Here is a 56,448-nt window from a genome sequence, read left to right on the forward strand (position 1 = left end):
CTCGGTAAAAGACTTGGACAAGAAGCTCATGCGCTATATCCGCCACTACAACAAAGACCCCAAGCCCATCAAGTGGAAGCACGACGATCCGCAGCGCCGATACCGCCAATTTCAATGATTCAGTGGACTAGTCACCGCTCCTGCTCAGCCCGCACGCGCTCAAAGATGCGCCAGAACGCCGCGTCCTGCGTGGTCGCAAAGTTGATGCGCATCAGCGTGCTGGGCTTGCGCTCGGCATGGAACAAGGCGCCGGGCGCGAGCAGGTAGCCTTCGTCCAGCATGCGCTGTGACAGTGCATCAGTGTCCACCCCCGTCTCCACCCAGCCGAACAGGCCCACGGGCTCAGCGGCGAAGCTGCAGCCCGCACCCAGCGCCAGCTTCACGCTGCGCGCACGCGCCGCATCCAGCCGGGTGCGGATGCGCTCGGAATGGCGGCGCAGCTGGCCCTGCTCAATGCACAGGGCCAGGGCCTTCTCCAGCAGCGCGGGGGTGGTGAGCGTGGCCAGCAGCTTGGTGTCCAGCAGCTGCTCCACCAGCGTGGGCGGCGCGGCCAGGTAGCCGATGCGCCAGTTGGGCGCGAGGATCTTGGCAAAGCCGCTCACGTAGATGGTGCGCTGCAGGCCGTCCAGCGCCGTGAGGCGCGTGGCGTGCTCGGGCGCGATGTGGCTGTAGGTGTCGTCCTCCACCACATGGAAGTTGTGCTGGTTGGCCAGCTGCAGGATGCGGTGTGCGCTGCCCGGCGTGAGGCAATACCCCGTGGGGTTGTGGAACACGCTCACGCTCACATAGAGCTTGGGCTTGTGCACCTCGCAGTACCGGGCCATCACCTCCAGATCCGGCCCGTCGGCACGGCGCGGCACGGGCAGGATGTGCATGCCCAGAGCGGCCAGGCGCGCAAACTCCACGGCCCAGCCGGGCTCCTCCACCATCACCGGGTCGCCCGGGCGCAGCAGGGTTCGGCTCACGATGTCGAGCGCGTGCGTGGCGCCCACGGTGGTGATGATGTGCTCGGGCGCGGTGTGCACATTCAGCGTGGCCAGCTTCTTGGCCAGAAGGCGGCGCAGGCCCGCATCGCCCAGGGGTTCGCCGTACTGCAGCGAAAAATCCTGCAGGGCACGCGAGCTGGTCACCTTGCGGACGGCTGCAGGCATGAAGGTGGATTCCAGCCAGTCCGGCGGAAACACGCCCATGCCGGGCTGGGGCTTGTCGCTGACCTTGTGGAACATGCCGCGTATGAGCGCCGTGGCATTGACGGGCGACACCCCTCGGCGCCCTGCAGCGCGCGCGGCAAACCAGTGGGCCGTGCTCCAGTTGGCGGCGGCGCTCTCCAGCGCCGGGTCCACTGGGAGGGCACCCTCGTCTTCGGCTGCGCTGGCGGCACGGCCACTTTCGCGCACAAAAAAGCCCCGATTCTTGCGGGCCTCCACCAGCCCCTGCGCCAGCAGCTGGTCGTAGGCCGCCACCACGGTGGACGGGCTCACCCCGTTTTGCTGCGCACACTGGCGCACCGACGGCAGGCGCGCGCCCGGCGCCAGCAGGCGGTTGCGGATGCGCTCCGAGATCCGGGCAGACAACTGCTCGGTGAGCGACTGGGTGGAGGATTTCATCAGCATGGCAAGGCCCCGGTCGGTGTACTGTCTTCGCAGCCAATACAGATTCAACACTGCGCTGACTGACTGTACTGGTGATGTATTGGTTTGCGAGATTACATTGATCCCACACCACCGACAAGATCCCCCTGCAATTTCCCATGAGCGCCGCCGAACTCACTGCCCTGCTGTTGTTTTGCACCGCCATGAGCTTTTCGCCAGGGCCCAACACTACCTTGTCCACCGCGCTGGCGGCCAACCTGGGCCTCAAGCGCGCGCTGCGCTTTTGCCTGGCCGTGCCCGCGGGCTGGACGCTGCTCATGTTGGGCAGCGGCCTGGGCCTGGGGGCTCTCATCACCGGCGTGCCCGCGCTGCGCTGGGCCGTGACCTTGCTGGGCGTGGCCTACATGCTTTGGCTGGCGTTCAAGCTCAGCCGCGCCGGGCAGCTGACCGAAGTGGACAGCAACCGCCTGAACGTGACCTTCTGGCAAGGCGTGGGCCTGCAGTTCGTGAACATCAAGGCCTGGATGCTGGCGCTCACGCTCAGCGCGGGCTGGGTGGTCAATGCCGCCGGGCAACCCGCCGCCAACCCGGGCGAACGGCTGGCCATCATCTGCGGCGTGATGATGGTGTTTGCCTTCACCAGCAACTTTGTCTATGCGCTGGTCGGCTCGCTGCTGCGCCAGTGGCTCTCGCAAGGCACTCGCCTGCTGTGGTTCAACCGCGCGCTGGCCCTGGTGCTGGTGCTCACCGCCTACTGGATGCTCACGCTATGAACCGCTCACAGGAAAAAGAAGCCCTGCTCTGGGGCATGGTCGGCGTCACGCTGTTTGCCGCCACCCTGCCCATGACACGGCTGGCCGTGGGTTCCACCGACGCGCCGCAGCTGTCCCCCTGGTTCGTCACCTTCGGGCGCGCCGCCGTGGCCGGGCTGCTGTCCATCGGCTACCTGTGGTGGCAGCGCGTGCAGGGGCGCCTCAACCTGCCGACCCGGGCCGAATGGCCGCTCTTGGGCATCACGGCCTTTGGGGTGATCGTCGGATTCCCGCTGTTCCTGGCGCTGGCGCTGCGCCATGTGCCCAGCACCCACGGCGCCGTGGTCACCGCCCTGCTGCCGCTGTCCACCGCCCTGCTTGGCGCGCTGTGGTACCGGCAGCGGCCCTCGGCAGGCTTCTGGGCCTGCGCCGTGCTGGGCAGCGGGCTGGTGCTGGGGTTCATGGTGTGGCGCGCGGGTGGCCTGTACCTGGGCGCGGCCAACATCTACCTGCTGATTGCCATGACCACAGGCGCCCTGGGCTACATCGGCGGCGCCCGCCTCACGCCCCGCCTGGGGGCAGAGCAAGTCATCTGCTGGGTGCTGGTGTGTAGCCTGCCGCTCACGCTGCCCGTGGCCTGGTGGTTTGCCCCGGCCGTGCCGTCCAGCATTGGCGCGATGAGCTGGACAGGCTTCCTCTACGTGGCCCTGTTCTCGATGTGGATTGGCTTCTTCGCGTGGTACCGCGCCCTGGCGCTGGGCGCCGTGCGGGTCAGCCAGATCCAGCTGGTCCAGCCCTTCCTGAGCCTGCTGTTTGCCGTGCCGCTGCTGGGCGAACACCTGGATGCCGTCACCCTGGTGTTTGCCGTTGCCGTGATTGCCACGGTGTTTGTAGGCAAACGCATGCCCGTCCATACAGCAGAAAGACCCGCCACATGAAGATAAGCGACATCCCCTTTGCCACCACCGACTGGGCGACCGTGCCGCGCGAAGAAAAAAGCGCGCAGGCAGGCCAGGCGTTCTGGCGCACCCAGCAGTTTGGCGATGTGCGCGTGCGCATGGTCGAGTACACACCCGGCTATGTGTCGGACCACTGGTGCGTCAAAGGCCATGTGCTGCTGTGCCTGAGCGGCGAGCTGCACACCGAACTGCAGGACGGCCGCCAGTTCACCCTGACTGCGGGCATGAGCTACCAGGTGGCGGACAATGCAGAGCCCCACCGGTCCACATCGCCCCAGGGCGTGACCCTGTTTGTGGTGGACTAAAGGAACACCATGCACACCTCAGTGAAACATGGACTGCAGCAGTTGCCCGGCCCGAACGGCGAACGCTTTGCAGCGCTGATGGCGCATGGCAGCATGCGCACCGAGCTGTACGCGCCGCGCGGCGAGGACCCGCAGCAGCCCCATGCGCAGGACGAGCTGTATTTCGTCCAGAGCGGCCAAGGCGAGTTTGTGCAAGGCGACACCCGTCATCGCTTTCAGGCGGGGGACGCTTTTTTTGTACCGGCGGGGCAAGTACACCGCTTTGAGCATTTTTCGGACGATTTTGTAACGTGGGTGGTCTTTTGGGGACCACCCGGAGGAGAACGAGAGTGAAACTGAACGACCTTCCACAGACCGGCACCTGGACCCTGGCGCGCCGCGCCGAGCGCATGAACCCTTCGGTCATCCGCGAAATCCTCAAGGTCACAGAGAAGCCCGGCATCATCAGCCTGGCGGGTGGCCTGCCTTCGCCCAAGACCTTCCCCGTGTCAGCCTTTGCCGCCGCCTCGGCCGCCGTGCTGGCCAACGACGGCCCCGCTGCCCTGCAATACGCTGCGAGCGAAGGCTATGGCCCGCTGCGCCAGGCGATTGCCGACTTCCTGCCCTGGGACGTGGATGCCGACCAGATCCTGATCACCACCGGCTCGCAGCAGGCGCTGGACCTGATCGCCAAGGTGCTAATCGACACCGACAGCCGCGTACTGGTCGAAACCCCCACCTACCTGGGCGCGCTGCAGGCCTTCACCCCCATGGAGCCCAGCGTGGTGGCCGTGGCCAGCGACGACGAAGGTGTGCTCATCGACGACCTGCGCGCCAAAGTGGGTACGGGCGCCGACAAGGCGCGCTTCCTGTACGTGCTGCCCAACTTCCAGAACCCCACGGGCCGCACCATGACCGAAGCCCGCCGTGCCGCGCTGGTCAAAGCTGCCGCCGAGCTGAACCTGCCGCTGGTGGAAGACAACCCCTACGGCGACCTGTGGTTTGACAACCCGCCGCCCGCACCGCTCACGGCCCGCAACCCCGAGGGCTGCATCTACATGGGCTCGTTCTCCAAGGTGCTGGCCCCCGGCCTGCGCCTGGGCTTTGTGGTGGCCCCCAAGGCCGTGTACCCCAAGCTGCTGCAGGCAAAGCAGGCGGCCGACCTGCACACGCCCGGCTACAACCAGCGCCTGGTGGCCGAGGTGATGAAGGGCAACTTCCTGGACCGCCATGTGCCCACCATCCGCGCACTGTACAAGCAGCAATGCGAAGCGATGCTGGCCGCATTGACCAAGGAAATGGCGGGCCTGGGCGTCGAGTGGAACCGCCCCGACGGCGGCATGTTCCTGTGGGTGCGCCTGCCCGAAGGCATGAGCGCGATCGAGCTGCTGCCCCAGGCCGTGGAGCGCAACGTGGCCTTCGTGCCCGGCGCCGCCTTCTATGCCGACAACGCCGACCCACGCACGCTGCGCCTGTCGTTCGTCACATCGACGGCCGAGCAGATCGCCACTGGCGTTGCAGCGCTGGCCGCTGCCATCCGTAGCCACAAGGGCTGACCGGCATGCTTAGGCTCTGGGGTCGCCTGTCGTCCATCAATGTGCGCAAGGTCGTGTGGGCCGCGCAGGAACTGGGCATCACGCTGCAGCGCACCGACGCGGGCGGCCAGTATGGCATCGTGCGCGAGGCGCGTTTCCTGGGCCTCAACCCCAATGGCCAGGTGCCACTGATCGAGGACGAGGACACGGGCGTGACGCTGTGGGAGTCCAACCCCATCGTGCGCTACCTGTGCGCCCGGCATTCGCCGGGCAACCTGTACCCCGAAGACCTGCCCACGCGTTTTGCCGCCGAGCAGTGGATGGACTGGCAGCAGACCACGCTCAACCCCGCCGGGCGCGATGCCTTCCTGCAGTGGATCCGCACGCCTGCCGCGCAGCGCAATGACGCGCTCATCGCCGCCTCGGTCGCCCTGACCGAGCCGCTGATGGCGATGCTGGATGCCCACCTGGCGCGCCAGCCCTTCATGGCGGGCGAGCGCTTCACCATGGCCGACATCCCGGTGGGCTGCGAAATCCACCGCTGGTGGGGCCTGCCCCAGGCGCGCCCCGCACGGCCGCACCTGGAGCGGTGGTACAACATGGTCAGCACCCGCCCCGGCGCCCGGGGCGTGTTGGACCAGCCTCTCGCCTGAGCCTCACCATGCACCAGCGCCCCTTCAAGCAGATCGACGTGTTCAGCGACCGCCCCGGCTACGGCAACCCCGTGGCCGTGGTGCTGGACGCCGAAGGCCTGAGCGACAGCGACATGCGCCGCTTTGCGGCCTGGACCAACCTGTCGGAAACCACCTTTCTGATGCCGCCCACCGACGCCGGGCGCGCGGCCGGGGCCGACTACCGCCTGCGCATCTTCAGCCCCAACGGCGAACTGCCCTTTGCGGGCCACCCCACGCTGGGCACCTGCCACGCGTGGCTGCAGGCGGGCAACGCCCCACGCCAAGGAGGCATGGTGATCCAGGAATGTGCGCTGGGCCTGGTGCGCATTGCACACGCCGATGGCACCCTGGCCTTTGCCGCACCGCCGCTCAAGCGCAGCGCCCCCAGCCCGGCGCTGGTGCCGCTGATCGCGAGCGCGCTGGGCCTTCGCCCGCAGCAGATTCTGGGTGCACAGCTGCTCGACAACGGCCCCGTGTGGCTGGGCCTGCTGCTGGACAGTGCCGACACCGTGCTCGGCCTGCACCCCGACCATGCCCGCCTGAAGGACCTGGGCCAGGATGTGGGCGTGATCCACGTCAGCCCCACGGCCAGCAACATCAGCCAACCCGGTGCCGTGGTGCGCGCGTTTGCCGCGCCCATGGGCAACCCCGAAGACCCGGTGACGGGCACCCTCAACGCCAGCCTGGCCGAATGGCTGATTGCCGACGGCCTGGCCCCCCGCAGCTATCTGGTGGCCCAGGGCGAATGCCTGGGCCGCGCGGGCCGCGTGCACATCCGCCAGGACGACGACCACCAGCTGTGGGTGGGCGGCCGCGCCGTCACCTGCATCGAAGGCACTGTGCTGCTATGAACCCGCGCTGCGCTGCACCACGCCCCAGCGGCTGATTTCCCCCTCGGCCTCGCTAGAGCGCCGGGCCACAACAACCCATTTGCACACCGGGCCACACCCCGGTGAACCCCCGGCGTGCCCAACCGCCGCCACCTTCGCCACTTTTTTGACCCCAAGGACTGTGACCACCATGCACCAACGCCCCTTCCAGCAAGTCGATGTTTTCACCGCCACCCCCTACCGGGGCAACCCGCTGGCCGTGGTGCTGGACGGCTCCGGCCTCAGCACAGAGGCCATGCAGGAGTTCACCAACTGGACCAACCTGTCCGAAGCCACCTTCCTGCTCCCCCCCACCCCCGAGGGCCGCGCCGCCGGGGCCGACTACCGCGTGCGCATCTTCTGCCCCGGGCGCGAGCTGCCCTTTGCGGGCCATCCCACGCTGGGCAGCTGCCACGCATGGCTGAAGGCCGGTGGCCAGCCGCAGGTGGCAGGCAAGGTGGTGCAGGAATGTGGCGTGGGCCTGGTCACGCTGCGCCAGGATGGCGAGCGCCTGGCCTTTGCCGCACCACCCCTGATCAAAAGCGGCCCCCTCGCTGAAGAGGACGTCGTGCTGATCGCCAGGGGCCTGGGCGTGGCGCGCAGCGACATCCTGCACCACGCCTGGTGCGACAACGGCCCCAACTGGCGCGGCGTGATGCTGGCGAGCAGCGAGCAGGTGCTGGCACTCAAGCCCGACGCCAGCATCCTCGGCCAGTTGGACGTGGGTGTGGTCGGGCCGCGCGGCAAGGTCGGGGTCATCGGCGGCACCGACGCTGAAGGCATCGCGTTTGAAGTCCGCGCATTTTTCCCGGGCAACAACGGCCTGGCCGAAGACCCCGTGACCGGTAGCCTGAACGCCGCGCTGGCCCAGTGGCTCATTGGCGCCGGGCTGGCCCCCGCGCATTACGTGGCCGCCCAAGGCACCTGCCTGGGCCGCGCGGGGCGCGTGTTGGTGGAGCAGGACGGCGACACCATCTGGGTCGGCGGCAGCTCGGTCACCTGCATGGCGGGCGAGGTACTGCTGTGACCACCGCCCCCCACGCGCCCTGCGTGGACCACCTGGTGGTGCTGGCGGCCGACCTGGCCAGCGGCGTGGCCTGGTGCGAACGCACGCTGGGCGTGACCCCCACCGCAGGCGGCGAACACCCGCTGATGGGCACACACAACCGCATCTTCAACATCTCCGGCCCTGCGCACCCGCGCGCCTATCTGGAGATAATCGCTATTAATTCAATAGCAATCTCCACAATACCAGCAGGCGCAAGGCGCTGGTTTGACATGGATGATGCCGCCCTGCAGCAGCAAGTGGCGCAGCACGGACCCCAGCTTATCCACTGGGTGGCCGGCGTGCCCGACGTGGCCGGGCGCTGCGCCGCCCTGGCGGCGCTGGACGTAGAACGCGGCGCAGTGATCACCGCCAGCCGCCCCACACCGAATGGCCTGCTGCAGTGGCAGATTACGGTGCGCAGCGACGGCCTGCGCCTGATGGATGGCTGCCTGCCCACCCTCATCCAGTGGGGCGCCGTGCACCCCTGCGACAGCCTGCCCGCCAGCGGCGTGCAGTTGCAGCGGCTCGCGCTGCAGCACCCCCAGGCCGCCACGTTGCTAACGGTCTGCGAGGCCATCGGCGTTGCGGACAAGGTGGCCATTGCGGCGGGCGACGCCCCCAACCTCACCGCACAGCTCATCACCCCCCGCGGCCCTGTCGCCCTGTCGTCACGCACCCCGGAGTAAACACCATGCTGTTTTCACCGCAAGAACTGGCCCTCTTTGCCATCGCAGCCCTGGTGCTGGTGCTCACCCCCGGGCCCAACATGGTGTACTGCGTCTCGCGCAGCCTCACCCAGGGACCACGCGCCGGACTGATTTCGCTTTCAGGCGTGGTGCTGGGTTTTGTCGTGCACCTGCTGGCGGCGGCGCTGGGCCTCACCGCGCTGCTCGCCGCCGTGCCGCTGGCGTTTGACGCCATCCGCTACGCCGGTGCCGCCTACCTGCTGTGGATGGCCTGGCAGGCCGTCAAGCCGGGCGGCGCTGCGCCGTTCGAGGCGCGCAACCTGCCGCACGACAGCCCGCGCACGCTGTTCCTCATGGGCTTCATGACCAACCTCCTGAATCCCAAGGTGGCCATGTTCTACCTGTCGTTCTTTCCGCAGTTCCTGAACCCCGAACGCGGCCAGCTGCTGCAACAAAGCCTGACGCTGGGCGCGGTGCAGATCAGCACCAGCGCCGCCGTGAACGCCCTGCTGGTGCTGGGTGCCGCCCGTGTGGCCCTGTTCCTCAACCGCAACGCTGCATGGATGCGCGCCCAGCGCTACTTCATGGGCACCGTCCTGGGCCTGCTCGCACTCAGACTCCTCACCGAAAAGAAAGCCACCGCATGAACACCCGCCTCGACCCCACCACCCTGCTGCCCACCCTGGCCGACATCGAAGCCGCCGCCCAGGTGGTGTACCGCGACTTCGCCGCCACGCCCCAGTACCGCTGGGCGCTGCTCAGCCAGCGGCTGGGCGCCGACTGCTGGCTCAAGCACGAGAACCACACGCCCGTGGGCGCGTTCAAGATTCGCGGCGGCCTGACCTACTTCGACCAGCTCGCCCAGCGCGGTGCCCTGCCCAAGGAAGTCATCAGCGCCACACGCGGCAACCACGGCCAGAGCATGGGCTGGGCCGCGCGCCGCCACGGCGTGGCCTGCACCATCGTCGTGCCGCGTGGCAACTCGCTGGAGAAGAACGCGGCCATGCGCGCTTTAGGCGTCACGCTCATCGAACACGGCGATGACTTTCAGGAAGCCCGCGAGCATGCGATCGGCCTGTCCGCCCAGCGCGGCGCCCACATGGTGCCCAGCTTCCACCCCGACCTGCTGCGCGGCGTGGCGACCTACTGGTGGGAATTTTTGCGCGCCGTGCCGCAGCTCGATGTGGTGTACGTGCCCATCGGCCAGGGCTCGGGCGCGTGCTCGGCCATCGCCGCCAAACTGGCGCTGCAACACCCCGTGCGCGTGGTCGGTGTGGTCAGCAGCCACGCCACCACCTATGCCGATTCGCTGGCCGCTGGACATGTGGTGGAGGCGCCCGTCACCACCCAGCTCGCCGACGGCATGGCCTGCCGCGTGGCCGACGCCGAGGCGCTGGCCGTGATGGCACCGCACATCGACCACATCGTGCAGGTGAGCGACGCCGAGGTGGCCACCGCCATGCGCGCCCTGTTCACCGACACGCACAACGTGGCCGAAGGCGCGGGCGCAGCAGCCCTGGCGGCGGCGCTGCAGGAGCGCGATGCCCTGAAGGGCCAGAACGTGGGCTTGGCGTTGACAGGTGGCAACGTCGATGCGCCCATGTTTGCAAACACTCTCGCCATGCACTGACAGTCTGCTGGACAATGCCCCTCGCACGGCCGCCGCCACGGCGGCCGTGACATCACAAAAAAACTGAGGGAGTGTCCATGGCAAGCCAAGCACCGTCCGGCTACCGCTGGGGCCTGCGCGCAGTCATCGCGTTGCAGTGCCTGCTGATTCTCACGTTCGTCTACCGGGGGCTGTCTGCCCCCGGCCCCTTCGGGCCCCGCCTGCCCGCCGTGCAGGGCGAGACGCTCTGGCTCGAAAGCCACGGTGCCTTCCACCAGTTCGACGCCGCAGGCCAGCGGCTGCAGCAGATCCCCCTGGGCGCGCTGAAGATTTCCGACAGCCCCACCAGCCTGCAGTTCACGCAGGAGCAGGTGGCCTGGGTGCACGACGAAAGCCGCGTGGTCCGCTGCGACCTGCAGCAGCGCCAGTGTCTGCCGGTAGAGCTTGAGGGGCTGGACACCCGCAGGGGCTACCGCTGGGTGCGGGTGAGCGCGGACGAGTCGGAAATCACCGTCTCCGACGCCTCCGAGCACCGCGTGCTGGTGTACCGGCGCGACCCCATCACCGCGCGCTACACGCTGGCGCGCACCGAGGCGCAGGGCATGCGCTTCCCCAACCAGACCCTGCAGGTGGGCGACGCCCTATGGGTGGCCAACACCAACCGCCACCAGATCGTGCAGCTGCGCACCGGCCCGGACGGCAAGACCGTGCGGCAGCAGCACCCCATCGCCCACCCCGACCTGCGGCCCGGGCGCGCGTTCCCATTTGCCATGGCACAAGACCCGCGCGGGCAGCTGTGGGTGCTGGTGGCCAGCCTCGACATGCAGAACGCCGACCTGCTCATGATGAGCCCGCAGCTCCAGCCCGAGCGGGTGATCCCCCTGGCCCCCAAGCAGGACCCGAACGCGATTGCGCTGTTCCAGCAGCACATGCTACTCACCGACATGAGCAACTTCCTGGTGCGCAGGCTGGACCTGCATGGCCGCGTGCTGGGGCCGTTTGGTGACGCCACCTTCCAGGCCGAGCTGACGGCGGCGCGCAACCAAGCCCAGTGGTCGCGGCGCATGCCCACGCTGCTGCTGGGCAGCGTGGCCGTGCTGATGCTGGTGGCCCTGTGGCTGGCCTGGAAGGCGGGCGAGCTGCGGCAGCTGCGCGGCACCGCATGGCGGGCCGACCCCGAGGACAGCCCGCAGGACGAGACGGCCCCTGCGCCTGCGACCACCGCCACTGCCGCCACTGCCGCCAAGGATGCTGCTGCCGCCGCTTTCGCAGACGCAGCCCTCCCCATCCCACCCGGCCGGGTGACCATGGTCAAGGCGCTGCCCGGCAGCACCCGCACGCGGCGGCGCCTGTTGGTGGCCACCAGCGCCCTCGCACTTTTGGTCATGGGCGCCCTGCTGTACTGGATATGGCCCATGTTCTACCAGCACGACTGCGCTCCGGGCACCGCCTGCCCGGTGTGGCTGCCGTATGGCCTGGTGGTGCTGGCCCTGGTGCCGATGATCCTGCCCCTGGTTCTGTGGCGCAGGCTGAAGGCGCTGGAAAACATCCGCATCGGCACCGACGGCCAGCAGGTGCAGGCCCGGGTGGGCAACAAGCGCTACCAGGCCCCAGCGCACCAGGTTACCTGCACGCGCCAGCAGCTGCTGATTGGCCTGGGCGTCGTGCCACTGCGCCTTAACGGCGAAGCCCTGTTTGACGAAGCGCTGCTGCGCCGCGACTTCATCCACCGCCTGCCCCAGATGCAAATGCACAACCGCCCCTGGAGCGCTGGACTGCTGGGCCACTGGTGGAAACATGGCGGCTGGCAGGGGCGTGCCATCGTGATCGGGTTCGGCGCCCTGTGTCTGCTGCTGGCCTGGCTGATGGTGGGGCTGCTGGTGCTGCACGGACTGTCGGCGTGGCTGACAACGCTGCCCTGAGTCGAAAATCCGCCTGCCGCTGCTGCGCCCAACTGCTGCAGCGCAGCATCGCCAACTCTCAAATTGATAGCGCCGGTCGCACTAGCGACAAGCGCGCTGCGCCGGGTTCATCACAATCCGGCGCATGGGAACCCTCTACCTCGTGCGCCATGGCCAGGCCTCGTTTGGCGCAGAAAACTACGACCAGCTCAGCCCCGTCGGCCACCAGCAGGCGGTGCGGCTGGGCCAGTTCTGGCGCGAACGCGGCCAGCGCTTTGACGCCGTGATCACCGGCACGCTGCAACGCCACGTGCAGACACTGGACGGCATTGTGGAAGGCCTGGGCGCCGTCCCCGAGGCGCTGCGCCTGCCCGGCCTCAACGAGTACGACAGCCACGCGCTCATCGCGGCCATCCACCCTGCGCCGCTGGGCAAGGCCGACACGCCCGAGCTGTACCGCCAGCATTTCCGCATCCTGTGCGACGCGCTGGCGCAGTGGATGGCCGGTGTCATCAGCCCCCAGGGCATGCCCAGCTGGAACGATTTTTCCGCCGGTGTGTGCAGCGCGCTCGACCATGTGCGCCACCACCACGCGGGCCAGAACGTGTTGCTGGTGAGCAGCGGCGGCCCCATCTCCACCGCCGTGGGCGAGGTGCTGGGCACCGCACCCGAGGTGACGATTGCGCTGAACATGCGCATCCGCAACAGCGCGGTGACCGAGTTCTCCATTGCACCCAAACGGCTGATGCTGCAGACCTTCAACACGCTGCCGCACCTGAACGAGGTGGAGCACGCGGGGTGGGTGACACACGCCTGAAATTTTGAGCTTTTCAGGCCGTTACCGCTCTATGGATAAGCCTTTATAGCTATGTTTTTTATAGCAAACTAGCCATTCACTGTGCAGCCACCGCCCGAACGGGCGGCCGCCGATGCCGTGGCGGCGGTGGCATGGCCCCACCATGCGCTATGGTTGGTGTTTTGAGCCGCCCGTTGCCGCCCCATGCGCTTCACCACCCCACCCGTTCTCGCCCTGCTGGCAGTCCTCTGGATGCCCATCCCTGCATTCGCGCAGGACGAGCCTCCGTCCAAGGCTGCGCAGAACCTCCTTTGGAAAGGCATGGACGCGGTGCTGGCGGGCTGCGTCGGCGCCCGCCCCGCCCCGCAGCAGTGCCCGGCCGGGCGCGTTGCCAAGGCATCCAGGCCCCAGACGATGGAGCGCTCCGATGGCAGCGGCAAGATCACCCTGCAGGCGGTGGAGTACCCGGGCCTGTCCATGTCGCTGCGCAACCGGCAGGTGGTGGGGCTGGAGGTCACCCAAGCCTCGTGGCCCGTGCCCCATGATTTGCGCGTGGGCACGGCCGCAGCCAGAGTGCGCCAGCTTTTGGGCGCACCCACGATGGAGGGCCCGGGGCCGGACGGGGTCCAGGGGCTGTCGTACTGCGAGAAGGAAAATTGCGTGCAGTTTCTGGTGCACGTCCCCACCGGAACGATCCGCCGAGTCCGGTGGAGCTTCTACTACGACTGACAGCGGCTGACAGCCACTGACAGGACTGTGGCCACCGGCACCGCCGCCAGGGTCGAACGGCTCAGCGCAGCGGATGCTCGCGCAAGGTACTGAGCGGCAACGCCTGCAGCTCCTGCAGCAGCGCCACCAATTGCTGCGCTGCGGCCTGCACCACCGCCTGCCCTTTCTCGGCCGTGGCGGCGGCGGCATCGCCCACCGCACCAGCCGAGTGGTAGTCCTGCATCTGCCAGCCCAGCTTGGCGGTTTTGCCGTTGCCCAGGATGGCGTAACGCTCGGCGCGGTCCTGCGAGGTGGAGCGGAAGTTCTGCGCATGCGCCATGTGCACCGTGGCGGGCGCGAGGTGCAGCATCATGGATGTCTCGATCTCGCCCGCGTGGATGCCAAAACGGTGCTCCTGCGCGCTGAACTGCCCGGCCACCGACTCGGGCAGCGGCAGGCTGAACCAGCTGGCGCTGTAGACGATGAGGTCGCAGCGCGTGCGCAGCTCCCGCGCCACGATGTCCATCACGCTCACCTGGCCGCCGTGGCCGTTGAACAGCAGCAGCTTCTTGACGCCCGCACGGGCCACAGATTCGCCGATCTCGGTCCACAACGCGATCACCGTGGCGGGCGACAGCGTGAGCGTGCCGGGGAAACGGATGTGCTCCGGGCTCAGACCCACGTTCTGCGGGGGCAGGAACAACACAGGCAAATCGGCGGGCAGCTGCGGCAGCGCGGCGTCGATCACGCCCTGCAACAGCGTCGCATCCACCGACAACGGCAGGTGCGGGCCATGCTGCTCGACGGCCGCCACGGGCAGCACGGCCACCACCTGGTCGGCCTGGCCCGCGCTTTGCAGCGCAGCAAAGTCGCGGGTGGAGAGGTCGGCCCAGAAGCGCGATGGCAAGGTGGGGCGGTCGGGTTGGGGGGCGGCGGCAACGGTCATGGCGAGATGGTAGTCGCAGCGGCGGTGCCCGCCCAGGCGCTCGCGCGGTGGTGACTTGCGCTACCGCAGCACCGTGGTGCCCAGCCAGTACAGCAAGTGCCCCACCCCCATCGCCGAGACCAGTGTGAACGCCAGCCCGCTGGCCCGGGTGCCCAGGCCACGGCGCCGCTGCCACGCACGCACCACCCACGCCACCACCCAGCCCACGGTGGCCAACACGGCCCACAGCATCCACATCAAGCCCCGGCCCAGGCAGCCGAAGTTCTCGCAATACAGCGTGAAGCTGTAGTACGACAGCGCCACCAGCAGCGCACACAGGCCCAGCAGCAAAACATTCAGCGCACGGGAGCACCAGACCAATGAGCGGGAAGCGGGCTGCACAGATGAGGAAGGGGCAGAGGGTTGTGGGCGCGCAGGCAGGTTCATGAACGACAACACCGATGTGGCACGGCAACAGGCCGCGCGGCCCAGCATATCGCCAGCGGTCCCGCCGCATGCCGCCGCCCATCCCGCTACCATCACCGCATGACCCACGACCTCTTCCGCCAAGACGCCTACCTGCGCGAATGCAGCGCCCACATCACCGCCGTCACCGATGCCGGCATCGTGCTGGACCAGACCGTGTTCTACCCCCTGGGCGGCGGCCAGGCGGGTGACAGCGGCGTGCTGGTGCTGGCAGACGGCACCGAGATCGCCATCGCTGACACCCGCAAGGGCAAGGACGCCGACGGCAACCCCACCAGCGACATCGTCCACATCCCCGCCCCCGGGCAGGAAGAGCGCGTGGCGCAGCTGGCCCAACAGGGACCAGGCACCGCCGTCACGGCCCGCATCGACTGGGAGCGCCGCCACCGCATGATGCGCCTGCACACCACCTCGCACCTGCTGTGCCATGTGGTGCCGCAGTTGGTCAATGGCTGCTCGATCACACCCGACTACGCGCGGCTCGATTTTGCGATGACCGACCCGCTGGACAAGGAGCAGCTCACCGCCGCCATCGCCACCCTGGTGGCCGCCGCGCATCCACTCACCGTGGCCTCGATCAGCGACGAAGAGCTGGACGCCAACCCCGCCCTGGTCAAGAGCATGAGCGTGCAGCCCCCGCGTGGTACGGGGCGCATCCGCACCATCCGCATTGGGGGCGAGAACAACGCACCGCTGATCGACCTCCAGCCCTGTGGTGGCACGCATGTGGCCAACACGGCCGAGATCGGCACCGTGGTCGTGACCAAAATCGAAAAGAAAAGCGCCACCACCCGCCGGGTGGTGCTGGGCTTCGCCCAGTGAGCAAAGCGAAAAGCGCTTTTCTTTGGGGTGCACTCATTTGCGTGCAACGCAAGTGAGTGCGCACCAAAAGCCTTGGCATCAACCACCACCCGCCGGGTGGTGCTGGGCTTCGCCCAGTGAGCGCAGCCAAAGGCTGCCCGCCCCACTGTCAACAATCTTGAACCATGGCCCCCCGCCTGTTGCAATGGCTTACCCCGGTTGACGCACAACGGGGACAATAGTGGCTCGCGCGCGACCCCTCTGGTTTTTCACCAGTCCTCCTGGGGCCGCGGCGCCCACTTTTGCCCGCCGCCATGCCGACCTCCCTGCGCTCCGTCTCCTTTGCCTCCCTGCGCCAGCACCGCTGGTTTCGCCCCGCTGTCCGCGCCCTGGCGGGCCTGATCGGCCTGTGGCTGCTCACCTGGCTGGCCGTCCCGCCGCTGCTCAAGGGCCCGCTGGAGCGCATTGCCTCCGAGCAGCTGGGCCGCGCCGTGACGGTGGGGGGCATTGACTTCCAGCCCTGGAGCCTGGAATTTGCCCTGCGCGACGTGGCCGTGGCGGGTGCCAACGGTGCGCCCCCGCAGCTGACCATTGGACGTATCTATGCCGACGGCGAGCTGCAATCGCTGCTGCGCCTGGCGCCCGTGGTGGACGCCTTCACCATCGAAAACCCCGTGCTGCGCATCACGCACCAGGGCGACGGCCGTTATGACGTGGATGACATCATTGCCAAGGTCACGGCGCCCACGGGCGAGCCCGACACCGGCCCCGCGCGCCTGGCGCTGTACAACCTGGCGCTCACGGGCGGCAGCATCGACTTCATCGACAGCACCGTGGGCGCCACCCACGCGGTGCGCGACCTGACCCTCAAGGTGCCCTTCATCAGCACCCTGCCCTCACAGCGCGAGGTAAAGGTAGAGCCCCACCTGGCGTTCGCGCTGGACGGCAGCCGGTTTGACTCGTCCGCCCAGGGCACCCCGTTTGCGCAAACCGGTCAGGCCGACGCGCAGATCCGGCTGGACGGCCTGAACCTCGCGCCCTACCTGGGCTATCTGCCCGCCAACCTGCCCGTGAAGGTGTTGGGTGCCACGCTGGACGCGGATGTGAAAGTGGCCTTTGAACAGCACCCGCGCATGGCCGTGAAGCTGACCGGCACCGTGCAGGCCAGCGGCGTGCGCATTGCCGACCGCCAGGGCGCCGACCTGCTGAGCTACGAGCGCCTGAAGATCGACATGGCCGATGTGCGCCCGCTGGAGCAGATCGTGCGCCTGCAGCATGTGGAGCTGACCGCACCCGTGGTCACCGCCACGCGCGATGCGGCCGGGCAGATCAACCTGGCGCAACTGGCACCGCCAGCGCAGCCTTCAACGCCTGCCAAGGGCAAAGCCACTGCGCCTGCAGCGCCCGCATCTGTTGCTGAACCTGCTTCGTCGCCTGTGGTTGGCGCCAGCACAGCCTCCGCCCCAGCGTCCTCCGCCTCCACGGGCAAAGCCAAAGCCAAGGCAGTCACCCCCGCCTGGACGTTCGAACTGGCCACCGCCGCCGTGCGCGGCGGCACCCTGCGCTGGGCCGACGCCACCACGCGCCCCGCAGCCGCCCTGCAGGCCACCGAGCTCACGCTGGACGCCGCCGACCTCGCCCTGCCTTTCGCTCAAGAGAACGCCAAGCCCGTCACCTTCAAAGGCGGGCTCCAACTGCAGGGCAGCACACTCAGCTTCACCGGCGAAGCCACCGACCAGAAGGCCCAGGTCAACACCACCCTGAACGCGCTGGCACTGCAACTGGCCGCCCCCTACCTGGCCCAGGCGTTGGAGCCGACAGTGACCGGTCAGCTCAGCGGCGATGTGGGGGTGCTGTGGCAAGCCCCCACAGCAGCCGCCGCGCAGGCCGGCGCCACGGGCGTCACGGTCAAGGCAGGCCCCCTGGCGCTGGAGCAACTGGCCGTCAAGCAGGGCAAGACCACCTTGGCCAGCCTGGGCAAGCTGGAGATTGCGGGCGCTGAAGTACCCCTGGACGCACGCAGCGCCACGCTGGAACGCCTGGCCATCAGCCAGCCGCAACTGGCGGTGGAGCGCGGCGCGGACGGGCGCTGGATGTTTGAACGCTGGCTGAAGGCGCCCCCCGCTGCGCAAGGCGGCACAACGGCAACGGGGGCAACAGCGGACGCAGCCCCTGCCAGCACCAGCACACCCTGGAAGCTGCGCGTGGCCGATTTCTCGCTGCAGGGCGGCACCGTCTCGCTGGCCGACAACGCCCAGCCGCGCCCTGTGGCGCTGGATGTGACCGCCCTCGGCATCACCGCCCGCAACCTGGCCAGCGACGGCAGCAAACCCGAGGCCTTGACGCTCACGGCCCGTGCCGCCGCGCCCGGCAAAGGCAACAACAAGGCCACGCCCGGCAAGATCGACTACCAGGGCACGCTGGCCCTGCAGCCCCTGGCGGCCCAGGGCCAGCTGGAGGCTACGCGCCTGCCGCTGCACGCGCTGGACGGCTACCTGGCCAGCCAGCTGTCGGTGGAGCTGCTGCGCGCCAACGTGGGCTACCGGGGCCAGGTGGCGCTGGCGCAGTCCGACAAGGGCGTCAGCCTGCGCCTGGCGGGCGATGCGGTGGTCGAAGACCTGCAGGCCAACAGCACAGCCGCCTTCACCCCCAAGACCGAGGCCCAGGTGGGCGAGGAACTGCTGGCCTGGAAGAGCCTGAACCTGCGCGGCCTCTCCGTGGCCACCGCCCCCGGCACCGCGCCGCGCGTGGAGGTGAAGGAAACCAGCCTGGTGGACTTTTTTGCGCGCGTCACCGTGAACGAGGTGGGCCGCATCAACCTGAGCGATATCGCCAAGACGCCCGAGGAAGCGCGCGCGGCCAATGCGGCCAGCGCTTCGGCCAATTCCAGCCCCAGCGCCGCTTCTGCCTCTACGCAGGCGGCAGCAACGGCCGCCGCAGCGCCAGCCGCCTCTGCCCCGGCCTCCGCCGCCATCGCCCAGGCCAACCCGCTCGCGCCGGTGGTGCAGTTCGGCCCCGTGAGCCTGGTCAATGGCCGGGTGGCGTTCTCGGACTTTTTCATCAAGCCCAACTACGCGGCCAACCTCTCCGAGCTGACCGGCAAGCTCAGCGCGTTTTCGTCGCAGGCGCCCGGAGGCGACCCTGTGCTGGCCGACCTGGAGCTGCGCGGTCGCGCCGAAGGCTCGGCCTCACTCGAAATCACCGGCAAGCTCAACCCCCTGGCCCAGCCGCTGGCGGCCGACATCACCGGCAAGGTGCGCGACCTGGAGCTGCCCCCGCTCACGCCCTACGCGGTGAAGTACGCGGGCCACGGCATCGAGCGCGGCAAGCTCAGCGTGGACGTGAACTACAAGGTGCTGCCCAGTGGCCAGCTCACGGCCAGCAACCGCCTGGTGCTGCACCAGCTGACCTTTGGCGAGCCCGTGGAGGGCGCCCCCAACAGCCTGCCCGTGAAGCTGGCCGTGGCCCTGCTGGCCGACCGCCAGGGCGTGATCGACCTGGACCTGCCCATCAGCGGCTCGCTCAACGACCCGCAGTTCCGCATCGGCCCCGTGATCTTCAAGATCATCGTCAACCTCATCGGCAAGGCGCTGACCTCGCCCTTCAGCCTGCTGGCCAGCGCCTTTGGCGGCGGCGACGAGATGAGCCATGTGCCCTTTGCCCCCGGCAGCGCCACCCTCACGCCCGAGGCGCAGCAAAACCTGGACAAGGTGGCCAAGGCCCTGGCCGACCGCCCCACGCTCAAGATCACCGTGACCGGCACCGCCAGCCTGCAAGACGAGCGCGAAGGCCTGCAGCGCGAAAGCCTGCAGCAGCGGGTGCTGGCCGAAAAACGCCGTGCCAACCCGGGCGACACCGCCCCCGTGTCGGCCGCCGAATACCCCGCCCTGCTCAAGGAGGTGTACCGCCGCGCCGACATGCCCAAGCCGCGCAACCTGGTCGGCCTGGCCAAAGAGCTCACCGTGCCCGAGATGGAAGCCCTGCTGCTGGCCAACCAGGCCGCCACCGAGGCCATGGCCGCCGAACTGGCCACGCAGCGCGGCCAGGCGATCCGCGCCTATCTGGTGGCGCAGAAGCTGCCAGTAGAGCGGTTGTTTGTAGCGGCCCCCAAGGCTGGCAAACAGCCCGAAAAGTGGACCCCCCGTGCGGATTTGAGCCTGGCGACACAATAGGCGCCTGGCTGGCAGAAGGTTCCGGGGAATCCCCCTCCCGCCAGTCCGATCGCCCCGCAGGCAGAGCACAGGGGCGCTGGAACCAAACCCGCCCTGCCCGCTCCCACACTGCACCATGCCTTCACGCCCGCTTTACCGCCTCGCAGTTACTCTGTTTTTGATAGCTGCAAGCGCTTTATGGACGGGCGCAAACGCCCAATTTAGCCCCAAAACCAGCGGCCAGGGCACCAGCGTGGTCACCACGCCTTATGTGCGTGCCGAGCTGCTGGCCCATGCGCCCCAGGGCGTGGCGCCCGGCCAGCCGCTGTGGCTGGGCCTGCAGATCACCCACCAGCCCGAGTGGCACACCTACTGGAAAAACCCCGGCGACTCGGGCCTGCCCACCGACCTGGCCTGGACCTTGCCCGCCGGGCTGGACGCGGGCGAGATCGCCTGGCCCCTGCCCAAGAAGATCCCCATCGGCACGCTGGCCAACTATGGCTACGAGGGCACGGTGCTGCTGCCCGTGCCCGTCACCGTGGCCAGCAGCTTTGCGCCCGGCCCGCTGGTCAAGGACGCCACCATCCAGCTGCGCGCCTCGTGGCTGGTGTGCCGCAAGGAATGCATCCCGGAAGAGGGCGAGTTCACGCTGCAGCTGCCCATCCAGAGCACCACGGCACTGAGCGGCGCCGCATTCGAGGCCGCCGCCCAAGCCCACCCCCGGCCGGTGCTGGCGGGCACCACCGGCATCGTGCCTGACAGCCAGGCGCAGCTCGCCGCCGAGGGCAACACCTTGAACGTCAGCGTGCAGGGCCTGCCCGTGGCGCTGCGTGGCAAGACGCTGGACCTGTTCCCCGAGACCGCCGAAGTCATCGACAACGCCGCCAGCTGGAAGCAGAGCTGGAACGGCAGCGTGTGGACCGCGCAGATTCCCTTGTCAGCCCAGCGCAGCGCCAGCCCCAGCCTGATGCCCGTGGTGCTGGCCGAGCAGTCGCCCGCACATGCCACCGGCCCCGACACCCGCAACGGCTACCGCTCCGAGCTGAAGGTGCTGGGCACCTGGCCGCCGGTTGCGTCGATGACGGCGGTATCGCCCGCGCTGGAGGCCGCACTCAAGGCCAATGCTGCGCAGGCAGGCGGCGCGGCAACACCGGCTGCGGGTTCGGGTGCCTCCGCCCTCACCCTCACCGCCGCGCTGCTGGGCGCCTTGCTCGGGGGCCTCATCCTCAACCTCATGCCCTGCGTGTTCCCGGTGCTGGCGATCAAGGTGGTGGGCTTTACCCAGCATGCGCAAGACCGGCGTGCACACCGGGTGAGCGGCATCGCCTACACGGCGGGCGTGGTGCTGTCGTTCATGCTGCTCGGCGCGCTCATGCTGGGCCTGCGCGCGGCGGGCGAGGCAGTGGGCTGGGGCTTTCAGCTGCAGTCCCCCGCCGTGGTGGCATCGCTGGCGGCGCTGTTCACGCTGATCGCGCTGAACCTCGCGGGCGTGTTCGAGTTCGGGCATTTCCTGCCGTCCTCCGTGGCCAGCCTGCAGGCGCGCCACCCGGTGGCCGACAGCTTCCTCACCGGCGTGCTGGCCGTGGCCGTGGCATCACCCTGCACGGCGCCGTTCATGGGCGCATCCCTGGGCCTCACGGCCACGCTGCCTGCGCCCCAGGCGCTGGCCGTGTTTGCGGCGCTGGGGCTGGGGCTGGCGCTGCCGTTTCTGGCGGCCAGCTTTGTGCCCGCCGTGGCGCGCGCCCTGCCCCGCCCGGGCGCTTGGATGGACACCTTCCGCAAGCTGATGGCCTTCCCCATGCTGGCCACCGTGGTCTGGCTGGTGTGGGTGCTGGGTCAGCAAAGTGGCATCGACGGTGCGGGGGCGCTGCTGATCCTGCTGGTGGGCCTGTCGCTGGTGGTGTGGGCCCTGTCGCTGGCAGGCCGCGCGCGGGTGTGGATGGCCACGGTGTCCATCGCGGCCATGGCCTTGCTGGTCTGGGCCTTCGCGCCGCACATCACCCACATTCCCACCGCACAGGCCGCCACGCCCTCCACGCAGGCCTCGGCCACCGGCTGGCAGCCCTGGGCACCCGGCGCGGCCGAGCAGATCGTGGCAGGGGGCCGCCCCGTGTTTGTGGACTTCACCGCCGCCTGGTGTGTGACCTGCCAGTACAACAAGAAAACCACGCTGGCCCATGCCGATGTGCTGGCCGACCTGCAAACCAAGAACGTCGCCCTGCTGCGCGCCGACTGGACGCGCCGCGACCCCGCCATCACCGCCGCCCTGGCGTCACTGGGCCGCAGTGGCGTGCCCGTGTACGTGTTCTACCGCCCCGGCAAACCGCCGGTGGTGCTGACCGAAGTGCTCAGCGTGGACGAGGTGCGCGCCACCATCGCCCAGCTGTAGCCCTCCCTGCTTTCGACCACCCGCCAACCCTTCAGGAGACCCCGCCATGAAGCTGCTTCGCCGTACGTTGATCGCCACCGCTGCCCTGGTCGCCCTGGGCGCCCAGGCCGCCGCCACCGTGGGCCAGCCCGCGCCCGACTTCACGCTCAAGGACACGTCGGGCAAAACCGTGCGCCTGTCGGACTTCAAGGGCAAGCACGTGGTGCTGGAATGGACCAACCCCGGCTGCCCCTTTGTGCGCAAACACTACGACAGCGGCAACATGCCCGCCACGCAGAAGGACGCCACCGGCAAAGGTGTGGTGTGGCTGTCCATCAACTCCACCGAAAAAGCCAGCAGCGACTACCTGGAGCCCGCCAAGCTCATGGCCTGGAAGCAGGAGCGCAAATCCGCACCCACCGCCGTGCTGATGGACGAGGAAGGCACCGTGGGCAAGAGCTACGGCGCCCGCACCACGCCCCACATGTACATCGTCAACCCACAGGGCATGCTGGTATACGCAGGCGGCATCGACAGCATCCCCTCGGCCCGCCCGGCAGACATCGAGAAAGCTACCAACTATGTGAAGGTGGGGCTGGCGGAGGCACTCGCAGGCAAGCCGATTTCGGCGGCGACGACGGCGCCGTACGGGTGCAGTATCAAGTACAAGTCCTGAGCCTGGGATTGCGCCGCCGCCCACACTCCATGCAGTGCGCGGCGGCACTGTTGTGCATTGGCGGGCACCACTAAGATGCGGGCATGCACTGCGAACAATGTGGACGTCTGCTCGCCAACCCGACCGCCATCTGCACGGCCTGCGACCAGGAGCTGTCCACCCCCATCGGCGGGGGGCGCTACCGTTGCCCCGCATGCCACGGGCTCTTCGATGACTGGACCACCACCCTTTTGCCCCGCAACGCCCGCTGGTACACCCCCCAGCGTGAGTTAACAACCTGCCCACTCTGCGAAGAGGCATTGCAGTGGAAGCGCGACACAGAGCCAGCACAGCTCCCTGCGGGACTTCAGGGCATCGCCTTCGGCATGATGTGGAGCCTGGCGTACACCATCCCACCCCACGTCCGGCTTTGGACCAAGGAGCAACTGGGCAAATGGTTTCTGTTACTGATCCCGCTGCTGCTGGTCGAGATGTACTTCATCGCCGTGCGCCCCTCCCTGCAAGGCCCGGGGAGTGGCCCGGGTCACTTCACGTTGGCACAGCCCGAACCGAACAGCAGAAAGGCCCATTTTTTGACGGGTCTGATCAGCGGTATAGCCGTCTTTTCCGGCTACTGGGCCGCCCCTCAGGTTACTTGGCTGCCCCTGTGGTTGGCCTTGTTCGGACTGGCCGCTGTCGGCTGCATTGCCGCCGTTGTGTGGCGACGCTCGGTGGAGCGGCACAAGCGCTTGCACGCGCCGACCACTGCAGCCCCATCCCCCACCCTTCCCTCGTAGCCCATCGCCCCCATGCTCCACACCCCCGACACCATCAGCACCCTGCGCCACCTGCTCACCGCCTGCCGCACCATCGCCGTGGTGGGCCTTTCGCCCCAATGGCACCGCCCCAGCTACTTTGCCGCCAAGTACATGCAGGCGCATGGCTACCGCATCGTGCCGGTCAACCCGCTGGTGGCGCGCGAGGGCGGGCAGATTTTGGGCGAGACGGCCTACGCCAGCGTGACCGAGGCGGCCGCCGTGCTGGCGGCGCAGGGGCAGACGATTGACATGGTGGACTGCTTTCGCAAGAGCGAGGACATCCCCCCGCTGGCCGACGAGGCCATCGCCATCGGCGCCCAATGCCTGTGGCTGCAGCTGGGCGTGTTCAACGAAGTGGCCGGGCAACGCGCCGAGGCCGCCGGGCTGCAGGTGATCCAGAACCGCTGCGTGAAGATCGAACACGCGCGGCTGTTTGGGGGCCTGGGCTGGATGGGCGTGAACACACGTGTCATCAGCGCCAAGCGCTTGCGGCAGCTGCCTTACTAGCAATTTGATAGCTTCAACCGCTTACCCATCGCGCGCAAACGGCTTTTTTATTCATAAACCATGTCTTCCACCCCCCCCTCCGGCGCCGACCGCGCCTTTGGCTTTGGCACCCGCGCCATCCACGCCGGGGCCCAGCCCGACCCCGTGACTGGCGCGCGCGCCACGCCCATCCACCAGACGACGAGCTTTGTGTTCGACAACGCCGAGCACGCCAGCAGCCTGTTCAACCTGCAGACCTTTGGCAATGTCTACAGCCGCATCAGCAACCCCACGGTGGCGGTGTTCGAGGAGCGCATTGCCAGCCTCGAAAACGGCCGCGCGGCCCTGGCCTGTGCCAGCGGCATGGCCGCGCAGATGGCAGCGCTGCTGGCCATCCTGAAAACCGGCGACCACATCGTGGCGGCCAGCACGCTCTACGGTGGCACAGTGGGGCAGCTGGGCGTGGGCTTCTCTCGCCTGGGTATCGAGACCACGTTTGTGGACCCGGCCGACCCCGAGAACTTTGCACGCGCCATGCGCCCGAACACCCGCGCCGTGTACGGCGAGACCATCGGCAACCCGCTGGTCAACGTGCTCGACATCGCGGCCGTGGCCGAGGTGGCGCATGCGCACGGCGTGCCGCTCGTCATCGACAACACGGTGGCCAGCCCCTACCTGTGCAACCCCTTGCAGCTGGGCGCCGACATCGTGGTGCACAGCGCCACCAAGTACATCGGCGGCCACGGCACGACCATGGGTGGTGTGGTGGTGGAAGGCGGCAAGTTCCCATGGGACAACGGCAAATTCCCCGAGATGGTCGAGCCCAGCCGCGCCTACCACGGCGTGAAGTTCTACGAGACCTTTGGCGACTTTGGCTACACCATGAAGGCGCGCATGGAGGTCAACCGCACCTTCGGCGGCGTGCTCTCCCCCATGAACGCATGGCAGCTGCTGCAGGGCGCCGAAACCCTGCACCTGCGCATGCGCGAGCACTGCCGCAATGCGCTGGCCGTGGCGAAGTTTCTGCAGAGCCATCCGCAAGTGGCGTGGGTCAACTACCCGGGCCTGGCGGATTCGCCGTACTACGACCTGGCGCGAAAGCAGTTCCGCGCGGTGGATGGCGCGCCGGGCGCCTCGGGCATTCTCACGTTTGGCGTGAAGGGCGGCGCGGCGGCGGGCGAGAAGTTCATCGACGCCTGCGAGTTCCTGAGTCACCTCGCCAACATCGGCGACGCGAAGACACTGGTGATACACCCTGCATCGACCACGCATCGCCAGCTCAGTGAAGAAGAGCTGACCCGCGCGGGCGTGAGCGCGGACATGGTGCGGCTGTCGGTGGGGATTGAAGACCTTCAAGATATCCTGTGGGACATTGACCAGGCGCTGGGGCGCGCAGCGGGCTGATCGCCCCACGGGCTACGCAGGGCTGACCGGCGCACCCAGGCGCTGCGACAAGCTCCGCGCCGCCTCGCGCAGGTGCTGCGCCGCCGGGCTGGCCGGCCCGGTCTGCAGCGTGGCGCTGGGGCCGATCACGGCGATGCACAGCAACAGCTGCCCGAACCCATCAAACACCGGCGTGGCCAGCGCGCTGATGCCGGGCAGGAGCTGGTCGGTCACCTCGCTGATCTGGTGCTGGCGCACAGCCTCCAGCTCGGCCGCAAAGGCGGGCTCGTCCAGTGCTCCCGCAAACCCTTCTGCCGCTAGCGCAGCCGCTGCCCGCTCTCGCGGGCCGAAGGCCGCAAACACCTTGCCCGTGGCCGTGTGCCGCACAGAAGCCGTGGTGCCGTGGCGCATGGCCACATACACGGCGGTGGGGCCTTCTTCCACACGAATGATGGTGGGGCCACTGTCGCCCCAGACCGAGGCCGACACGGTGTAGCCGATGCGCTGGGCCAGCGCGGGCAGCTCGGCAATGGCCAGGCGCACCGGGTCCACTTGCTGCAGGCTGATCAGGCCCAGCTGCATGGCCAAGGGGCCCAGGCCGTAATGGCCGCTCACGGCGTCCTGCTCGATCAGGCCCAGCTTGCCAAAGCTCACCAGGTAGGGGTGCGCCTTGGCGGCCGTCATGTCCGCCGCGCGGGCCAGGTCTTTGAGCGCCATGCGCCGGCCGGTGCGCGCCAGCACCTTCAGCAACTGGCCGCCCACCTCCACGCTCTGGATGCCGCGCGGGCTGCGGGGTGTGTCTTCGTCGTCGGCGGGGGGCAGGTCGGGGGTCGTGGTGGGCATGGGGCGATTGTCCACGCAGCGCAGCATCCATTCGCACCTCGGGTTTACACCTAAACAAATGCGTTAGACATGAACGAATTTCTTGCCTAACATCAACGCATTCCGTTTAGATAAACGCATTCACCATTAACAAATCACCACCATGAGCACCGTCAAAACCTTTGCCTCCGCCGCCGACCTCGAAGTGAAGAAGGTGAGCTTCGACAAGCTCTCCGACCACGCCTATGCCTACACGGCCGAGGGCGACCCCAACACCGGGATCATCATTGGCGACGACGCGGTGATGGTCATCGACACCCAGGCCACGCCCGTGATGGCGCAGGACGTGATCCGCCGCATCCGCGAAGTCACTGACAAGCCCATCAAGTACGTACTGCTGAGCCACTACCACGCGGTGCGCGTGCTAGGCGCCAGCGCTTACGGCGCCCAGCACATCATTGCCAGCGAAGACACGCGTGACCTGATCGTGGAGCGCGGCCAGTTCGACAAGGACAGCGAGATTGGCCGCTTTCCGCGCCTGTTCCAGAACGTGGAGAGCGTGCCGGACGGCCTGACCTGGCCGACCATGACCTTCAACAAAAAGATGACCCTGTGGCTTGGCAAGCTGGAGGTGCAGATCCTGCAACTGGGCCGGGGCCACACCAAGGGCGACACGGTGGCCTGGCTGCCGCAGGAAAAGATCCTGTTCAGCGGCGACCTGGTGGAGTTCGACGCCACGCCGTATGCGGGTGACGCGTATTTCCAGGACTGGCCGCAGACCCTGGACAACATCGCAGCCCTCAAGCCCGAAAAGCTGGTGCCCGGCCGTGGCGCCGCATTGCAGACGCCCGAGCAGGTGCAGGCGGGCCTGGCGGGCACGCGCGCCTTCATCAGCGACCTGTACGAGAGCGTGAAGGCCAGTGCGGCCAAGGGCGAAGACCTGCGCAAGGTCTACGAAGCCACGTTCGCCCAACTGCAACTCAAGTACGGGCACTGGGTCATCTTCAACCACTGCATGCCGTTCGACGTGACCCGTGCGTACGACGAGGCCACGCAATACCCCGACCCACGCATCTGGACCGCCGAGCGTGACATTCAAATGTGGAAGGCTTTGGAAGGCTGAGCCGCCGAGGTTGGAGGAGACAAAAACATGAACCCCAGAGACATTCCCACCGAAGCCTTCCACGCCAGCGGCGCCGAGGTGCAGGCCATCGATTTCGGCTACGTGCGCTCGCCCGACCAGGACCGCGCCACGCCCGCACAGCACCCCATCGTGGTCATCGGCGCGGGCCCCGTGGGCCTGTCGCTGGCTATTGACCTGGCCCAGCGCGGGCAGCGTGTGGTGGTGCTGGACAACGACCACAAGCTCTCCATCGGCTCGCGCGCCATCTGCTTTGCCAAGCGCACGCTGGAGATCTGGGACCGCCTGGGCGTGGGCCAGCGCATGGTGGACAAGGGCATTTCGTGGAACCTGGGCAAGGTGTTCCTCAAAGACGAGCAGCTGTATGAATTCAATCTGCTGCCCGAAGAAGGCCACGAGCGCCCCGCCTTCATCAACCTGCAGCAGTACTACGCCGAGGCCTACCTGGTGGAGCGCGCGCTGCAGTTGCCGGGCATCGACATCCGCTGGCACAACAAGGTCACTGCCGTGCAAAGCCGCGCCGACGGCGCACTACTGAGCATCGACACGCCCGAGGGCGCCTACCAGATGGATGCGCAATGGCTGGTGGCTTGCGACGGCGCACGCTCGCCCACGCGGCAGATGCTGGGGCTGGAGAGCAAGGGGCGCATCTTTCAGGACCGTTTTTTGATCGCCGACGTGAAGCTGGCGGGCGATGCGGACTTTCCGACCGAGCGCTGGTTCTGGTTCGACCCACCCTTTCATCCCAACCAGAGCGTGCTGCTGCACCGCCAGCCCGACAACGTCTGGCGCATCGACTTCCAGCTCGGTTGGGACGCCGACCCCGAAGAAGAGAAAAAGCCCGAGAACATCATCCCGCGCGTGAAGGCGTTGCTGGGTGCGGATGCGCAGTTTGAGCTGGACTGGGCGAGTGTCTACACCTTTGCCTGCCTGCGCATGGACCAGTTTGTGCACGGCCGCGTCATCTTTGCGGGGGACAGTGCGCACGGCGTCTCGCCCTTTGGCGCACGCGGCGCCAACAGTGGCGTGCAGGACGCCGAGAACCTGGCCTGGAAGCTCGATTGGGTACTCCAAGGCCGCGCCAGCCCGGTGCTGGTGCATACGTACGGCCCGGAGCGCGAATACGCGGCCGACGAAAACCTGTGCAACTCCACGCGCGCCACCGACTTCATCACGCCCAAGAGCGAAATCAGCCGCCTGTTCCGCGACGCGGCACTGCACCTGGCGCGCGAGCATGCGTTTGCACGGCGCATCGTCAACAGCGGGCGCCTGTCGGTGCCCGCCACGCTGCACCAGTCGCCGCTGAACACGCCGGATACCGACACCTTCGTGAGCACGCAGGTGCCCGGCGCCGTGTTGCTGGACGCACCCTTGACGAAGCAGGGCCAGCCCACCTGGCTGCTGCGCGAGCTGGGGCCGGACTTCACGCTGCTGGTGTTTGGCCCAGCCCCTGCGTGGGCGCGTGACCTGCCTGGTGTGAAGGTGCTGCAGATCGGCATCGATGTGATCGACCACCAGGCGCTGGCCGCCCAACGGCTGGATGCGCTACCGCGCACCGTGTACCTGGTGCGGCCCGACCAGCATGTGTGCGCACGCTGGCGCACGCCCACCGAAGCCGCCGTGCGCAGCGCACTGGCCCGTGCCACGGCCGCAGCCGTCTGACCAGGAAGACGACAAGGAACATGCCCATGCTGAACACCCAATCGAACCTGCAGGCCTGCGACGACTTTTATGAAGCGCTGATTGCGGCGCACCAGGGCCTGTCCACGCCCGAGAGCCACGCCATGAACGCACGCCTGGTGCTGCTGCTGGCCAACCACATCGGCGAGCAGGCCACGCTGCAGCACGCGCTGCAACTGGCGCGCGGCAGTGCCGTGCCCACGGCCGACCGGCGCACCACCCCGGCCATCACGCCCGTGGTGCCCACCCACGCGGTGGCGGCCTAGCCTCACCTTTTTTTACCCCACAGCTCCAGCACCGCGCAGATGGTGCAAGGCCCGGGCTATGCCCTGATTTTTTGACAACACCACGGAGACAACACATGCAGCGCAAACACTTCCTCGCCACCCTTGCCGGGTTGGCCCTGGCCACCACCCTCCCCCTGGCCCACGCCCAGGACACCAAACCGCTCGAATGGGTGGTGGGATACGCCGCTGGCGGGGGCTCGGACATCGTGGCGCGCACGATTGCCGAATCGATGTCGGCCACGCTGGGCCGCCCCATCGTCATCAACAACAAGCCCGGCGCGGGCACCAACATCGCCGCCGAGTACAGCGCGCGCAACAAGGACTACGGCAACCTCATTTTCTCGGCCGACTTTGCCACGCTGGCAGCCAACCCGTTTTTGTTCAGCAAGCTGAGCTACAACGCCGAGAAGGACTTCCAACCCGTGGGCCTGCTGGTGCGCTTCCCGATGTTCCTGGTGGTGTCCAACAGCGTGCCCGCCAAGAACTTGAAGGAGTTCATGGCCTGGGCCAAGGGGATGCCCGATGGCGTGAACTGGGCTTCCGCCGGGCCGGGCAGCCCGCACCACCTGGTGGGCGAGCTGTTCCGCGAGCAAAGCGGGCTCAAGCTCACGCATGTGCCGTATCGCGGCGCGGCCCCGGCCATCCAGGATGTGATCGGCGGGCAGGTGCCTGCGATGTGGATCGACAGTGCCACGGTGTACCCGTTCCTCAACACCGGCAAAGTGAAGGCCATTGGCGTCGCCAGCCCGCAGCGCGTGACGACCATGCCCGATGTGCCCACGATTTCCGAACAGGGCCTGCAGGGGTTTGAAGGTTTTGCGTGGCAGGGTCTGGTGGTGCCCACCGGCGCATCGGCCGATGTGGCGGCGAACTTCAGCAAGGCGCTGCAGACCGCGCTGGCCGACACCCGCACCAAGGCCCGGCTGCAGGCGCTGGGCGTGGAGCCCATGCCCGGCACCGCCGCACAGATGGGCGGCTTTGCACGCACCGAGCGTGAAAAGTGGGGACGGGTGATCACCAAGGTGGGCGTAAAACTCGACTAACCCCCTGAGCGGCTGCGCCGCATCCCCCTGCAGGGGGACGCCCCCCGTGGCCTGGCGAAGCCAGCTCCACGGTGGCGCTGGTGGGCGCTGCGCCCACATTGCGCGCCGAATATGGCGCTCAGCGGCTGCGCGCCAGCCGCCGCTTGCGCTGCAGGGCGGGCGCCAGCCACAGCAATTGCACGGTGGCATAACCCAGCGCCGCCATCACCAGGCCCAGCGTGGGCAGGCCCACCAGCAGCGGTGTGCCCAGGGCCTGCATCCAGGTCCCCAGCGCCTGCACGGAGAAGTCTCCGCCCGGCGCCAAGCTGCTCCAGTCGGGCAAGGAATGCGCGCCAGGGATGACGAGTGCGCCCAGATAGAACGCCAACACATACAGCGGCACGGTGGTGAGCGGGTTGGTGTAGAACGTGGCCACGCCACCCGCCACGATGTTGCCGCGCAGCCAGGCGCAGACCAGCAGCGTGCCCGGAATCTGCAGCGGGCCGGGGATCAGCCCGCAGAACATGCCCGCTGCCACCCCACGCGCCAGCGGCTGGCGCTGAAAGCGGAACAGCGCGCGCTGCTCCAGCCAGGGCTGGTAACGCGACAGCCAGCCGCGCTCCAGATGGGTGCGCGCCCGGGGTTCCAGCCCCCGCAGCCAGCGGCGCAAGGTGCAGAGCATTTGCATCGTCCGCCTCCTCAGCCCCAGGTCCACGCGGCGGCGGCACCGGCGCCGCACAGGGCCGACAGCCCCATCAGCAGCCGCACATCGCGCCGCTCATTGCCCGCCCGGTGGGCGATGACGGTGGCCGCAACCAGGCCCCCCAGCAGAAAAAGCAAAACAGAGTCAACGAGTTCCATGGTGTGTGGCCTTGTCTAGTTTCAGTCTTTGCGTGGGAGGGTAGGGGCACCGTGGGCGCTTTCACCCGAGCTGCGCAGCGACAGGAAGATGGAGCCTGCGATCAGCGACGCCGTCACCAGCAGCGCATAGCCGATCGGGATCTTCACAAAGTCGATGAGCAGCATCTTGCCGCCAATGAACACCAGCACCAGCGCCAGGCCATAGGCCAGCAGATGGAAACGGTTGGCCAGGTCAGCCAGCAGGAAGTACAGCGCACGCAGGCCCAGGATGGCAAAGATGTTGGCTGTGAGCACGATGAACGGGTCGCTGGTGATCGCGAAGATGGCCGGAATGCTGTCCACCGCAAAGATGATGTCGGTGGTACCGATGAGCACCAGCACCACAAACAGGGGCGTGAAGTGCTTGACGCCGTTGATCATGGTGGAGAGCTTCTCGCCATCGAACTGGTCGGTGATGCGAATGCGCTTCTTCAGAAACTTGAGCACCGGGTTGGTGGCGATGTCTGGCTCCTGGCCCGCAGCAAACCACATCTTCACGCCCGTGATGACAAGAAACGCGCCGAACACGTACAACAACCAGTGGAAGGTGGCCAGCAGCCAGGCGCCTGCCAGAATCAGCAGCGTGCGCAGCACGATGGCACCGATGATGCCGATGATGAGCGCACGCTTCTGGTACTGCGGCGGCACGGCAAAGTAGCTGAACAGCATCAGGAAGACAAAGATGTTGTCCACCGACAGGCTCTTCTCGACCAGATAGCCGGTGATGAACTGCATCGAGACGGTGTTGGCAATCTCGCGGCCCTGGCTGCCGTCCAGGTACCACCACAGAATGGCCACGAACACGAAAGCCAGCGAGAACCACAAAAAGCTCCAGCGTGCAGCCTCGCCCATGGTGACCTTGTGCGCGCCCTGGCGCTCCATGACCAGCAGGTCAACGCCAATGGCGATAACCACGAAGACGGCAAATCCCGCCCACATCCACCACGTTCCGATTGTTTCCATCAAGTTTCTCCAAAGATGCCCTCACACGCCCAGGCAAGCCGGACGCCCAAGCCCCGGACTGTAGGGGTTGATCTACTTCTTTAAAACCTGCGATCACAGTAGTATTGGTTCGGTTTTTACGAACCAAACACCTATTTTTACGCGCCCGCCGCAACGAGATCATGAGCCAGAGCTTCAACTACCGCCATCTTTTCTACTTCTGGGTGGTGGCCAAGGAGGGCGGCATCGCTCGCGCCGCCGAGCGGCTGGACATGGCGGTGCAGACCATCAGCGCCCAGGTGCGCGAGCTGGAAAAGGCCCTGGGCGTGGCCCTGCTGCGCACCGAGGGCCGCAACCTGGTGCTGACCGATGCGGGCGTGGCCGCGCTGCACGAGGCGGACCACATTTTTGCGCTGGGCGAGCTGCTGCCCGTGCGCGTGCGCGAGGCGGCCACCGGCCAGACGCTGCGCCTGAACCTGGGCATCTCCGACGGCATTGCCAAGCTGGCCGTGCACCGGCTGCTGACCCCCGTGCTGGACGAGCCGCACCTGCGCCTGCTGTGCCACGAGGGCGAGTTCCAGCCCCTCTTGGGCGAGCTGGCGCTGCACAAGCTCGATGCCGTGCTGGCAGACCGTGCCGCGCCCCCCAACCCGGCGCTGCGCACCACCAGCCAGTTGCTGGGCAGCAGCGCCATCGCCTGGTACGCGCCGCCGCTGTGGGCCGAGGCGGCGGCCAACAACTTCCCGCACAGCCTGGCCGTGGTGCCCGTGCTGCTGCCCACCGACCACGCCGCCATGCGCGCGCGCATCGACCACTGGCTGGAGCGCGAACGCATACGCCCGCGCATCGCGGGCGAGTTTGAAGACAGCGCGCTGTTGAGCACCTTTGCCGCCACCGGCATGGGCGTGATGCCCGCGCCGGTGTCGCTGGGCGAGCACCTGGCACAGACCCACGGGCTGGTGCAGGTGGGCACCACACCGGACGTGCAGGAGCAGTTCCACCTGATCTACAGCGCCCGCAAGGTGATGCACCCGCTGCTCACGCGGCTGCTGGAGGCGGGAAGCAGCGGATCACTCCTGAATTGATAGCAATCAGCGCTTGTCCAGCAGGCGCAAGAGGCCAAAAAACCTTGTAGTCAGCGCAAAAAAGCTCTGCTTCCCTTCAGTCGCGCCCTGCCCGCTCGATGTGCAAGGCAGCCGATGCCGGGTCGGAAAAGCACAGCTCATGGCTGCCCGGGCATTCCACCAGGCGGAACAAGCCCAGCCGCTCCGACAGGCGCGGGTGCCAGGGCAGGCTGTGGGGCAGCGCGGTGTCCTGCTGCGCGTTGAGGTAGCTCTTGCCCACCTCCAGCGCGGCCAGCGGCACGGGCAGCTGCGCCGGTTCGGTGAAGGTGCGGTAGGGGTGGGGGTTGAGCAGCGCGTAGGTGCTTTGCGCCAGGGCCTCGTCGGCATCGTTGATGAAGGCCTCGCGCCAGATGGGGTACGGCAGCATCACGGCATCGCCGCTGCTGGCCGCGACCTGGTCGAACAGCGCGCGGTAGTGCGGCGGCACCAGGTCGTTCAGGCATTCGCCCGGCTGCGGCACAAAGGCGTTCCAGTACACCAGACGGCGGATGCGCCCAGGCAGACGCGCGGGCATGTGGCTGATGACCATGCCGCCATAGCTGTGGCCCACCAGCCGCACGTCGGTCAGACCCTGGCCTTCGATGAAGGCCGCCAGCGAATCCACCGCATCGGCCAAGCCCGTGGCCGCGCGGTCGTCGCCGGGGCGGTTGCCTGCCAGCGTGGGGCAGTGCACGGTGTGGCCGCGCGCCCGCAGGTGCGTGGCGGTGGCTTCCATTTCGGCACCGGTGTGCCAGGCGCCATGGACCAGGACATAGGTATCCGGCATGTGTGTCTCCTTGGGGTTGTGTTGCAGGACCGGGCAATCCGCCCTGCCGCTACCTTAGAAACACCTGGTGGCACGGAATGGCCTGCGCGTGCCAGTCGGCTGTGCTGGATGTGCCAGCAGACTCAACGACGGGCCGGCATGGCCGTCTCGACGGGGGAATAGCGCGTGGCCTCAGCCGCCGCGCCGCCACTGCGCGGGCGACACGCCCATGGCGCGCTGGAAGGCGCGTGCGAAATGCGAAGGGTCCGCAAAGCCGCAGCGCCGCCCGATCTCGCCCACGGCCACATGGGCCAGCTGAGGGCGGCGCAGCAGCTCGCCCGCCCGCGCCAAGCGCAGTTCGCGCAAGGTGCCCGCAAAGGTGTGGCCCTGCGCCGCAAAGGCCCGGTGCAGGGTGCGCAGCGACACGCCCGCCTCCTGCGCCAGCGCCGTTGCCGAGAGGCCCGGCTGGTCGATGCGCGCCCGGATCAGCGCACACAGATGGGCATGCAGGCTGCGCGCCGCAGTGGGTGCCGGTGGCTGGGGCGGCTCCAGCGCAGCGCACAACAGCGCCCCCAGGTGCTCGGACAGCAATGCTGGCGGCAAGGCCTGCGCCGAGGACGGGTCACGCGCCAGCTGCACGGCCAGCGCCCCCAGGCTCTGGCCCCAGCCCTGGTCGCGCCAGGCCACGCGCGGGCCGGGCGCCTCGGCCTGCTTCAGCCACTGGCCCACCCAGGCACGCGGCAGCTGCAGCGACACACAGTGCACGCCTTCAGGAAAGTGCAGTTCGTAAGGCCGTGCCGAATCCAGCAGCACCACATCGCCCGGCCGCAGGTGGGCCACATGGCCGTCCTGGCGCACATGCCAGGCGGTCTCGGCCTGGCCGATCAGGTAGAAGGGCAGCTGGCGGCTGCGCGCAATGCCGGCGGATGTGCGAAACACATCCTGGGTGGAGGCCCGCACGCGGTTGATGGACAGCGTCTCCACCGGCAGGCTTTGCAGCTCCCCGCCAAACAGCGGCGCCTCGCGGGAGCTGCAATCCATTTCCAGAAACGCCTCGCAGATCGCGCCCACCCAGTAGTCCAGGCGCGCGGGCGGCGCCACCACGTCGGTGGTCCACTGGCGCACAGCAGCGGGGGACGAGGGCGCGGGGGCAGCGGCGGGCATGGCGCCCAATCTACCGGCAAGCGGGCCGGGCAGGCAACAGGGCAAGCCCGCCCAACCACTCCCCTGACGGCCTGCCCGCCAGGCTCAGCGCTGCGGCATGTCCTTCACCGAGTACCCCAGGCTCACCGTGGCATCCTCAGGAATAGCAGGCATGGACGCATTCCACGCATCCCACGCGGCGCGCATGGCTTGCAGGCGCTCGGGCGCCACAGGCGCTCGGTTGGCGCGCTCACGTTCATCGTCGGCCAGGTTGAACAGGTAGTCGTTGCCATCCACACGCAAGTACTTCCACACGCCTTGGCGCATGGCGCGCTGGCCCCGGTGGTTCATGCGCCAGAAAAGCGGCGGCTCGTCGATCACGTGGGCATCGCGCAGCAATGGCATCAGCGAGCGGCCGTCCAGCGGGTAGTCCGCATGCGCAGCGGCGCCTGCGGCGTCGAGCATGGTGGCGGACCAGTCCATGGTCATGCAGGTCTGCGCGCTCACGCCGCCGGGGGCGATCACGGCAGGCCAGTGCGCGATCCAGGGCACGCGGATGCCGCCTTCGGTCAGGTCCATCTTGCCGCCCACCAGGGGCCAGTTGTCCGAAAAGCGCTCGCCGCCGTTGTCGCTGGTGAACACCACCAGCGTGTCGCGCGCCAGGCCCAAAGACTGCAGCAGCGCCATGATGCGGCCGATGCCCTCGTCCATGTGGTGGATCATGCGGCGGTAGGTCTCGATGTTGCCGCCATGCAGGTGAAACAGGTTCGTCTTCACCTCCTGCGCCAGCGCCTCGTCATCGCGCGTCTCCCACGGCCAGTGGGGCGCGGTGTAGTGCAGGCTCAAGAAGAACGGCGTGCCCGCCTGCGCGCCCGGCGCCATGCGTGCTACGTAGTCGAGCGCGTGGTCGGTGATGAGGTCGGTGAGGTAGCCGTCCTGCTGCTTTTCTTCTTCGCCCAGGTACAGGTCGTGCGTGCCGTTGGAGCTGCAGTGCGTGAAGTAGTCCACCCCGCCCGACATGGGCCCGAAGAACTCTTCGTAGCCCGAGCGCAGCGGCCCGAACGCGGGCGGGTAGCCGAGGTGCCACTTGCCCATCAGCGCCGTGCGGTAGCCTGCTGCGCGCAGCAGCGAGGGCAGTGTGGGGTGCTCGGACGGCAGGCCCAGCGTGGTGCTGCCCCGGCTCTTGCTGTTGATGGGCTCCTCGGCCGCGCCGCGCAGGCGGTACTGGTAGCGCGCGGTCATCAGCGCAAAACGCGTGGGCGAGCAGACGGGGGAATTGGAGTAGCCCTGCGTGAGCTTGAGACCGTTGGCGGCCAGCTGATCGAGCACCGGCGACACGGGGCCAAACGCCGCGTCGCGCCCGCCGTAGCAGCCCAGGTCGGCATAGCCGAGGTCGTCGGCGACGATGAAGATGATGTTCGGGCGGGTGGTCATGGTTTGAAGCCCGAGCGCTGCACGACCGGCGCCCATTGCGCGCGGTAGGCCTTGAGCATGGCTTCGGTCTGCGCCATGGTCGCCACCACGGGCTCCATCTTGGCCGCCTCAAACTTGCGCTGGGTGTCGGGGTCCTTCATCACCTCGTGGATCAGCGCGGCCAGGCGTTCGGCTTGCACTTTGGGCATGCCCATGGGCGCAAAGAAGGTGTTCCATCCGGTCGCAGCCAGGTCCAAACCGCTTTCCTTGAAGGTGGGGATCCTTCCATCCAGCGCACTGCGCTTGGCACCCGACACCGCGAGGATGCGGATCTTGCCCGCTTCGTGCTGGGGCAGCAGGGTGTCAAACGTGTCGAACGCCACAGGCACCTGGCCACCCAGCAGGTCGTTGAGCAGCGGCGCCGAGCCCCGGTAGCCCACCACCTCGGCGCGCACCTTGGCGGCGTCGCCCACCATCAGGCCAAAGAAGTGCGGCAGGCTGCCTGTGGCGGGCACGCCAAAGTTGGCCTTGTCGGGGTTGGCGCGCAGCCAAGCCATGAGGTGCGGCAGTTCTTTGACGGGCACAGCGCTGGCCACGGCCACGCCAAATTCATAGCTGTTGACGTGGCTCACGGGGCGGAAATCGCGCTCGGGGTCGTAGCCCGCGTCGGGGAACACCAGAGGCGCCACCAGCATGACGGCCGGGTTGGCCAGCAACAGCGTGGGCTGGTTGGCGGGCGCGGCCTTCACAGCCTGTGCCGAGAGGCGGCCACCCGCCCCCGTCTTGTTCTCCACAATCACCGGCGAGCCGAGCTTGCTGCCCAGCTTGTCGGCCACGATGCGGGCCACACGGTCGGTGGAGCCACCGGGGGCGTAGCCCACCACGATGCGCAAGGGCACGTCCTGCGTCTGCGGCTGCGCCTGGGCCAGAGTAGCGCACAAGGCAAGCGTGGCGGTCAGCACAAAGGCAAGGGGTTTGCGCATGGTCAAAATCTCCAGGGGCAATGGCAGGGCCCGCGCTGGCGCGCAGGGGGATGGATGACCGGACTGTATTGGGCACACAATCAATTGATCTAATCAATCAATGCCCGGAAATACCCTGATGCCCGCGCCTGCCCCGGCCCCCTCACCACCCGCCCCGCCCGGCCACCGGCTGGCCCACCCGCAGGCCGCCAACGACCTGCTCATGTACCGCCTCAACCGCCTGCTGGCGGTGGCGGGCAGCCTGGTGGTGCGGCTGTGCGAGGGCGGCTACGGAATCACCCGGCGCGAGTGGGGGTTGCTCATGGTGCTGGCGCAACACCCCGGCATGCCCCCGGCCGAACTGGCCCAGCGCCTGGGCCTGGACCGCGCCCGCACCTCGCGTGCCATCACCTCGCTGCTGGCCAAGAAACTCATCACCCGCGACGCCATGCCCGGCGACCGCCGCCAGGCTGTGCTGACCCTCACATCTGCGGGCCAGGCGGTGCACGACGGACTGTTTCCGCAGGTCAAAGCGCTCAACCAGGATCTGCTGGCCGGGCTCAGCGCCGAGGCGGTGGCGGGCCTGGACCAGGCCCTGGCCGACATGCAGCAGCGCGCCGAGGCGCTGGTCGCCACCCGCACCGATGTGCCGCGCACCTACCGGCTGCGGGGCGGACGGCATGTGGATTGAGGGACATCCCCAGCCGTGCGCCCCAAAACAGGGAACCGGCGATATCCTCGAACACGCTCTGTAACACCCATACAGGGCCACCCCGCGCTTCCCGTCCGACCACGACCCACGCCCTACCGCCCGCCCTCATGTCCCAGCACTCGACCTCTTTGTGGAGCCCCTTGCGCCAACCCGCGTTCCGGGGCCTGTGGATTTGTGGCGGCATTTTTTTTGTGGGCAGCGGCATGCAGACCATGGCGGCCGCCTGGCTCATGGTGGAACTCACGGGCTCTTCCTTCCTGGCCGCGCTGGTGCAGACGGCCGTGTTCATGCCCATGTTTTTGCTGGCGTTGCCCGCCGGGGTGCTGGCCGACACCACCGACCGGCGGCGCCTGATCTCGGGCGCGCTGCTGGCGCAGGTGGGGGCGTGCGCCCTGCTCACGCTGCTGGTGCTGGGTGGCTGGGGTGGCCCGGCATCGGTGCTGTTTCTGGTGTTCATCTGCGGCTGCTGCACGGCGGTGCTCACGCCCGCGTGGAACTCCTCGGTCATCGACCCAGTGCCGCGCGACGAATGGCCCCAGGCCATCACCGCCGTGAGCATTGCCTACAACGCCGCGCGCGCCGTGGGCCCCACGCTGGCGGGGCTGGTGTTTGCGCAACTGGGTGCGGGCTGGGTGTTTGCCATCACCGTGACCACCACGCTGGTGATGTGGGAGTCCATCCGCCGCTGGCCGCCCAAGGCGCACCCGCCCTCCAAGCTGCCCGCCGAGCGCCTGTGGGGCGGCACCCTGAGCGGCCTGCGCTTTGCCTGGCACTCGCGCATGATCCTCGCGCAGCTGGTGCGCGTGATGGCGTTCAGTGCTGCAGGCTCGGCACTGTGGGCGTTGTTGCCGGTGATTGCCCAGCGCCTGGGCACAGGCGCGCCGGGCTTTGGGCTGCTGATGGGTTGCCTGGGCACGGGCGCCGTGGCCGTGGGCCTGGTGCTGGGACGGCTGCGCGCACGCTTTGGCATGGAGGCCATCGTGGGCGTGGGCGGCGTCGTGTTCGGCGCGGCCATGCTGGTGGCGGCCCTCACCAAGATCACGGCGGTGGTCTACATCGCCATGCTGTTTGCGGGCGCGGCCTGGATGTCGGCCATGTCCACCTTCAACACCGCCACCCAGGCCAGCGCGCCGCAGTGGGTGCGCTCGCGTGCCGTGGCCATGCACATGGTGGCGGCGCTGGGCGCATTTGCGATCGGCTCTGCCTTCTGGGGTGCAGCCTCGGACATCCTGGGCCTCACGCCCACGCTGTGTGTGGCCGCCGCGCTCATGGGCGTGGGCCTGCTGCTGGCACGCCCCATGCCGCTGCGCATGGGCGCGCTGCACGAAGTGACACAGGCCACGCCCTGGGACGAACTCTTCATCGAGGCCGAACCCCTGCCCGAGGCGGGGCCCGTGGCGGTGGAGGTGGGCTACCGCATAGCGCCGGGCACCGACGCCGCGTTCCTCGACACCATCAGCCGCATGAAGGCCCCGCGCCGCCGCGACGGCGCGACCTTCTGGCGCATCTACAAAGACCTGGGTGAGCCCTCGCGCTATGTGGAACGTTTCATCGTCGAGTCCTGGGCCGACTACCTGCACCAGCGCGCCCGCGCCACGATGGCCGACCAGGCGCTGGAGACCGAAGTGCGGGCGTTCTTAGCGCCCGGCGAAGTCGTGCGGATGTCGCACTACATCGCGGAAAGGTGAAGCCCCCCTGAGCGGCTCCGCCGCTTCCCCCGAAGGGAGACGCCCCCGGCGGCCCAGCAACGCCGGTTCCGCAGGTGCATTGGCTTGATACGCGTCAATTTCCACCGCCGGGTCGGGTGTCGAGGCTGGCGGTCGGCCTGCGACAATCGCAGGATGACCTTCGCTCCCCTCGCCAACGACACCTTCCTGCGTGCCTGCCGCCGCCAGGCCACCGACTACACGCCCCTGTGGCTCATGCGCCAGGCGGGCCGCTATCTGCCTGAATACAAGGCCACGCGTGCCCAGGCGGGCAGCTTCATGGGGCTGGCCACCAATGTGGACTACGCCACCGAGGTCACGCTGCAGCCGCTGGAGCGTTTTCCGCTCGACGCGGCCATTCTGTTCAGCGACATCCTCACCGTGCCCGATGCGATGGGCCTGGGCCTGTCGTTTGCCGAGGGAGAGGGCCCGCGTTTTGCAAAACAAGTGCGTGACGAAGCGGCCGTGGCCGAACTCGCCGTGCCCGACATGGACAAGCTGCGCTATGTGTTCAACGCCGTCACCAGCATCCGCAAGGCCCTGAACGGCCGCGTGCCACTCATCGGCTTTTCGGGAAGCCCCTGGACGCTGGCCTGCTACATGGTCGAAGGCAAGGGCAGCGACGACTACCGCCTGGTCAAGAGCCTGATGTATGCGCGGCCCGACCTGATGCACCGCATCCTGGCCATCAACGCCGACAGCGTGGCCGCCTACCTGAACGCCCAGATTGACGCAGGCGCCCAGGCCGTGATGATTTTCGACAGCTGGGGCGGCGTGCTGGCCGATGGCGCGTTCCAGGAATTCAGCCTGGCCTATACCAAGCGGGTGCTGGCGCAATTGAAACGCACCGGTGTGGATGGCACGGACGTTCCGCGCATCGTGTTCACCAAGGGCGGCGGCATCTGGCTCCCGGACATGAAGGACATCGACTGCGAGGTGCTGGGCCTGGACTGGACGGCCAACCTGGGCCATGCCCGCGCCATCGTCGGCGGCCAGGTGGGCGGCCCCGGCAAGGCGCTGCAGGGCAACATCGACCCCAACGTGCTGTTTGCGCCGCCCGCGCAGATCGAACAACAGGTGCGCCATGTGCTCGACAGCTTTGGCACACCCCACACCGACCGCAGCACCACCGGCCCCACCCACATCTTCAACCTGGGCCATGGCATCAGCCAGTTCACGCCGCCCGAGCATGTGGCGGCGCTGGTGGAGGCGGTGCACAGCCACTCGCGGGCGCAGCGCCAGCAGCGCTGAAGGCGGCCGGGGCCTGCGCAGCCGCACCAGTGCGGCATTCTCTGCACGCAATAAGCGAGCAGGCCCCCACGCACCAAAACCCCACAGTCCCGCACCCGAAGGGCTGACTTATGCACAAAACTGGAGCAGCACCGCCACCCGATGGCGCACCATGCATGGCACCATGGCGGCACCGGAAAGATTCGCAACAAACGCGTAAGTGATTGATTTAAAAGGATCTGCATCCCCTGCTTTTTTGATGGGCATTCCAGCCAAACCTCCGTCTTTCAAGGACTTGCGTGACAAACGCAGGGGATATCAACAAAGTTATCCACAGAAATTCTGGATTTCTTGCAAATCCCCTGTCAAATCAAGCACTTGCAGGCCAAACCGCAAAAAACCCTGAACAAGCAGTGCAGCGGCTAGCACAAATTTGGGGCTGACCCGGGCCTTGACGCCCAAGCGATGTTCGACTTATGCACACAAATCTTGATGCGGCGCAACATTTTCCTGCCGCACAGCCTTAGCACAGAAAATGCACCAGAATTTCTTCAGATGATTGATTCATAAGGATTTTTTCGTGCTGCCAGTTTAGTGGGCATTCTGTTCAGCGCCAGTGTTCATGCGGGTTGGCGGGGTGTGCAGGCAGGATGTCAACAAAGTTATCCACAGAAAGACGGGATTACTCACACTGCACGCCAAATCAAGCACTTAGCCGCCAAACTTCTACAGCATCTCCACAAGCCCCCGTAACTGCCATAGCCTGTGCCTATCCACACCGCCATCGTCCACGTTGCATTGCATACCCCGTCGCACAGCGGCGTGGGGGATTTGCTCAGCTATGCCAGCGCACAGCCCCTGCCCCCGGGCACGCTGGTGCGGGTGCCGCTGGGCAAGCGCGAGGTGCTGGGCGTGGTGTGGGACGCCGCCGAGGCCACGGGCGAGCTGCCTGAAGGGGCTGCCATGCGGCCGGTGGCGGGCGTGCTGGAAGGGGTGGCGCCGCTCGCGCTGCCCTGGCGCCGCTTGGTGGCCTTTGCCGCACGCTACTACCAGCGCGCCCTGGGCGAGGTGGCGCTGGCCGCCCTGCCCCCCCAGCTGCGCGACCTGCAGCCCGACCAGCTGGCACGCCGGCTCAAGCGCCCCGCCAAGGCAATGGACCAGGACGGCAGCGAAAACGCTATTCAAACAATAGCACTCACCGCAGAACAGGAGCGCGCAAGGGCTCAAATTTCCTCTGAATCCGGCCCCTTCCTGCTGTTTGGCAGCACCGGCAGCGGCAAAACCGAGGTCTACCTGCGCTGCGTGCAGGAGGCGCTGGAGGCCGACCCCACCGCGCAGGCGCTGGTGATGGTGCCCGAGATCAACCTCACCCCCCAGCTCGAAGAACGCTTCACCACCCGCTTCGCCCCCCGCTTTGGCAGCCAGGCCGTGGTCTCGCTGCACAGCGGCATGACCAACCCGCAGCGCCTCAAGAGCTGGCTGGCCGCGCACAGCGGTGTTGCCCGCATCGTGCTGGGCACGCGCATGGCGGTGTTCGCCAGCCTGCCGGGCCTGAAGATCATCGTCGTGGACGAGGAACACGACCCCAGCTACAAGCAGCAGGAAGGCGCCCGCTACTCGGCGCGCGACCTGGCCATCTGGCGCGGGCGCGAGCAGGGCGCCAAGGTGCTGTTGGGTTCGGCCACGCCCTCGCTGGAGACCTGGCACGCCAGCCGCCCGCCCACGCCCGAAGACCCCGAAGGCGGACGCTACGTGCGGCTGGCCATGCCAAGTCGCATAGGTTCGGGCATCGGCGTCGGCGCCCCGGCCCGGGTGCGCCGTGTGGACATGAACCAGCAGCCGCGCCGCGCCATCTTCAGCGCGCCGCTGCTGGCCGCCATCACCGAGCGCGTGGCGCGCGGCGAGCAGAGCATGGTGCTGCTCAACCGCCGGGGCTATGCCCCCGTGCTGCACTGCGCCGACTGCGGCTGGAAAAGCGACTGCCCACACTGCAGCGCTCACCAGGTGTTCCACAAGAGCGACCGCACCCTGCGCTGCCACCACTGCGGCTACACCGTGCGCGTGCCCCGCGCCTGCCCCACCTGCGGCAGCCCGGACATCCACTCCATGGGCCGGGGCACCGAGCAGCTTGAAGAACAGCTCTCCGCGCTGCTCTCCGAAGTGCTGCGGCCCGACCGCACGCCCGCGCGCATCGCCCGCATCGACGCCGACACCACCAAGGCAAAAGGCTCGCTCGAAGCGCAGCTGGCCCAGGTGCATGCGGGCGAGGTGGATGTGCTGGTGGGCACGCAGATGATTGCCAAGGGCCACGACTTCCGGCGCATCACCCTGGTGGCCGCCGTGCAGCCCGATGGGGCGCTGTTCAGCAGCGACTTCCGCGCGCCCGAGCGGCTGTTTGCGCTGCTCATGCAGGCGGCAGGCCGCGCCGGGCGCGACGCCGCGTACATGGCCGCCCAGGGTACGCAGTGCGAGATGTGGGTGCAGACCTTCCACCCCCAGCACACCGTGTATGAGGCGCTGCGCAAACACGACTACGAGGCTTTCGCCGCCCAGCAGCTCAAGGAGCGCGAAGAGGCCGCCATGCCCCCGTTTGCCTACCAGGCCCTGGTGCGCGCCGACGCGCGCACGCAGGAGGTGGCCCAGGGCTTCCTCACCGCCGCCACGGCCGCCGCGCACGCGGCGGGCCTGCCGGGGCTGGACGCGGTGACGCTGTTCCCCCCGGTGCCCTTGACCATCCAGCGCGTGGCCAATGTGGAGCGCGCCCAGATGCTGATGGAGAGCCCCAGCCGCACCGCCCTGCAGCGTTTTCTGGCCGCCTGGCAGCCCGTGCTGCAGGCCACACGCAGTGCGCCCGAGCACAAGGGGCTGGTGCGCTGGCTGGTGGATGTGGACCCGCTGGTGATTTGAGGCAAGTTTTGGCCTCAGCACCCGGCCGAAGGGCCCGCAAAGCCCCCGAAAACGCCATTTTTAAAACTCAAAAGAATAATAATTTTAGTTTAAATGCAGAAACAAATATAATTCGGGCTGTTGCAGTCACGGCGCCTCGTTCGGGCAGTCACCGCAACGTCTGCCCCCGGGATGCATTCCGCCCCTTGCAGACGCTCCCCTTGCGACCTTTGTCGCCCAGTGGCCTGCAGAGCTGCAGCCCACCGCGTCCCTTGATGCTCACGCAGGCCACCTTGACGGCCTGCGGTCCTGATTGATCCAGATTTCACAGACTGCCATTTCCATGGGCCCCTACGTCGTTTCGCCCACGACACACCCGACCGACTGCGGCCGCTTCCGCGCCTCCTTCTCGGTCCACCGCTCCCAGGGCAACGGCAGCTACTGCCGCGTGTTCCGTTTTGACAAAGCCTTCGCCTCGCGCGAAGCCGCACGGCTTTTTGCCGTCACGCAGGGCTGGCTGCAAACCAGCATGCAGCACCCGCCCCAATGTTGATGGCCTGCTGCGGCCCCACGCACCTGCTATCCACCTTGCCCCCGCTGCGGATTTCCCATCCGCAGCGCAGAACCCCAACAGTGCGCGAATCGTTGCGCGCCATTTTTAGAAAGGCTCTTCCATGAGCAGCAAAATCTATGTGGGCAACCTGCCCTATTCCGTGACCGATGCCAGCCTGCACAGCAACTTTGCCGAGTTCGGCGGCGTGTCGTCTGCCAAGGTCATGATGGACCGTGACACGGGTCGCTCCAAAGGCTTCGGCTTTGTGGAGATGGCCAACGCCGACGTGGCCCAGGCCGCCATCAAGGCGCTGCACGGCATGTCCGTGGACGGCCGCTCGATCGTGGTGAACCTGGCCCGCCCGCGCGAAGAGCGCAGTGACGCGGGTGGCTACACCGCCAGCAAGCGCGCAGATGTGGGCTACGGCACGGGTGGCCACGGTGGCGGCCGCTACTGAACCCGGTAGCCTCCACAAAAAAACCGGCTCGGATGAGCCGGTTTTTTTTCGCCTCGCCGCAAGATTTCAGGCTTTTTTAGGCCTCTGCGCGCATGGGGTGGGCGCCAATAGCTACAAAATCAATAGCAATCAGGTCAGCAGCGCCACCGCTGCCGAAAAGCTCAAGAACGCCAGCGCCGTGCTCACCAGGATGATGCGCGCCACGCGCCCGTTGTTGGCGCCGAACTTCTCGGCCAGCAGCGAGACGTTGCTGGCGCTGGGCAGCGCTGCCAGCAGCACCAGCACCGTGAGCGCAAACGGCGTGAGCGGCACACCCATCGCCATGGCCGCCGTGCCCACGCCCCACACCAGCAGCGGGTGCACCAGGAGCTTGGCCAGCGCCACAGGTACGTAGTCCCGCGCGGGCACCTGCTCGTGCTGGTTCATCTGCGAGCGGGCCAGCACCGCGCCAATGGTGAACAGCGCCACGGGCGATGCAGCGTCGGCCAGCATGGCGATGGTCTTGTCCACCGGGCCAGGCAGCTGGAACTGCAGGGCCGAAGCCAACGCCCCCAGCGCAATCGACCAGGGCATGGGATTGGTCGCCATGCCCTTGAAGGCATTCTTCAGCGCCACCCCCACGCCGTGGGTGCCCGCGCCATCGAGGCGCGACAGCGCAATGCACAGCGAGCTGGTGATGACCATGTCCACCACGATGGTCACGATGGCCGGGCCCGCGCTCTGAGCGCCCAGGAGCGCCACCAGCAGCGGCACGCCCATGAAGCCGGTGTTGGGGAAGGCGGCCACCAGCGCGCCAAAGGCCGCGTCGTTCCAGCCGATGTGGGCCTTGCGCGTGAGCGCCACCGTGGCCCCCACCATCACCAGCGCACACAGCACATACACGCCCGCCACAGCCGGGTCGAGCAGCTGGGCGATGGGCGTGCTTGCGCCAAAGCGGTACAGCATGCAGGGCAGCGCAAAGTACAGCACAAAGGCGTTGAGCCCCGGGATGGCCGGTTGCGGCAGCACGCCGCGCCGTGCGGCGAGATAGCCGCAGAGCACGAGCGCGAAGAAGGGGAAGGTGATGAGGAGGACGGAGAGCACGGCTCGATTGTCCTGGCTGCGGCTGCAGCCGGGGCCAGCGGCGCCCAGCGTGGTCAGCGCAAAGTCAGGTGGGTGGGCTCGCGGGTGGCGAGCGCAGGCACCCGTTTTTTTGCTACTGCTTGCGCTGGATGATCAGGTTGCGCTTGGCATCTTCGGGGTAGGCAAAGGTGATGGCGCCGTTCTTGACCATGCCCATGACCAGCATGTTGCGCGTGATCGCGTCCTTGTCCTGCGCGCTGAAGGGCTTGTCGTAGGTGGTGACCACGCCGTAGTAGGTCTTCATCTTGCCCTCCAGCGACTCCTTGATGGCCTTGCCGTTCAGGTTGCCGTCGCGGATGCCGAGGAAGGAGTACATCAGCAGGTAGGTGGCGTCGTAGGCATTGGCCGCCGCCATGGGCACGGCCACCTTGCCCTGGAACTTGCGGGTGTAGCCCGACAGGAAGGACGCACGGCGCTCGTTGCTGGGCTCGGCGATGAAAGTCTGCACCATGAGCGCGCCCTCGGCCGCGTCCTTGGCGCCTTCGAGGAAGAACGGGAAGGACAGTGGCCACGGCCCCACCTGTGGCACCTTCCAGCCCAGGGCCTTCTTGCCGTTGGCGATGGTGGCGTTTTCCGGCCCCACGGTGTAGCTGTAGACCACGTTGGCGCCCGCGTTGCGCGCGGCCGTGAGCTCGGCCGTGAGGTCCTTCACCCCCAGGTCAAAACGCGCCACGTGCACGGGCTTGAGGTTCTTGGCCGCCAGCGCGGCCACCACGTCGTTGTAGCCGCCTTCGCCGTAGCCGGTCTTGTCGGCAAAGATGGCGACCTTGTCCCAGCCGCGTTTGACGATGTCGTCCACCAGGAAGGGCGCCTGGATCGCGTCGCGCGCCTGCACACGGAAGATGTAGCTGTCGGGCGCGGGGTACTTGGCCGTCACGGCCGTGCCCGTGGAGCAAGGCACGATGAGCGGGCTTTTGGCGTCCTGGAACAGGTCGATGGCCTTGAGCGCCACGCCGGTGTTGCAAAAGCCGATGGTGGCGACGACCTTCTCGGCCAGCAGCTCCTGCGAGACCTTGCGGCCCTGGTCGGGGTTGGCGGTGTCGTCCTTGACGACCAGCTCCAGCGGGCGGCCCAGGTAGCCGCCCACGGCGTTGATCTCGTCCACCGCCAGCTTGATGCCGTTGAGCATGGGCACGCCAAAGTCGGCCGAGGGCCCGGTGAACGGCCCCACCACGCCGATGCGCACGGGCGTGGTGCTGCCGATCTGGGCCTGCGCCGGGGCCAGGGCCCCACCGGCCAGCAGGGCGGTGGCCACCACCGCCACGACCGCCACCGACCGCCAGTTGCGGGCAGGAGGCCGGGGACGGCCGGGGCCCGATGGCACAGACGGAATGGCAGCGGAAAAAGCGAAGGAGATCATGGGCGTGCGACCGGGGGCATGGAGTGGGGGAAGCACCGCCCGGGAGTGGGCGGGGGCCGCAGCCAGTATCAAATTGCAAAAACAAAGCCCCTAGCGGGGTTTCCCGGAGCGGCTGGCCCATGCGCCCTGTGGCGCCCCTCGCCCGTCAGCGCCTTGTCAGCCCGGCGCAGTGCCCCCGGGCGGGCTGCTGGCAAGAGCACGGGACAGGCACGGGCACAGGCGCGCCGGTATCATTGCGCGCTTCGCAGCGGGGCCCGCCCCTGTTGCCGCCGCCCCGGCCCGCCCTCCGACTCCCCTCTCCCTTTTCTGCGTCCAGCGCCCCCCAAGCTCCCATGTCTGCCGGTCTCAATCTCGCCCAGCTCCAGGCTGTCCATTACACCGACGGGGCCTGCCTGGTGCTGGCGGGCGCGGGCTCGGGCAAGACGCGGGTGATCACCATGAAGATCGCCCACATGATCGAAAAAGGCATGGACCCCAAGCGCATTGCGGCCATCACCTTCACGAACAAGGCGGCGTCGGAAATGCGAGAGCGCGCCGGGCACCTGATCGGCAAGCGCGCCAAGGACGTGCTCATCTGCACCTTCCACGCCCTGGGCGTGCGCATGGTGCGCGAAGACGGCAGCGTGCTGGGCCTGAAGCCGCAGTTCAGCATCCTGGATGCCGACGACGTGACGGGCATCCTGAAGGAAGCCTCGGGCGGCACCACCGACATGGCCACCGCGCGCCAGTGGCAGTGGGTGATCAGCAAGTGGAAGAACATGGGCCTGACCTCGGCCGAGGCGCTGGCCCAGGCAGCCGACGACAACGAACGCATCATCGCCACGCTGATGGCGCGCTATGAGGAGCGCCTGGCGGCGTACCAGAGCGTGGACTTCGACGACCTCATCGGCATGCCGCTGCGCCTGCTGCGCGACTTCCCCGAAGTGCGCGCCAAATGGCAGGCAGCGCTCTCGCATGTGCTGGTGGACGAATACCAGGACACCAATGCCACGCAGTACGAGCTGCTCAAGCTGCTGGTGGGCGAAAAGGGGCACTTCACAGCCGTGGGCGACGATGACCAGAGCATCTATGGCTGGCGCGGCGCGACGCTGGACAACCTCAAGAAGCTGCCCATCGACTACCCGCACCTCAAGGTCATCAAGCTGGAGCAGAACTACCGCTCCACCAGCGCCATCCTGCGCGCGGCCAACAACGTGATCGGGCCCAACCCCAAGCTCTTCCCCAAGACGCTGTTCAGCGAGCTGGGCGAGGGCGAGCCGGTGCGCGTGATCGACGCCGACAACGAAGAGCACGAGGCCGAGCGCGCCGTGGCCCGCATCCAGAGCCTGCGCGCGGCCAGCAACCCGCCGCCGGACTGGAAGAACTTCGCCATCCTCTACCGCGCCAACCACCAGGCCAAGCCGTTTGAAAAAGCGCTGCGCAAGGCCAACATCCCCTACAAGGTGTCGGGCGGCACCAGCTTTTTCGACCGCGCCGAAATCAAGGACCTGTGCGCCTGGTTCCGGCTGTGGATCAACAACGACGACGACCCGGCATTTCTGCGCGCCATCACCACCCCAAAGCGCGGCATTGGCCACACCACACTCGCGGCCCTGGGCGCGTTTGCCACGCAGCACAAGCAAAGCATGTTCGGCGCACTGTTCAACGGCATGCTGCCCGCCGCCGTGCCCAAGCGCGCCATGGACGGTCTGCACGAGTTCGGCCGCTACATCAACTACCTGGAATACAGCGCGCGCCGCGTGCATGGCGCCGAGGAGTCGCGCACCTTTTTGAACGACTGGCTCAAGGAGATCGGCTACGAACAGCACCTCTATGACAACGAGGACAGCGAGAAGGTGGCCGCCGCGCGCTGGAGCAATGTGATGGAGTTCTGCGACTGGATGGCCCAGCGCGCGGGCGGGCAGATTGATGACACCGCAGGCGCCGTGGTGGCCAAGGAGACCAAGAGCCTGCTGGAGGTGTCGCAGACCATTGCGCTGCTCTCCACCATCAGCGAGCGCGAGAAGGAGCAGGACATGGTCGTGCTCTCCACCCTGCACGCGAGCAAGGGGCTGGAGTGGCCCCATGTGGTGCTGGTGGGCGTGACCGAGGGCATGCTGCCCTTCAAGCTCGACGACGACGAAGGCCGCCAGCAGAAGGTGAGCGACGACACGCTGCAGCGCCTGCAGGAAGAGCGCCGCCTGATGTACGTGGGCATCACCCGCGCCCAGCGCACCCTGGGCGTGAGCTGGACCAAAAAACGCAAGAAGGGCCGCGAGATGGTGGCGGCCCAGCCCAGCCGCTTCATCGCCGAAATGGGCCTGGACAAGACCACCGCCCGCGAAGACCCGCGCGAAAAGCTCAAGGCCCTGCGCGCCGAGTTTGCCGCCAAGAAGGCGCTGGCCGCTGGCGCGCCCCCTGCCGCCTGAATGCACTGACCTGAACGCCAGCATGCCCCGCACACGCCCCTCCCTCCTGCCGCAGCTTGCCCTGTCAATGGCTATTATTTTGATAGCAATCAGCGCTTATCCAGCGCGCGCAGACGGCCAAAAAAACTCGAAAGCCAGCACCGCCTGCCCGGCCGCCGCCGACATGGACCACCAGCACCTGCAAGGCCGCTGGCTGGCCGAGCTGCGGGCCCCGGCCGCAGAGGGCGCCACCCCGCCACCGCCCACCACCGCCGTGCTGCAGCTGGGCCCCCACCCCGAGCTGGCACAGAGTGTGCGGGGCACCACGCAGCGCGGCAGCACCACGGCCCAGGTCAGCGGCGACGTGGACGATGGCGACCTGACTCTGGAAGAATCGATCAACGGCACGAACATCAGCGCCACCTGGACAGGCCGGGTGGTGGATGGAAGTTGCGGCAAGGAAATACGCGGAACATGGCACAACGCCCACCCCACGCCCCCGGCTCCCGCAGCCATTCCGTTTGTGATGCGCCGGCAGGCGGGGTGGCAGTGATGTCCATCCAAACGCCTACCCGGGCGGCCACCGCCTTGGGCCCCCTGCACCACACGGCAGCCCTGGTGCTTTCAGCCTTGGCCACCCTGGCCCCCGCAGGCGCCACATGGGCGCAGTCGGCGCCCCCAGCCACCGGCGCTGCGGGTGCCGACAGCGCCTGGCGCCGCTGCACCGCGCTGCCGGGCGACAACCAGGCGCGCCTGGCCTGTTTTGACCAGTGGGCGGCCGAGCAGACCTGGAAGGCCCCCGGCGCCTCGGCAGCCGACGCCGCCGTCACCACAACCGCCGTCACCACAACCGCCGTGCCCACCCCCGTGGACACCACGCTGCCCGCCACCCGCATCATCGAAGTGGCGCGCACCGAAGGCTGCCGCGACCCGCAGTACAGCGACCTCTCGCGCTTCTGGGAGCTGGAGTCGGGCAGCGACTGCGGCACCTTCAGCTTCCGGGGCTACCGGCCGATCACGGTGTCGGTGGTGGCTGGCAGCAATGTGAACCGCCAGCCCACCTCGGACGCGCCCGACCATTCGGCCCTTACCTCCACGCCCTACCGCCGCACCGAAAACCGCATCCAGCTGTCGGTGCGCACCAAGATTGCGCAGGGCCTGCTCACGCAGGGGCATCCCACGCTCAAGGATTCGGTGTGGTTTGGCTATTCGCAGCAGTCGTACTGGCAGCTGTTCACCCCCCAGATCTCGCGCCCCTTCCGCACCACCGACCACGAGCCCGAGGTGATGTATGTCTACCCCACCACGGCGCAGCTGCCGCTGGGCTGGAAGTGGCGCTACAGCGGCGTCGGTCTGGTGCACCAGTCCAACGGGCAGAGCAACCCGCTGTCGCGCAGCTGGAACCGCGTCTACCTGATGACCGGCATGGAGCTGGACAACCGCTGGAGCGTGAACGCCAAGGTCTGGAAGCGTTTGTCTGAAAGCGCCGACAGCGACGACAACCCCGGCATCAGCGACTACGTCGGCCGGGGCGAGCTGGCGGTGTTCTGGAACGCCAACAAGGACAACACCCTGGGCGCCACCGTGCGCCACACCCTGGCGCGCAGCGACCGGGGCTCGGTGCGGCTGGAATGGATGCAGACCCTGGGCAGTGGCCTGTGGGGCAGCAAGAGCAACCTGCGCCTGCACACCGCGCTGTTCAGCGGCTATGGCGACAGCATGATCGACTACAACCGCAAGCGCACGGTGTTCAGTGTGGGGTTGAGTCTGGTGGATTTTTAGCAGGTACATCCCCCTGAGGCGCTGCGCGCCTTCACCCCTTCTCTCGAATGGCTGTGCCATTCGGGAAGGGGGACGCAGCCCTCGCTGCGGGGCGGCCCTTGCTCGGCTGCCCTGGTATGGGCCGTGCCAGTTGCATACGCCCTGGAGAAACACCGACCAACAGCAAACCAAGGCCGGGCGAGGGGCGCTCACAACTCGTTACGACATCATCCTCAAGTTTCTCGGAATGGCGCCGACGCGCCGCCACAATAGCACGCGCAACGACACCGGCAGGGCGCAGCCGCCACACACCCGATAAGCGCGGCTTTTTGGCCGCAATACCGGCCATTGCCTTGTGCGTGCACCCTCGAAAATGCGCCCAGAGAGGAACACACCCATGGACATGCAATACCAGCTCAAGGCAGGCAGCTACTACCTGTATGACATGCGCGAGGCGCCCAGCGCCGTCACGGGTGAACGCCGCTTCAAGCTCAAGACCGACACGGTGGCCATTGCGTTCGATGTGCACACGGGCGAGGTGCACCAGCATGGCAGCCCCACGCGCATCCAGTCGTGGGCCAACAACACGCGCCGCCGCCTGCGCGCGGCCGGGGCGCAGGATGTGGCCAACGACATCGTGGTGGTGTCGGGCCCACTGCCCGTGGACGAACTCAACAAATGCCTGTGGGTGCGTGGCTACGTGCGCCGCATGTTCTCGCGCCTGGCCACCCTGCCCCATGGCAAGCTGCAGCGGCCGGCGGCCGAGCCGTTTCGCAAGGCGGCCTGAGCCCCGCTCCTTTTCATCCGTTCCCCCTCAGGGCCGCACACAGCGGCCCTGATCGTTTGGGGGGCCGAAACGCCTGAGGGCCTCAGGCCTCGGCGTCCTCGGCCACGTCGCTGTCCACGGCCTCCAGCACCTCGGCATGTTTGACGATGGTCACGGGCACCGGGCTGGCGTGGGCCACCTCCTGCGACACCGAGCCCAGCAGCGCGCTGGTGATGGCACCCTGCCCCTTGGCGCCGATGACGACCATGTCGCAGCCCGAGCGCTCGATCATGTCCACCAGCGTGTGCGCCACATCGCCCACCCCCACGTCGGTTTCATACGAAACACCGGCGGCATCCAGCAGCCCCCGCGCCGGGGCCATGAGGTGCTCGCCCGCCTCCAGGCTGGCGGCGGCAATCAGGTCGGGGTCGCGCGTGGTGACCAGTTCGTACAGCGTGGCGGGCTCCTGCACGTTGGCCAGCACCACGGTGGCCTGCAGGCCCTGGCGCACCAGGGTCAGCGCGTGGTGCACGCCGTCCAGGGAGAGTTCAGAGCCATCCACTGCGATGAGGATCTTGAGCATGGTGTGTTCTCCTTGAGTGAGTCAGTGCAGACCAGTGTAGCGACGGCCTGCGCAAACGCCAGTCCATACCCTTGAAGCAGATCAGGCAAGCCTGTCTGGGACAATGCGCCCCATCATGCTGCAGTTCGACCTCCTCAAAACCGACCCCTCCAGCCACGCACGCCGTGGCACGCTCACGCTCAACCACGGCGTGGTGCAGACCCCCATCTTCATGCCCGTGGGCACCTATGGCACTGTCAAGGGCGTGATGCCCCGCAGCCTGCACGACATGGGCGCGCAGATCATTTTGGGCAACACCTTCCACCTGTGGATGCGCCCGGGCCTGGACGTGATGCAGAGCTTTGGCGGCCTGCACGGCTTTGAAAAGTGGGACAAGCCCATCCTCACCGACTCGGGAGGTTTCCAGGTCTGGAGCCTGGGCGCCATGCGCAAGATCACCGAAGAAGGCGTGACCTTTGCCAGCCCCGTGAACGGCGACAAGCTCTTCATGTCGCCCGAGGTGAGCATGCAGATCCAGACCACGCTCAACAGCGACATCGTGATGCAGCTCGACGAGTGCACGCCTTACGAAACCAAGGGCCATAAGACCACCGAGGCCGAGGCGCGCAAGAGCATGGAAATGAGCCTGCGCTGGGCAAAACGAAGCCAGGACGAGTTCCACCGCCTGAACAACCCCAACGCGCTGTTTGGCATCGTGCAGGGCGGCATGTTCAAGCACCTGCGCCAGGAGTCGCTGGAGCGCCTGGTGGAGATGGACTTCCCCGGCTATGCCGTGGGCGGCGTGAGCGTGGGCGAGCCCAAGGACGAGATGCTGGACATCATGGCCCACACGCCCCACCGCCTGCCCGCACATAAGCCGCGCTACCTGATGGGCGTGGGCACGCCCGAAGACCTGGTGCAGGGCGTGGCCGACGGTGTGGACATGTTCGACTGCGTGATGCCCACCCGCAACGCACGCAACGGCACGATGTTCACGCGTTTTGGCGACCTGAAGATCCGCAACGCGCGCCACAAGGCCGACCACAAACCGATGGACACCAGCTGCACCTGCTACGCCTGTGCAGGCAGTTCGGGCGTGGCCTGGGACGACGGCGGGCGCGAAGGCTTCTCACGTGCCTACCTGCACCACCTGGACCGCTGCGGCGAAATGCTGGGCCCCATGCTCACCACCGTGCACAACCTGCACTACTACCTGAACCTCATGCGCGAGGTGCGCGAGTCGCTGGACGCGGGCACGTTCACCCAGTTCCGCGCGCAGTTCAAGGCCGACCGGGGGCGCGGCGTGTAAGAGCGCGGGCGGGGATGTAATTGCTATACATTTGATAGCTTAAAAGGCAATACCAACAGGCGCAGAAGGCCCAAATCATTCAAAAAATACTGCACTCCCTGCTGCGCTGGCCCGGTCGCGTGGCGGCGGGCCTGGCCAGCGGCGTGCTGGCGCTCTTCATCCTGTTCGAAGAATGGGGCTGGGTGCCGCTGCAGCAGCTGCTGGCGCGCATCGGTCGCTGGCCGGGTCTGCGCTGGATCGAGGGCCGCGTGCGCGTCCTGCCGCCCTGGGCGGCCGTGGCGCTGTTTGTGCTGCCCACGCTGCTGCTGTTGCCCGTCAAGCTGCTCGCGCTCTGGGCCATCGGACGCGGGCATGTGGTGCTGGGCATGCTGGTGATCGTGCTGGCCAAGGTGGTCGGCACGGCGGTGGTGGCGCGGCTGTTCACCCTCACCCAGCCCGCGCTGATGCAGCTGCGCTGGTTTGCCTGGGCCTATGCGCAGGGGATGCGCGCCAAGCACGCCGTGCTGGCCCGCGCCCGCGCCACCTGGGCCTGGCGCGTGGCGCGCGTGGTCCAGCGCCAATGGCGGCAGCGCTGGCGCCGACGCTGAGCGGACCAGCCCCGCCGCGACGGAGCGGCCTGTTACATATTTTGATAGCAACAAAACCAATACCACCGCGCGCAAGCTGCCAAAAAAGCGCCACAAATACGCAGTAAAACCACGGGCCAAGGCTCTCGGGCCGTTGGCAATTGTCAACAAATGTTTCAACATACCAAGCCATCCTGCAGCCCGCCCACCGGCTGCGGAGACAATCCACCACCGCTCAGCGCCCGCCCCTCCCCCTGCCACCATGCTCCGCACCCTTGCCCCCTCCCGGCCCATCGCGCCCGCGCTGGCTTGGCTGGCCCTGGGGATGCTGATTTTTGGCGCCTGCCTGGTGGGCATCTTTGCGCGGCCCATCGGGTTCCTGTCGGCGTTCTGGCCCGCCAATGCGCTGCTGCTGGGCCTGCTGGTGCGCTACCCCCACCTGGCCCGGCCACCGGCCTGGGCAGCGGCGGCAGTGGGCTACGTGGCGGCCGACCTGGTCACGGGCAGCGCCTGGGGCATGGCCCTGTGGCTCAATGCCGCCAACCTGCTGGGCGCCACGGCGGGCTGGCTGGTGCTGCGGGGGCTGGACGAACGCATCCGGCGCCTGCAGCGCACGGTGTCGGCGCTGTACCTGCTGCTGGCAGCGCTGGTGGCCAGCACCGTGGGGGCACTGGCGGGCTGCGGCGCCGCGCCGGTGTACTTCAACGCGCCCTGGACGGACCTGCTCTCACTGTGGTTCAGCACCGAGCTGATGAACTACATGCTCATCGTGCCCGTGGTGCTGGCCGCGCCGCGCGCCGACGACCCGCCCCAGGCCACGCAGGGTGGCCTGCAGGGCATGTCGCTGCTCTGGCGCGCGGCGCCCATCAGCTCGCTGCTGCTGGCCGAGGGCATCCGCACCGTGATCGGCGGGCCGGGCATGCTGGCCTTTGTGGTGCCGGGGTTGCTGTGGTGCGCGCTCAGCTACAGCGCCTTCACCGCCAGCCTGCTGTCGCTGGTGGTGTGCCTGTGGACCATGGCGGGCGTGGCCACGGGTGTGCTCAACTTCACCCCGGCCCATGCGGGCGATGTGTTCTCGCTGCGCGTGGGCGTCACGCTGCTGGCGCTGGGGCCGCTGGCCGTGGCCTGCGCCAGCGCCGCACGCGCCGAGGCCCTGCGCCGCCTGGACTACGCCGTGCGCCACGACGACCTGACCGGCGTGCTCGCGCGCCGTGCGCTGCTCAAGCAGGGCGCGCGCCTGGTGGCCAGCCACCAGCGCGGGTCCGCCGGGGTGGCAGTGCTGATGCTGGACGTGGACTTCTTCAAGCAGGTGAACGACCAGCACGGGCATGGCGCGGGCGACCAGTTGCTCATCGGCATTGCCCAGGCCATGGCGCGCACGCTGCGCCCGCAAGACCTGCTGGG

Annotated in this window: 53 protein-coding genes and 1 pseudogene (1 of these 54 only partly in view); 40 read left to right on the forward strand and 14 right to left on the reverse strand. The window is 67.7% G+C overall.

Going from position 1 to position 56,448, the window contains the following annotated elements; translation table 11 throughout:
• Window positions 1–118: pseudogene (locus ACYZGB_RS07955) on the forward strand (IS630 family transposase); the annotation flags it as partial.
• A 13-nt stretch (window positions 119–131) separates the two neighbouring features.
• On the opposite strand, the gene ACYZGB_RS07960 reads toward ACYZGB_RS07955, so the two are convergent.
• Complete coding sequence (locus ACYZGB_RS07960; RefSeq protein WP_462387712.1) at window positions 132–1,613, reverse strand: aminotransferase-like domain-containing protein; 1,482 nt, start codon at window positions 1,611–1,613, stop codon at window positions 132–134.
• A 137-nt stretch (window positions 1,614–1,750) separates the two neighbouring features.
• Between ACYZGB_RS07960 and ACYZGB_RS07965 the strand changes: the two genes are divergently transcribed.
• From ACYZGB_RS07965 to ACYZGB_RS08030, 14 genes are all read left to right on the forward strand, one after another.
• On the forward strand, window positions 1,751–2,365 hold the full coding sequence (locus ACYZGB_RS07965) for a LysE family translocator (protein ID WP_462387713.1): 615 nt from the start codon (window positions 1,751–1,753) through the stop codon (window positions 2,363–2,365).
• Window positions 2,362–3,282, forward strand: a complete 921-nt coding sequence (locus ACYZGB_RS07970; protein WP_462387714.1) for a DMT family transporter — start codon at window positions 2,362–2,364, stop codon at window positions 3,280–3,282. The genes ACYZGB_RS07965 and ACYZGB_RS07970 overlap by 4 nt, the downstream gene beginning before the upstream one ends.
• Window positions 3,279–3,608 (forward strand): DHCW motif cupin fold protein, encoded by a 330-nt coding sequence (locus tag ACYZGB_RS07975; protein WP_462387715.1) that lies wholly within the window; start codon window positions 3,279–3,281, stop codon window positions 3,606–3,608. The genes ACYZGB_RS07970 and ACYZGB_RS07975 overlap by 4 nt, the downstream gene beginning before the upstream one ends.
• Window positions 3,609–3,617: 9 nt before the next feature.
• Window positions 3,618–3,941, forward strand: coding sequence for a cupin domain-containing protein (locus ACYZGB_RS07980; protein ID WP_462387716.1), 324 nt, complete (start codon window positions 3,618–3,620; stop codon window positions 3,939–3,941).
• A complete protein-coding gene (locus ACYZGB_RS07985; protein WP_462387717.1) occupies window positions 3,938–5,143 on the forward strand; it encodes an aminotransferase-like domain-containing protein in 1,206 nt (401 codons plus the stop codon). Before ACYZGB_RS07980 ends, ACYZGB_RS07985 begins: the two co-directional genes overlap by 4 nt.
• Window positions 5,144–5,148: 5 nt before the next feature.
• A complete protein-coding gene (locus tag ACYZGB_RS07990) occupies window positions 5,149–5,775 on the forward strand; it encodes a glutathione S-transferase N-terminal domain-containing protein (RefSeq protein WP_462387718.1) in 627 nt (208 codons plus the stop codon).
• An 8-nt stretch (window positions 5,776–5,783) separates the two neighbouring features.
• A complete protein-coding gene (locus ACYZGB_RS07995) occupies window positions 5,784–6,647 on the forward strand; it encodes a PhzF family phenazine biosynthesis protein (protein WP_462387719.1) in 864 nt (287 codons plus the stop codon).
• A gap of 169 nt (window positions 6,648–6,816) precedes the next feature.
• Window positions 6,817–7,692, forward strand: a complete 876-nt coding sequence (locus ACYZGB_RS08000) for a PhzF family phenazine biosynthesis protein (RefSeq protein ID WP_462387720.1) — start codon at window positions 6,817–6,819, stop codon at window positions 7,690–7,692.
• The gene (locus ACYZGB_RS08005; protein ID WP_462387722.1) at window positions 7,689–8,399 is read left to right on the forward strand and encodes a VOC family protein; all 711 of its coding nucleotides are present in this window, start codon (window positions 7,689–7,691) and stop codon (window positions 8,397–8,399) included. Before ACYZGB_RS08000 ends, ACYZGB_RS08005 begins: the two co-directional genes overlap by 4 nt.
• 5 nt (window positions 8,400–8,404) lie before the next feature.
• Complete coding sequence (locus tag ACYZGB_RS08010) at window positions 8,405–9,046, forward strand: LysE family translocator (RefSeq protein WP_462387723.1); 642 nt, start codon at window positions 8,405–8,407, stop codon at window positions 9,044–9,046.
• Window positions 9,043–10,029 (forward strand): threonine dehydratase, encoded by a 987-nt coding sequence (locus ACYZGB_RS08015; protein WP_462387724.1) that lies wholly within the window; start codon window positions 9,043–9,045, stop codon window positions 10,027–10,029. Before ACYZGB_RS08010 ends, ACYZGB_RS08015 begins: the two co-directional genes overlap by 4 nt.
• A gap of 77 nt (window positions 10,030–10,106) precedes the next feature.
• Window positions 10,107–11,930 carry a hypothetical protein gene (locus ACYZGB_RS08020; RefSeq protein WP_462387725.1) on the forward strand — a complete coding sequence of 608 codons (1,824 nt, stop codon included), beginning with the start codon at window positions 10,107–10,109 and terminating at the stop codon, window positions 11,928–11,930.
• Window positions 11,931–12,054: 124 nt separating this feature from the next.
• Window positions 12,055–12,726: a histidine phosphatase family protein gene (locus tag ACYZGB_RS08025; RefSeq protein WP_462387726.1), complete on the forward strand. Its 672-nt coding sequence runs from the start codon at window positions 12,055–12,057 to the stop codon at window positions 12,724–12,726.
• Window positions 12,727–12,909: 183 nt separating this feature from the next.
• Complete coding sequence (locus ACYZGB_RS08030; RefSeq protein WP_462387727.1) at window positions 12,910–13,434, forward strand: hypothetical protein; 525 nt, start codon at window positions 12,910–12,912, stop codon at window positions 13,432–13,434.
• Between the two features lie 61 nt (window positions 13,435–13,495).
• Here ACYZGB_RS08030 and ACYZGB_RS08035 read toward each other — a convergent pair whose 3' ends face one another.
• Window positions 13,496–14,359 (reverse strand): creatininase family protein, encoded by an 864-nt coding sequence (locus tag ACYZGB_RS08035; RefSeq protein WP_462387728.1) that lies wholly within the window; start codon window positions 14,357–14,359, stop codon window positions 13,496–13,498.
• A 60-nt stretch (window positions 14,360–14,419) separates the two neighbouring features.
• On the reverse strand, window positions 14,420–14,740 hold the full coding sequence (locus ACYZGB_RS08040) for a hypothetical protein (RefSeq protein WP_462387730.1): 321 nt from the start codon (window positions 14,738–14,740) through the stop codon (window positions 14,420–14,422).
• 144 nt (window positions 14,741–14,884) lie between these two features.
• Between ACYZGB_RS08040 and ACYZGB_RS08045 the strand changes: the two genes are divergently transcribed.
• The 7 genes from ACYZGB_RS08045 to ACYZGB_RS08075 all read left to right on the forward strand — a co-directional run bounded on the left by ACYZGB_RS08045 (window position 14,885) and on the right by ACYZGB_RS08075 (window position 25,507).
• Window positions 14,885–15,646 (forward strand): alanyl-tRNA editing protein, encoded by a 762-nt coding sequence (locus ACYZGB_RS08045; RefSeq protein ID WP_462387731.1) that lies wholly within the window; start codon window positions 14,885–14,887, stop codon window positions 15,644–15,646.
• 293 nt (window positions 15,647–15,939) lie between these two features.
• Complete coding sequence (locus ACYZGB_RS08050) at window positions 15,940–19,797, forward strand: DUF748 domain-containing protein (protein WP_462387732.1); 3,858 nt, start codon at window positions 15,940–15,942, stop codon at window positions 19,795–19,797.
• Between the two features lie 115 nt (window positions 19,798–19,912).
• Window positions 19,913–22,165, forward strand: coding sequence for a protein-disulfide reductase DsbD family protein (locus ACYZGB_RS08055; protein ID WP_462387733.1), 2,253 nt, complete (start codon window positions 19,913–19,915; stop codon window positions 22,163–22,165).
• A 46-nt stretch (window positions 22,166–22,211) separates the two neighbouring features.
• Window positions 22,212–22,820 (forward strand): thioredoxin family protein, encoded by a 609-nt coding sequence (locus ACYZGB_RS08060; protein WP_462387734.1) that lies wholly within the window; start codon window positions 22,212–22,214, stop codon window positions 22,818–22,820.
• 83 nt (window positions 22,821–22,903) lie between these two features.
• Window positions 22,904–23,596: a hypothetical protein gene (locus tag ACYZGB_RS08065; protein WP_462387736.1), complete on the forward strand. Its 693-nt coding sequence runs from the start codon at window positions 22,904–22,906 to the stop codon at window positions 23,594–23,596.
• 12 nt (window positions 23,597–23,608) lie between these two features.
• Window positions 23,609–24,124 (forward strand): CoA-binding protein, encoded by a 516-nt coding sequence (locus ACYZGB_RS08070; protein ID WP_462387737.1) that lies wholly within the window; start codon window positions 23,609–23,611, stop codon window positions 24,122–24,124.
• Between the two features lie 60 nt (window positions 24,125–24,184).
• Window positions 24,185–25,507, forward strand: coding sequence for an O-acetylhomoserine aminocarboxypropyltransferase/cysteine synthase family protein (locus tag ACYZGB_RS08075; RefSeq protein WP_462387739.1), 1,323 nt, complete (start codon window positions 24,185–24,187; stop codon window positions 25,505–25,507).
• Window positions 25,508–25,519: 12 nt separating this feature from the next.
• Here ACYZGB_RS08075 and ACYZGB_RS08080 read toward each other — a convergent pair whose 3' ends face one another.
• Window positions 25,520–26,329, reverse strand: coding sequence for an IclR family transcriptional regulator (locus ACYZGB_RS08080; RefSeq protein ID WP_462387741.1), 810 nt, complete (start codon window positions 26,327–26,329; stop codon window positions 25,520–25,522).
• Between the two features lie 142 nt (window positions 26,330–26,471).
• Here ACYZGB_RS08080 and ACYZGB_RS08085 point away from each other — a divergent pair, with 142 nt between their 5' ends.
• The 4 genes from ACYZGB_RS08085 to ACYZGB_RS08100 all read left to right on the forward strand — a co-directional run bounded on the left by ACYZGB_RS08085 (window position 26,472) and on the right by ACYZGB_RS08100 (window position 30,459).
• The gene (locus tag ACYZGB_RS08085; protein WP_462387743.1) at window positions 26,472–27,431 is read left to right on the forward strand and encodes an MBL fold metallo-hydrolase; all 960 of its coding nucleotides are present in this window, start codon (window positions 26,472–26,474) and stop codon (window positions 27,429–27,431) included.
• Window positions 27,432–27,458: 27 nt separating this feature from the next.
• The gene (locus ACYZGB_RS08090; protein ID WP_462387745.1) at window positions 27,459–29,111 is read left to right on the forward strand and encodes an FAD-dependent oxidoreductase; all 1,653 of its coding nucleotides are present in this window, start codon (window positions 27,459–27,461) and stop codon (window positions 29,109–29,111) included.
• A gap of 26 nt (window positions 29,112–29,137) precedes the next feature.
• A complete protein-coding gene (locus ACYZGB_RS08095; RefSeq protein ID WP_462387746.1) occupies window positions 29,138–29,395 on the forward strand; it encodes a DUF2783 domain-containing protein in 258 nt (85 codons plus the stop codon).
• 95 nt (window positions 29,396–29,490) lie between these two features.
• On the forward strand, window positions 29,491–30,459 hold the full coding sequence (locus ACYZGB_RS08100) for a Bug family tripartite tricarboxylate transporter substrate binding protein (RefSeq protein WP_462387747.1): 969 nt from the start codon (window positions 29,491–29,493) through the stop codon (window positions 30,457–30,459).
• Window positions 30,460–30,577: 118 nt separating this feature from the next.
• Here ACYZGB_RS08100 and ACYZGB_RS08105 read toward each other — a convergent pair whose 3' ends face one another.
• The 3 genes from ACYZGB_RS08105 to ACYZGB_RS08115 are packed head-to-tail and all read right to left on the reverse strand — an operon-like array spanning window position 30,578 to window position 32,301.
• Complete coding sequence (locus ACYZGB_RS08105) at window positions 30,578–31,126, reverse strand: DUF2062 domain-containing protein (RefSeq protein ID WP_462387748.1); 549 nt, start codon at window positions 31,124–31,126, stop codon at window positions 30,578–30,580.
• 11 nt (window positions 31,127–31,137) lie between these two features.
• Entirely contained in the window at window positions 31,138–31,299 is a 162-nt protein-coding gene (locus ACYZGB_RS08110; protein ID WP_462387749.1) for a hypothetical protein, read from the reverse strand.
• 21 nt (window positions 31,300–31,320) lie between these two features.
• Window positions 31,321–32,301, reverse strand: a complete 981-nt coding sequence (locus ACYZGB_RS08115) for a TerC family protein (protein WP_462387750.1) — start codon at window positions 32,299–32,301, stop codon at window positions 31,321–31,323.
• A 161-nt stretch (window positions 32,302–32,462) separates the two neighbouring features.
• Between ACYZGB_RS08115 and ACYZGB_RS08120 the strand changes: the two genes are divergently transcribed.
• Window positions 32,463–33,365 (forward strand): LysR family transcriptional regulator, encoded by a 903-nt coding sequence (locus ACYZGB_RS08120; RefSeq protein ID WP_462387751.1) that lies wholly within the window; start codon window positions 32,463–32,465, stop codon window positions 33,363–33,365.
• 76 nt (window positions 33,366–33,441) lie between these two features.
• Here the strand turns inward: ACYZGB_RS08120 and ACYZGB_RS08125 are convergent, their stop codons facing one another.
• The 4 genes from ACYZGB_RS08125 to ACYZGB_RS08140 all read right to left on the reverse strand — a co-directional run bounded on the left by ACYZGB_RS08125 (window position 33,442) and on the right by ACYZGB_RS08140 (window position 37,688).
• Window positions 33,442–34,170 (reverse strand): alpha/beta hydrolase, encoded by a 729-nt coding sequence (locus tag ACYZGB_RS08125; protein ID WP_462387753.1) that lies wholly within the window; start codon window positions 34,168–34,170, stop codon window positions 33,442–33,444.
• Between the two features lie 171 nt (window positions 34,171–34,341).
• Window positions 34,342–35,313 carry a helix-turn-helix domain-containing protein gene (locus tag ACYZGB_RS08130; protein WP_462387755.1) on the reverse strand — a complete coding sequence of 324 codons (972 nt, stop codon included), beginning with the start codon at window positions 35,311–35,313 and terminating at the stop codon, window positions 34,342–34,344.
• Between the two features lie 84 nt (window positions 35,314–35,397).
• Window positions 35,398–36,726, reverse strand: a complete 1,329-nt coding sequence (locus ACYZGB_RS08135; protein WP_462387756.1) for a sulfatase family protein — start codon at window positions 36,724–36,726, stop codon at window positions 35,398–35,400.
• Window positions 36,723–37,688, reverse strand: coding sequence for a tripartite tricarboxylate transporter substrate-binding protein (locus ACYZGB_RS08140; protein ID WP_462387757.1), 966 nt, complete (start codon window positions 37,686–37,688; stop codon window positions 36,723–36,725). Before ACYZGB_RS08140 ends, ACYZGB_RS08135 begins: the two co-directional genes overlap by 4 nt.
• A gap of 100 nt (window positions 37,689–37,788) precedes the next feature.
• Here ACYZGB_RS08140 and ACYZGB_RS08145 point away from each other — a divergent pair, with 100 nt between their 5' ends.
• The 6 genes from ACYZGB_RS08145 to ACYZGB_RS08170 all read left to right on the forward strand — a co-directional run bounded on the left by ACYZGB_RS08145 (window position 37,789) and on the right by ACYZGB_RS08170 (window position 45,211).
• Complete coding sequence (locus tag ACYZGB_RS08145) at window positions 37,789–38,358, forward strand: MarR family transcriptional regulator (RefSeq protein WP_462387758.1); 570 nt, start codon at window positions 37,789–37,791, stop codon at window positions 38,356–38,358.
• A 128-nt stretch (window positions 38,359–38,486) separates the two neighbouring features.
• Window positions 38,487–40,067 carry an MFS transporter gene (locus ACYZGB_RS08150; protein ID WP_462387759.1) on the forward strand — a complete coding sequence of 527 codons (1,581 nt, stop codon included), beginning with the start codon at window positions 38,487–38,489 and terminating at the stop codon, window positions 40,065–40,067.
• Between the two features lie 153 nt (window positions 40,068–40,220).
• Window positions 40,221–41,336 (forward strand): uroporphyrinogen decarboxylase, encoded by a 1,116-nt coding sequence (gene hemE, locus ACYZGB_RS08155; RefSeq protein ID WP_462387760.1) that lies wholly within the window; start codon window positions 40,221–40,223, stop codon window positions 41,334–41,336.
• 750 nt (window positions 41,337–42,086) lie between these two features.
• Window positions 42,087–44,222: a replication restart helicase PriA gene (gene priA, locus ACYZGB_RS08160; RefSeq protein ID WP_462387891.1), complete on the forward strand. Its 2,136-nt coding sequence runs from the start codon at window positions 42,087–42,089 to the stop codon at window positions 44,220–44,222.
• Between the two features lie 322 nt (window positions 44,223–44,544).
• The gene (locus tag ACYZGB_RS08165; protein ID WP_462387761.1) at window positions 44,545–44,754 is read left to right on the forward strand and encodes a hypothetical protein; all 210 of its coding nucleotides are present in this window, start codon (window positions 44,545–44,547) and stop codon (window positions 44,752–44,754) included.
• A gap of 121 nt (window positions 44,755–44,875) precedes the next feature.
• On the forward strand, window positions 44,876–45,211 hold the full coding sequence (locus ACYZGB_RS08170) for an RNA recognition motif domain-containing protein (protein ID WP_462387762.1): 336 nt from the start codon (window positions 44,876–44,878) through the stop codon (window positions 45,209–45,211).
• A gap of 129 nt (window positions 45,212–45,340) precedes the next feature.
• On the opposite strand, the gene ACYZGB_RS08175 is transcribed toward ACYZGB_RS08170, so the two are convergent.
• Window positions 45,341–46,294, reverse strand: a complete 954-nt coding sequence (locus ACYZGB_RS08175; RefSeq protein ID WP_436140705.1) for an AEC family transporter — start codon at window positions 46,292–46,294, stop codon at window positions 45,341–45,343.
• A 112-nt stretch (window positions 46,295–46,406) separates the two neighbouring features.
• A complete protein-coding gene (locus ACYZGB_RS08180) occupies window positions 46,407–47,693 on the reverse strand; it encodes an ABC transporter substrate-binding protein (protein ID WP_462387763.1) in 1,287 nt (428 codons plus the stop codon).
• Window positions 47,694–48,025: 332 nt separating this feature from the next.
• On the opposite strand from ACYZGB_RS08180, the gene ACYZGB_RS08185 reads away from it, so the two are divergent.
• From ACYZGB_RS08185 to ACYZGB_RS08200, 4 genes are all read left to right on the forward strand, one after another.
• Window positions 48,026–50,101 (forward strand): ATP-dependent helicase, encoded by a 2,076-nt coding sequence (locus ACYZGB_RS08185; protein WP_462387764.1) that lies wholly within the window; start codon window positions 48,026–48,028, stop codon window positions 50,099–50,101.
• A gap of 163 nt (window positions 50,102–50,264) precedes the next feature.
• A complete protein-coding gene (locus ACYZGB_RS08190; RefSeq protein ID WP_462387765.1) occupies window positions 50,265–50,633 on the forward strand; it encodes a hypothetical protein in 369 nt (122 codons plus the stop codon).
• Window positions 50,633–51,862: a phospholipase A gene (locus tag ACYZGB_RS08195; protein WP_462387766.1), complete on the forward strand. Its 1,230-nt coding sequence runs from the start codon at window positions 50,633–50,635 to the stop codon at window positions 51,860–51,862. The genes ACYZGB_RS08190 and ACYZGB_RS08195 overlap by 1 nt, the downstream gene beginning before the upstream one ends.
• A 376-nt stretch (window positions 51,863–52,238) precedes the next feature.
• A complete protein-coding gene (locus ACYZGB_RS08200; protein WP_252658805.1) occupies window positions 52,239–52,628 on the forward strand; it encodes a hypothetical protein in 390 nt (129 codons plus the stop codon).
• 82 nt (window positions 52,629–52,710) lie between these two features.
• Here the strand turns inward: ACYZGB_RS08200 and ACYZGB_RS08205 are convergent, their stop codons facing one another.
• Entirely contained in the window at window positions 52,711–53,190 is a 480-nt protein-coding gene (locus tag ACYZGB_RS08205) for a universal stress protein (RefSeq protein WP_462387767.1), read from the reverse strand.
• A gap of 115 nt (window positions 53,191–53,305) precedes the next feature.
• On the opposite strand from ACYZGB_RS08205, the gene tgt reads away from it, so the two are divergent.
• The 3 genes from tgt to ACYZGB_RS08220 form a co-directional block, all read left to right on the forward strand.
• A complete protein-coding gene (gene tgt, locus ACYZGB_RS08210) occupies window positions 53,306–54,478 on the forward strand; it encodes a tRNA guanosine(34) transglycosylase Tgt (protein WP_462387892.1) in 1,173 nt (390 codons plus the stop codon).
• 119 nt (window positions 54,479–54,597) lie between these two features.
• Complete coding sequence (locus ACYZGB_RS08215; RefSeq protein WP_462387768.1) at window positions 54,598–55,065, forward strand: hypothetical protein; 468 nt, start codon at window positions 54,598–54,600, stop codon at window positions 55,063–55,065.
• Between the two features lie 241 nt (window positions 55,066–55,306).
• Window positions 55,307–56,448 carry the 5' portion of a GGDEF domain-containing protein gene (locus tag ACYZGB_RS08220; RefSeq protein ID WP_462387769.1) on the forward strand. Its footprint extends 277 nt past the window's final position, so only the first 1,142 of its 1,419 coding nucleotides appear in the window; the start codon lies at window positions 55,307–55,309; its stop codon lies beyond the right edge, outside the window.

The sequence above is a fragment of the Acidovorax sp. Q11 genome (assembly GCF_054950075.1).

Coding starts and splice junctions, on each gene's coding strand:
- ACYZGB_RS08125 (WP_462387753.1), bottom strand. CDS start 34,170: ATGCCGGATACCTATGTCCTGGTCCATGGCGCCTGGCACACCGGTGCC.
- ACYZGB_RS08050 (WP_462387732.1), top strand. CDS start 15,940: ATGCCGACCTCCCTGCGCTCCGTCTCCTTTGCCTCCCTGCGCCAGCAC.
- ACYZGB_RS08015 (WP_462387724.1), top strand. CDS start 9,043: ATGAACACCCGCCTCGACCCCACCACCCTGCTGCCCACCCTGGCCGAC.
- ACYZGB_RS08085 (WP_462387743.1), top strand. CDS start 26,472: ATGAGCACCGTCAAAACCTTTGCCTCCGCCGCCGACCTCGAAGTGAAG.
- ACYZGB_RS08000 (WP_462387720.1), top strand. CDS start 6,817: ATGCACCAACGCCCCTTCCAGCAAGTCGATGTTTTCACCGCCACCCCC.
- ACYZGB_RS08170 (WP_462387762.1), top strand. CDS start 44,876: ATGAGCAGCAAAATCTATGTGGGCAACCTGCCCTATTCCGTGACCGAT.
- ACYZGB_RS08070 (WP_462387737.1), top strand. CDS start 23,609: ATGCTCCACACCCCCGACACCATCAGCACCCTGCGCCACCTGCTCACC.
- ACYZGB_RS08185 (WP_462387764.1), top strand. CDS start 48,026: ATGTCTGCCGGTCTCAATCTCGCCCAGCTCCAGGCTGTCCATTACACC.
- ACYZGB_RS08150 (WP_462387759.1), top strand. CDS start 38,487: ATGTCCCAGCACTCGACCTCTTTGTGGAGCCCCTTGCGCCAACCCGCG.
- ACYZGB_RS08190 (WP_462387765.1), top strand. CDS start 50,265: ATGGACCACCAGCACCTGCAAGGCCGCTGGCTGGCCGAGCTGCGGGCC.
- ACYZGB_RS08120 (WP_462387751.1), top strand. CDS start 32,463: ATGAGCCAGAGCTTCAACTACCGCCATCTTTTCTACTTCTGGGTGGTG.
- ACYZGB_RS08205 (WP_462387767.1), bottom strand. CDS start 53,190: ATGCTCAAGATCCTCATCGCAGTGGATGGCTCTGAACTCTCCCTGGAC.
- ACYZGB_RS08035 (WP_462387728.1), bottom strand. CDS start 14,359: ATGACCGTTGCCGCCGCCCCCCAACCCGACCGCCCCACCTTGCCATCG.
- ACYZGB_RS08060 (WP_462387734.1), top strand. CDS start 22,212: ATGAAGCTGCTTCGCCGTACGTTGATCGCCACCGCTGCCCTGGTCGCC.
- ACYZGB_RS08065 (WP_462387736.1), top strand. CDS start 22,904: ATGCACTGCGAACAATGTGGACGTCTGCTCGCCAACCCGACCGCCATC.
- tgt (WP_462387892.1), top strand. CDS start 53,306: ATGCTGCAGTTCGACCTCCTCAAAACCGACCCCTCCAGCCACGCACGC.
- ACYZGB_RS08045 (WP_462387731.1), top strand. CDS start 14,885: ATGACCCACGACCTCTTCCGCCAAGACGCCTACCTGCGCGAATGCAGC.
- ACYZGB_RS08020 (WP_462387725.1), top strand. CDS start 10,107: ATGGCAAGCCAAGCACCGTCCGGCTACCGCTGGGGCCTGCGCGCAGTC.
- ACYZGB_RS07990 (WP_462387718.1), top strand. CDS start 5,149: ATGCTTAGGCTCTGGGGTCGCCTGTCGTCCATCAATGTGCGCAAGGTC.
- ACYZGB_RS07980 (WP_462387716.1), top strand. CDS start 3,618: ATGCACACCTCAGTGAAACATGGACTGCAGCAGTTGCCCGGCCCGAAC.
- ACYZGB_RS08090 (WP_462387745.1), top strand. CDS start 27,459: ATGAACCCCAGAGACATTCCCACCGAAGCCTTCCACGCCAGCGGCGCC.
- ACYZGB_RS08095 (WP_462387746.1), top strand. CDS start 29,138: ATGCTGAACACCCAATCGAACCTGCAGGCCTGCGACGACTTTTATGAA.
- ACYZGB_RS08135 (WP_462387756.1), bottom strand. CDS start 36,726: ATGACCACCCGCCCGAACATCATCTTCATCGTCGCCGACGACCTCGGC.
- hemE (WP_462387760.1), top strand. CDS start 40,221: ATGACCTTCGCTCCCCTCGCCAACGACACCTTCCTGCGTGCCTGCCGC.
- ACYZGB_RS08100 (WP_462387747.1), top strand. CDS start 29,491: ATGCAGCGCAAACACTTCCTCGCCACCCTTGCCGGGTTGGCCCTGGCC.
- ACYZGB_RS07960 (WP_462387712.1), bottom strand. CDS start 1,613: ATGCTGATGAAATCCTCCACCCAGTCGCTCACCGAGCAGTTGTCTGCC.
- ACYZGB_RS08025 (WP_462387726.1), top strand. CDS start 12,055: ATGGGAACCCTCTACCTCGTGCGCCATGGCCAGGCCTCGTTTGGCGCA.
- ACYZGB_RS07995 (WP_462387719.1), top strand. CDS start 5,784: ATGCACCAGCGCCCCTTCAAGCAGATCGACGTGTTCAGCGACCGCCCC.
- ACYZGB_RS08165 (WP_462387761.1), top strand. CDS start 44,545: ATGGGCCCCTACGTCGTTTCGCCCACGACACACCCGACCGACTGCGGC.
- ACYZGB_RS08080 (WP_462387741.1), bottom strand. CDS start 26,329: ATGCCCACCACGACCCCCGACCTGCCCCCCGCCGACGACGAAGACACA.
- ACYZGB_RS07970 (WP_462387714.1), top strand. CDS start 2,362: ATGAACCGCTCACAGGAAAAAGAAGCCCTGCTCTGGGGCATGGTCGGC.
- ACYZGB_RS08145 (WP_462387758.1), top strand. CDS start 37,789: ATGCCCGGAAATACCCTGATGCCCGCGCCTGCCCCGGCCCCCTCACCA.
- ACYZGB_RS08140 (WP_462387757.1), bottom strand. CDS start 37,688: ATGCGCAAACCCCTTGCCTTTGTGCTGACCGCCACGCTTGCCTTGTGC.
- ACYZGB_RS08030 (WP_462387727.1), top strand. CDS start 12,910: ATGCGCTTCACCACCCCACCCGTTCTCGCCCTGCTGGCAGTCCTCTGG.
- ACYZGB_RS07965 (WP_462387713.1), top strand. CDS start 1,751: ATGAGCGCCGCCGAACTCACTGCCCTGCTGTTGTTTTGCACCGCCATG.
- ACYZGB_RS08055 (WP_462387733.1), top strand. CDS start 19,913: ATGCCTTCACGCCCGCTTTACCGCCTCGCAGTTACTCTGTTTTTGATA.
- ACYZGB_RS08180 (WP_462387763.1), bottom strand. CDS start 47,693: ATGATCTCCTTCGCTTTTTCCGCTGCCATTCCGTCTGTGCCATCGGGC.
- ACYZGB_RS08010 (WP_462387723.1), top strand. CDS start 8,405: ATGCTGTTTTCACCGCAAGAACTGGCCCTCTTTGCCATCGCAGCCCTG.
- ACYZGB_RS08200 (WP_252658805.1), top strand. CDS start 52,239: ATGGACATGCAATACCAGCTCAAGGCAGGCAGCTACTACCTGTATGAC.
- ACYZGB_RS08105 (WP_462387748.1), bottom strand. CDS start 31,126: ATGCAAATGCTCTGCACCTTGCGCCGCTGGCTGCGGGGGCTGGAACCC.
- ACYZGB_RS07975 (WP_462387715.1), top strand. CDS start 3,279: ATGAAGATAAGCGACATCCCCTTTGCCACCACCGACTGGGCGACCGTG.
- ACYZGB_RS08195 (WP_462387766.1), top strand. CDS start 50,633: ATGTCCATCCAAACGCCTACCCGGGCGGCCACCGCCTTGGGCCCCCTG.
- ACYZGB_RS08130 (WP_462387755.1), bottom strand. CDS start 35,313: ATGCCCGCCGCTGCCCCCGCGCCCTCGTCCCCCGCTGCTGTGCGCCAG.
- ACYZGB_RS08075 (WP_462387739.1), top strand. CDS start 24,185: ATGTCTTCCACCCCCCCCTCCGGCGCCGACCGCGCCTTTGGCTTTGGC.
- ACYZGB_RS08110 (WP_462387749.1), bottom strand. CDS start 31,299: ATGGAACTCGTTGACTCTGTTTTGCTTTTTCTGCTGGGGGGCCTGGTT.
- ACYZGB_RS08115 (WP_462387750.1), bottom strand. CDS start 32,301: ATGGAAACAATCGGAACGTGGTGGATGTGGGCGGGATTTGCCGTCTTC.